Genomic DNA, 56,660 nt, shown 5'->3' with positions numbered 1-56,660 from the left:
CGCCACCAGTCCAGTTCCGCGACCATCCGGCTCAGCGGGGTGCGCAGTTCGTGCGACAGCTCCCCGGTCAGCTGCCGCTCGTGCCGCACCATCGCCCGGATCCGGTCCAGCAGCGCGTCCAGCGACGTGCCTAGCGCGGCCAGTTCCGCCGGCCGCCCCCGGCCGCCGAAGCGCGCCGGGGAGGCCACGGCGCTCCACCGGGTCGCCTGGTCCGTCATCGTGTGCACCGGCAGCAGCGCCCGCCCCACCGCCAGCCGGGTCAGCCCGTAGGTGCAGACGAGCATCACCGCGTCCAGCGCGAACGACCCGAGCAGCAGCGTCCGCGCCGAACTCCGGTACGGCGACAGGTCCAGCGCCGTGACGACGGTCGCCGTCGTCCCGTGCCCGGGCACCGGGTCGGCGCACAGCCGGACCGGTTCGCGGCCGCCGACGGTGGCGCAGCGGAGCCCGCCCGCGGCGGCGAGGGTGCCCGCGGCGCGGGTGAGGGCGTCCTCGCGGGGCGCGGACGGCGGCCGCTCGAGCAGCCTGGTGCCGGCGTAGATCCACGCGTCGGTGTCGAGGAGCGGGTCGTTGACGGTCTCCAGGACCCGCACGCGTCCGCCGCGCGTGTCCACAGTGGTGGCCACCGCCGCCGCACGGGTGCGCAGCTCGTCGTCCGCCTCCCCCTGGAGCCGGTGCTGGACCACGGCGTTGAAGACCACCGTGAGGATCACCATCAGCAGGGCGGCCGTGGCCAGCGCGACCAGCGAGAGCCGGCCGCGCAGGGTGCGGGGCGCGAGCCGGGCGGCAAACGTCGCGGAGGCGGGAAACCTGACACGGGCGGTACGGGCGGCACTCATACCCGTCTCATACGGATGCGCACCGGCGTGGACGCTCAGCCGAGCCGGTGGCCGATGCCGCGCGCGGTGCCGATGGTGAGCTCGCTGCCCGCCGCGCGCAGCTTGCGCCGCAACCGGGTCAGGTACTGGTCCAGCGTGTTCTCGCTGACCTGCGCACCCTCCGGCCAGCCCGCCCGGACCAGCTCGCGGCGGCGCACCAGGTCGCCGCCCGCCGCCGTGAGCGCCGCCAGCAGCCGGAACTCGGTCGGCGTCAGCTCGATCCGGGCGCCGTTCACCACGGCGCTGTGCCGGACGGCGTCCAGCACGAGCCCGCCCGCGGCGGTGGCCGCCGGCGGGGCAGCGGTCCGTCTGAGCGCGGCGCGCAGCCGGGCGGCCAGCTCGGCCAGGTGGAACGGCTTGGGCAGATAGTCGTCGCCGCCGGCCGAGAAGCCCGACAGCCGGTCCGTGAGCCCGTGGCGCGCGGTCAGGAAGACGACCGGGCCGAGGAAGCCGTTCGCGCGCATGGCCTGGCACACGTCCCGGCCGTCCGCGTCGGGCAGCCCGACGTCCAGCACCGCGGCGGCGACATCGGGTGCCGCGAGCCGCAGGGCCGTGGCGCCGTCGGCTGCCGTCACCGTGTCGAACTCCTCGTCGTGCAGTCCGCGCCGCAGGACGTCACGCAGGGCGTGATCGTCCTCGACGACCAGGATCTTGGGGCGCATGCCTCTCCAGCGGCGCATCGGCCGGGTCGGTGGTGGGTGGGGGGTCCGGCTCGCCGGTGCCGGTGATCAGGCGGGTGGGCAGCCACCAGGCCGCCGCGCACACCCAGATGCCGAGCCAGCCGACGGCGAACAGCCAGCCGCCGAGCACGTCCGTGAACCAGTGGACGCCGAGGAAGACCCGGGTCAGGCCCACTCCGGCCGCCCAGCAGACCACCGCCAGGCACAGCGGGAGCCGGCCGCGCGGGGCCCGTACGCAGATCGCGAGGACGACCAGCCCGGCGGTCAGGGCCGAGGTGGTGGTGTGTCCCGACGGGAACGCCCAGCCCGAGGCGTGCGTCTGCCAGTCCTGGTACGGCGGGCGGGCCCGGCCGACCAGCTCCATGACGGCGTACCGCACGGCCTCGCCGGTGGCGAGACAGGCGGCGGCGAGCAGCGCGGCCGTCAGCCGCTGCCGCCGGGTCCCGCCCACGAGCAGTCCGGCCACGACGACCACCGCGTAGGGGATGAGGCCGGTGCCGGTGGCGGTCAGCCCGCGGGCGACGGCCGCCGCCATCTCCGGGCGGTGGCCGACGGACCAGTCGAGCAGGGTGCGGTCCACCGACAGCGGGACGCCGTGCCGGCCTGAGACGACCAGCGCCAGCAGCGCGAACGCCGCCCAGGCGCCGAGGGCGACACTGCCCGCCAGTTCCGCGATGCCCTTGCGGTTCATGACACCAGCAGCGGGCGCAGCCTGCTCGCCGCCAGCCGTGCCGCGAGGCCGCGCGGGCGGCCCCGGAGCACGGTCATCACGAGGAAGGCGACCAGACCGCCGACGACGGCTCCCGCGAGGACGTCGTGCGGATAGTGGACGCCCACCCAGACCCGGGAGGCCGCCATGGCCACGGCGCACACGGCGGCGACGGCCCCGAGCCGGCGGGAGACGAAGAGGAGGGCGACCGCGGAGGCGGCCGCGATGGCGGTGTGGTTGCTCGGGAACGACCAGTCGCCGGGCGCCGGACACGCCTCCAGTGTCCGGAAGGGCAGGCCGTGGCAGGGCCGGTCCTCCCGCACCAGGAGCTTGAGCCCGGCGTCCGCGCCGAAGGCCACCAGCACGGCCACCGGAACGGTCAGGGCCGTGGTGGCGGCCGCGGCGCCGACCCGCCGGGCCCGCCACCACCCGACGGCCATGAGCAGCGCGAAGACGGCCAGGCCGTAGGCGGACCACGCCGTTATGACCGCGTCCAGCCGACCGGGGACGTGATGGGCGAGATCCACCACGTCCCGGTACAGCCGGCCGTCGACCGCGGAGCCGGTGAGCGCGAGGATCATCAGCGGGCCTCCTTGGCTGCCCTGCGGGAGCGCAGCACCTCGGCGGCGAGCGGAACGAGCGACAGGACCACGATCAGCGCGATCACCGGCAGCAGGTACTTGTCGACATTCGGGATCGAGGAGCCCAGGGCGTAGCCGGCGAGGGTGAGCCCGATGCTCCACACGAGTCCGCCCACCACCTGCCAGAGCGTGAACGTGCGCACCGGCACGCCGAGCGCGCCCGCCATCGGGTTCAGCACCGTCCGCACCACCGGCACGAAGCGGGCCAGCACGATCGCCTTCGCGTGTCCGTACCGCTCCAGCAGCTCCTCGGCGCGCTCGGCGCCCTCGTGCAGGCGGGCCGACCCGCTGCGCGCGAGCAGCGCCCCGCCCGCCCTGCGGCCCAGCAGATACCCGCACTGCGAGCCCGCCAGCGCACCGACGGCCGACGCGACGAGCAGCGGGCCGAGCGAGAGGTGCACACCCCGGTCGGAGGCGCCCGTGCAGAGCAGGCCCGCTGTGAACAGCAGGGAGTCGCCGGGCAGGAAGAAACCGATCAGCAGGCCCGTCTCCGCGAACAGCACCGCCGCGACGCCCAGCACGCCGAACGCGGCCAGCAGGGAGTGGGCGTCGAGCACGTTGACCGCGAGCTGCGACGACAGGTCTGAGGGAGTGGCCATCGCCGCACGCCCTTTCCTTCGGCTGATTCCGATTGCCTCGACTGATTCCGACTACACATTTGTAGACGGTCTACCGAAGCGTAGACGACCGACGGCCGGGTGTCGTTCCCGGACTTTGCCTCCCTATTGCCACTTCATGACCGGCCGACTACATCCGTGTAGTCATGATGGTCTGCGAAGGTAAGGCATGCCTTCACTAAGTGGGAGGGGTCGCAGAGCATGTGGGACGACGCGTTTCCGAGCTTCCTGATCGGACTGCGCGAGGGGCTCGAAGGCGGACTCATCGTCTCCGTACTCATCGCCACCCTGGTGCGGGCCGGGGCCCGTTCGCGGCTGCCGCAGGTCTGGACGGGCGTCCTGGCCGCGATCGCCGTGGCCATGAGCTTCGGCGCGGTCCTCACCTTCACCGCCGCCTCCCTCTCCCAGACCGCCCAGGAGGCCTTCGGCGGCACCCTCGGCGTGATCGCCGTCGCGTTCGTCACCGCCATGGTGTTCTGGATGCGGCGCTCGGCCCGCAACCTCTCCGGCGAGCTGAAGGAGAAGGTCACCGGCGCCCTTGCCATGGGCTCCGGGATGCTGGTCCTCACCGCGTTCCTCGCGGTGGGCCGTGAGGGCCTGGAGACGGCCCTGTTCCTGTGGACCACCGCCCGGGCGGCCGGCGAGTCGGCCGGCCCGCTGACCGGCGCCGGCATCGGCCTGGTCCTCGCGGCCGGACTGTGCTGGGGCCTGTACCGGCGGGTGCTGAAGATCAACCTGACCAGGTTCTTCACCGCCACCGGCGCGGTCCTCATCGTCATCGCGGCCGGCGTCCTCGGCTACGGCCTGCGCGACCTCCAGGAGGGTGGCGTGCTGCCCGGGAAGACCGCCTACGCGGTCGACCTGGCCGGCAGCGTCGACGCCGGCTCCTGGTACAGCACCCTGATCCAGGGTGTGTTCAACCTCACCCCGACCATGACCTGGCTGCAGGTGGCGGCCTACGCCGCCTACCTCGCCGTGGTGATGACGCTGTTCGTGCGCGGAGTCCGCACCACCACCCCGAAGCCGGCCGCCGAGCGGGCCGTGCCCGAGCCGAAGGCCGCCCGGCCGCGGCGGAACCGGCCCGTGTGGGTGATCCCGGCCGCCGTGGTCGCCGTACCCGCCCTGCTCGCCGGCCTCGTCGTCGCCCTCGCTCGCCCCAAGCCCGCGGGCGACGAGACCGTCGCCGTCTCGGAGACCGAGTGCGGCAAGGGCTTCACCGCACCGGAGCCGGGCCGCCAGACCTTCCAGATGCGCAACACCGGCGGCAAGACCTCCGAGGTGTACCTGATCGACCCGTCGACCGGCGCGGTCTACGGCGAGATCGAGGGCCTGGCGCCCGGCACCACCCGTGACCTGGTCGCCACCGTCGCGGGCGGCAGCTACGCCTGGCGCTGCGTCCCGACCGGCGGCAGGGCCGTCACCTCCAGGGCGGTGCGGGTCGGCGGCGGGGCAGCGGGCAAGCCGGTCGTCCCGGTCTCGGAACAGGATCTCGCCGCACCCCTGAAGGCGTACCGGACGTACGTCGAGCAGGGCCTGGGCACGCTCGTCACCCAGACCCGGACCCTCGACGACGACATCGCGGGCGGCCACCTCGACAGGGCCCGCACGGACTGGCTGACCGCCCACCGCACCTACGCCTCCCTCGGCGCCGCCTACGGCACCTTCGAGGACTTCGACCAGAAGATCGACGGACGGCCCGACGGGCTGGCCGACGGCGTCCGGGACAAGGACTTCACCGGGTTTCTGCGCCTCGAGCACGGCCTGTGGCACGGCGAGCCGGCCAAGGACCTGCGGGAGCCCGCCCGGCAGCTCGCCGACGCGGCCGCGGGTCTGCGCAAGGCCTTCCCCGGCCAGGAGTTCGACCCGGGCGACCTGCCGCTGCGGGCCCACGAGATCCTGGAGAACACCCTCCAGTTCGAGCTGACCGGCGATACCGACCAGGGCAGCGGGACCACCCTCGCCACCGCCGACGCCAACCTCGCCGGCACCCGCGAGCTGCTCACCGTCCTGAAGCCGCTGCTGACCAGCCGCGCACCCCAGCTGCTCCCGACGGTCGACGCGGACATCGCCCGGCTCCAGAAGCTCCTGGACGCGGCCCACGACGGTGGCCGCTGGACCCCCGTCGACCGGCTCGGCACCGCCGAGCGGCAGCGCGTCAACGGCGCCACCGGACAGCTGCTGGAAGACCTCGCCCCGGTCCCGGACCTCCTCGAGATCCGCAAGTCCGCCTGATGAGCACCGAGCACCCGCACCTGGAAGGGAACCCTTCGATGTCCACTGCCGAGACGCCGGCCTGCCCCGTCGGCCCCGCCCGCCGCTCCTTCGTGCGAACCGCGCTGGGCGCGTCGGCCGCGGGCGCGGTGCTGGCCGGCGGCGGCTTCGCGCTCGGCGAGAGCGGGGGCACCGCACGGGCGCAGGACACGGGCACGGACAGCGGCGCGAAGGTCGCCTTCCACGGCGCCCACCAGGCCGGGATCATCACCCCCGCCCCGGCCGCCGCGACCTTCGTCTCCCTCGACGTCGTCGCCGACGACCGCAAGGGCCTCACCGACCTGCTGCGCACCATTACCGAACGGGCCCGCTTCCTCACCTCCGGCGGCGCCCCCACCGACCTCGGCGTCGGCGCGCCGCCCTCCGACAACGGCATCCTCGGCCCCGAGGTCCCCCCGGACTCGCTGACCGTCACCGTCGGCGTCGGCGCGTCCCTCTTCGACGACCGCTACGGCCTCGCCAGTGCCAGGCCCGCCCGGCTCACCCCGATGCGGACCTTCCCGAACGACGACCTGGACGCCGCCGAGTGCCACGGCGACCTCTCCCTGCAACTCTGCGCGGGCAGCCAGGACACCGTGCTGCACGCCCTGCGCGACATAGCCCGGCACAGCCGGGGCGCCATGCAGATCAAGTGGCGCATCGACGGCTTCCAGAGCGCCCCGCGCCCCACCGGCGCCCAGCGGAACCTGCTCGGCTTCAAGGACGGCATCGCCAACCCCGACGTCGGCTCGGCCCGTGAGACGAACAAGCTCATCTGGGTCGGCGACGGACAGGGCGAGCCCGCCTGGGCCACGGGCGGCAGCTACCAGGTGATCCGGATCATCCGGATGCTCGTGGAGTTCTGGGACCGGGTGTCGCTGACCGAGCAGGAGAAGATGTTCGGCCGCCGCAAGGACACCGGCGCCCCCCTCGACGGCACCAAGGAGACGGACCTTCCCGATTACGCCAGGGACCCGCACGGCACCGCGATCCCACGCGACGCCCACATCCGCCTGGCCAACCCGCGCACCACGAGGACCGACAGCTCCCGCATCCTGCGCCGGGGCTACAACTACGACCGGGGCGTGGACAAGGTCGGCAACCTCGACATGGGCCTGGTCTTCTGCTGCTACCAGCAGGACGTCAGGCGCCAGTTCGAGGCCGTGCAGACCCGGCTGATCGACGAGCCCCTGGTCGACTACATCTCCCCGACGGGCGGCGGCTACTTCTTCGCCCTGCCCGGCGTGCGGGACGCGAAGGACTGGCTCGGCAGGGGCCTGCTGTCCGCCTGACGGCCGCCGCCGGCTCCGCACCGCTCCCGGTCCCGCTCCGTTCCTCCCAGCCCGACGTCGGAAGTCGGGACAAAGCGCACCACGTCACGGCAGATCGATCGCACCCTGCGACGGAGCTGAGCAAAGGTCACGAAAATGTATCGGGCATATCGCCCACCAACCTTCACAGCGGCCCCACGACTTGGCTAGCGTTCCGGCCAGGTCGTCCGACAACCACCGGCGAACGTCGCCGGGCCGTGCGGCCTCCGCCGAGTCCGGTCCGCCTGCGGGCAGCCGGAGCCGGGGACCCACCGACCTTGGGGTGAATCGGCCCGACTCCCTTCCCGGGAACGGGCCGTAGGGCAACCCTTCCGAACCACCCGCCCGAACCCGACAGCTAACTCGGTAGGCGGAACATGGAAGGAGTCGCCTACCTTGGCGTCGCACCGCAAGTCGCGCCCCACGGGTGCCCGTGTGGCAGGCATACGCACCCCCGTCCTCGCCACTGCCGCCCTCACCTCCGTGGCGCTGCTGTCCCAGACCGCCAACGCCACCCCCTCCGCCGACGGCAGGCCGAGCCTCGAGGAGGTTCAGAAGAAGGTCGACGACCTGTACCGTCAGGCCGAGTCCGCGACCGAGAAGTACGACGCGGCCAAGGAGAAGGCCGCGCAGGAGCGCACGCACGTCGACACCCTGCTCGACGACGTGGCCGAGCGCACGGCCAAGCTCAACAAGGCGCGTGAGGAACTGGGTTCGTTCGCCGCGGCACAGTACCGGACCGGGGCCGCCACCCCCGGCACCGCGACCTTCCTGCTCTCGGACTCCCCGCAGGACTACTTCGACCAGACGCAGCTGATGAACCGGCTGACCTCACGCCAGAAGGGCGCGGTCGACGACTACGTCACCGCACAGGCCGCGACTCTGAAGACGCGGCGGAAGGCCGTCAAGAGCCTCGAGACGCTCACGCAGTCGCAGAACGACCTCAGGACGGCCAAGTCCACCGTCCAGGAAAAGCTGTCCACCGCACGGAAGTTGCTCTCCACGCTGACGGCGCAGGAGAAGGCACGCCTCGCGGCGATCGAGAAGCAGAAGCAGCAGGAGGCGGCGAGGAAGGCGGCGGAGCTCGCCAAGAAGCAGGCCGCGGCCGCGCAGGCCGCGAAGGAGCAGAGCGCGTCCTCCGGCTCGACCTCGACCTCCGGCTCCGGCTCGTCCTCGGGTTCGGGGACCTCGACCTCGACGTCGGGCTCCACGAACGCCGCCAAGGCCGCCGAGGCGCTCGCCTTCGCCCGTGCGCAGATCGGCAAGCCGTACGTCTGGGGTGCGACCGGGCCCGGTTCCTACGACTGTTCCGGGCTCACCCAGGCCGCGTGGAAGGCCGCCGGCGTCACCCTGCCGCGCACCACCTACGACCAGGTGACCGCCGGCACCACGGTGTCCCTGGCCGACGCCCAGCCCGGCGACCTCGTCTTCTTCTACGACGACATCAGCCACGTCGGCATCTACATCGGCAACGGCATGATGATCCACGCCCCGAAGCCCGGTGCCTACGTCCGCGAGGAATCCATCTACTACGGCGGCGAGTCGATCATCCACAGCGTGGTGCGCCCGTCCTGACGTCCGGGGCCTGCGAGAGGCCGGCCGCCGTCACCCGCGTACCCCCAGGTCCTCCCGCCACTTGATCAGCTGCCGGGTCGGATCACCCGTGTACGACCAGGGGGTCCGGGTGGCACGGCGGCCCAGCAGGCGCAGTACGGCCGCCGCGACGTCCGGCGTGCCGGCCAGACAGGCCGCGTGCGCCAGGTGGTTGAGGTCCCGCAGCTCGGTGGGGGGCACATCGCTGTCCGGGCGGGCCCGCACCCACCGCTCCCAGGTGCGCCGCACGTCGTTGACCGCTCCGTCGTGGTCCCAGTGCGGGCCGAGGCTCATCGCACCGCGCTGCCCGTGCGCGCCGTCGAGGGCGTAGCGGTACTCCTCCACCCGGGCGTACTGCACCAGCACCGGCAGCGGGCAGCCGGGCGGCGCCACTCCGGCCGCGTCCCGGGCGAAGTCGTACATCAGGCCGTGCGTGCCGTGCCAGCGGGCCGAGTAGTAGTGCAGCACCTGCAGATGGCCCTCCGTGTTGTACGGGTCCCGCCGGTACAACTCGTCCCACCAGCGCCCCAGTTCGCGGCGCCGTACGCCCGTCGGATACAGCCGGGCGACCGAGATCAGCGACACCCACGGCGTGGGATCCTCGGGGCAGGCCTCGGTGGCGTGCAGACAGGCCAGGACCGCGCTGTCGACGCGGTCCCGGTCGATCGGCACGCCCCGCCCCGCCGTGATGGCCAGGTGGAACGCCCGGGCCGTCTCCGTCGCCGCGCGCAGCACCTGCGCGTCCGCGTTGCCGGGCTCGGCGGCCAGCCACGACTCCACCGTGGAACTGCCCGCGCAGGCCTGGGCCAGCAGCCGCACCCGGTGCCCGCGCAGCGTCCAGTCCTCGCCGGTCACCCACAGCAGGTCCCTGAGCCCCTGCCAGCGGCCGATGACGATGTCCTGCCGGGCGGAGGTGAGCGACGCGTCCCCGCAGTCGGGGTCGAAGTCGGGCGTGAAACGGTCTCGTGCCATCGGGTTCTCCCTCAGAAGTCGGTGGGGAGACCCTCGTGCGACCGGGACGGCGTACCCGCGCCGTCGGGAACGTACTCCGCCTCCACGGTGCGCGTCGCGTCCAGCTTCGCGGGCCGGTAGTAGTCGCTTCCCTGCCGCCAGTACCAGAGCATCGGGAGCAGTCCCGCGGCGAGTCCGCCGATGCCGATCGCGATGGCGGCGCCGCTCAGCTCGCCCAGCGACTCGACGAAGATCCAGAACATGAACAGGGCGCCGAACAGCGGCCACAGCCCGCCGAGGACGAAGTCGGCCGCCGACTTCAGCAGCATCTTGCGGTAGGCGACGACCACCGCGAGGCCGGCCAGGCCGTAGTAGACGGCGATCTGCAGGCCGATCGCCGAGATCGCGTCGGAGAGGATCTCGCCCACCGAACCGAGGGCGTTGGAGGCGATGAACATCGCCAGCGCCACCGCGCCGACCACCACGATCGCCACCCAGGGCGTGTTCCACGTGCGGTGCACCCGGCCCAGCGCGGCGGGCATCGTACGGTCCCGGCCCATCGCGAACAGCGAACGCGTGACCTGGATGAGCGTGGTCTCCAGCGTGGCGATGGTGGACAGCATCACCGACACGATGAGCAGCTTGCCGCCCCAGCCGGGCCAGATCTCCTCGCCCAGCACCGCGAGCACGTTGGCGTCGTTCTCCTGGATCTGCTTCGACGTCAGGATGACGTTCACCGCGACGGTGAACACCTCGAACAGCAGGAAGACGATGCCGACCCCGATCAGACCGGCGAGCCCCGTCGTACGACGGCTGTTGCGGGTCTCCTCGCTGAGGTTGCTGGTGACGTCCCAGCCCCAGTAGTAGAACGCGGCGAGGAGCGCGCCGGAGGCGAACCCGCTCACGCCGTCGAAGTGGGAGAAACCCAGCCACGACCAGTCGAAGGCCCGGGCGTTGTGCGAGTGGAAGACGGCGAGCACCGCGAACAGCGCCAGGATGCCCAGCTCCACACCGGACATCAGCAACTGGGCGCGGACGGTGAGCCTGGCGCCGCCGAGCACCACCGCGAGCATCACGAGGAACCACACCGAGCCGACCGCCGTGGACAGCGCCGTGTTCTCCGCCAGCTTGTCGTCGAAGAGCGCGAGCGTCATCGAACCGGCGGGCAGCGAACCGGCCACCATGAAGATGGTCGCCGAGATCACCAGCGCCCAGCCGCTGATGAAGCCCAGGAACGGGTGGAGGGTACGGCCCACCCAGGAGTAGCTGGCACCCGCGTTGACGTCGATCCGGCTGAGGTAGCTGAACGCCAGGGCTATGCCCAGCATGGGTATCGCGCAGTACAGCAGGGCGGCCGGGCTGGCCATTCCCACCGCGCCGACGAGGACGGCGGTGGTCGCGGCGAGCGAGTACGCCGGTGCGCTGCCGGCGACCGCCATCACCACGGTGTCGAACGTACCGAGGACATTGGCCTGCAGCCCTCTGCCCCTGTTGTTGCTCATGGTCGTGCCACTTTCCGGTCGTGCACGGCGCACGGGCGCCTGGCCCGACGCGTACGGGTGGGGGGTGCGACCCGCCTCGGACCCGGAAGAGGGATGGCCTCGGGTCAGCTGCCGGCCAGGAGAGAAAGAGTGGTGCACGGGGTTGTGGTGGGCACCGTGCTGCCGAGCGTCGGCGGACGGTCACGGTGTGTGGGTGTGATGATAGCGGCACCTGTTGACCTTTCAAGATGACCAACCGGTAACCAGTGCTGACCTGTTCGGATGCGGGCGGGTTAGGGATGCGGCCCACGGGAAACGCGGACCGGGACCGAGCGCGCGTCGAGAAGGAGGCGGCGATGAGCGATCAGCAGGCCGGGCAGACCCCGATGGCGGACGACGCCTACCAGCCCACAGGAACCAACGAGGAGCAGGCGGACGCAGCTCCCCTGGATCTGCAGGACGCCGTGGACGAGCGCGGCTACGACGACGTCCTGGACGAGGGCTACTCCCCGCCGGAGCGGCCCCTGGGCGTCACCAAGCACGGCACCACCGCGGCCGAACAGCACGAGGGGGAGACCCTCGACCAGCGGCTGGGCCAGGAGGTCCCGGACGTCGTCGCGCCACCCGGCGACGAGATCGGCGACCTCCCCGGCGGCGACGGCGAACCGGTCGACCCCGAGGCGGGCGAGGACCGCGCGGGCCGCCTGGTCGCTCCGGACGAGGGCGCCCACACCGACACCACGAAGGAGGAGATCGCCACCGACGTCGGCATCGACGGGGGAGCGGCGGGGGCGGAGGAGGCCGCGATCCACGTGATACCGAACGAGAGGGAACTACCGGACCCGGACGAACGGTGAGTGGCGTCGGGCCGACCGAGGCGGTCCCACTCAGGGGCGCGGGGAACTGCGCGACCGGCCGTCCCGGGCCCGCACCCGCCGTCCCGGGGGACCCCTACGGCGCTCAGGCGCGCCCCGGCAGCGACGTCACTCACCAAGCCGGTCCAGCTGGCGCAGCCGATTCGTCGCGTCCAGCGCCGCCACCTTGTACGACTCCGCCAGCGTCGGGTAGTTGAACACCGCGTCGACCAGATAGTCGACCGTGCCGCCGCAGCCCATCACGGACTGCCCGATGTGGATCAGCTCGGTGGCGCCCGAGCCGAAGCAGTGCACGCCGAGCAGGGTGCGGTCCACCGGGGAGACCAGCAGCTTCAGCATGCCGTGCGAGTCCCCGATGATCTGACCCCGGGCCAGCTCCCGGTACCGGGCCACGCCCACCTCGAACGGCACGCAGTCGTCCGTCAGTTGGTCCTCGGTCCGGCCGACGAAACTGATCTCCGGGATGGTGTAGATGCCGATCGGCTGGAGCTGGTGCATCCGCCCGACCGGCTCCCCGCACGCGTGGTACGCCGCCGCCCGGCCCTGCTCCATGGAGGTCGCCGCGAGGGCCGGGAAGCCTATGACGTCGCCGACGGCGTAGATGTGCGGCACCTCGGTGCGGTAGCGCTCGTCCACCCGGATCCGGCCCCGGGCGTCGGCGGCCAGGCCCGCCCTGGCCAGATCGAGGCCGGCGGTCAGCCCCTGGCGGCCCGCCGAGTACATCACCGTGTCGGCGGGGATCTTCTTGCCGCTCTCCAGCACGGTCAGCGTGCCCCGGGCGTGGCGTTCGACGGCCGCGACGGTCTCCCCGAACCGGAAGGTGACGGCGAGGTCCCGCAGGTGGTACTTGAGCGACTCCACGACCTCGACGTCGCACAGGTCCAGCATCCCGGGCCGCTTCTCCACGACCGTCACCTTGCTGCCCAGCGCGGCGAACATGGAGGCGTACTCCATGCCGATCACCCCGGCGCCCACGATCACCATCGAACGCGGCACCCGCTCCAGCGAGAGCACGTTGTCCGAGTCCATGATGGTGCGCCCGTCGAACTCCACGGTTCCCGGACGGGCCGGCCGGGTTCCGGTGGCGATGACGATGTGCTCGGCGCTCAGCCGCCTCTCCTGACCGGTGCCCTCGTCGCGCAGGGCGACGGTGTGCGGGTCGGCGAACCGGCCCGTGCCCGAGTACACGGACACGTGGTTGCGGGACAGCTGGCTGCGGACGACGTCCACCTCACGGCCGACCACGTGCCGGGTGCGCGCGGTCAGGTCGGCGACGGTGATGTCCTCCTTCAGCCGGTAGCTCTGCCCGTACAGATCGCGCTGGGTGAGACCGGTCAGGTACAGCACGGCCTCGCGCAGGGTCTTGGAGGGGATGGTGCCGGTGTGCAGGGAGACCCCGCCGAGCATGTCGGGGCGGTCGACGACGGCGACCCGGCGGCCGAGCTTGGCCGCGGCGATGGCGGCCTTCTGCCCGCCGGGTCCGGATCCGATGACGAGCATGTCGAAGTCGGGCACCTTCCGGAGTCTGACAGCCGCCGGGTGCCGTACGGAAGGCCCGTGACAGTCGGGGCGTCAGGACGGCCCCGCGGGGATCACGCCGAGCTGTCGCAGCTGTGAGAAGACGTCGACCACTCCCCAGATCTCGGCGATGCGGCCGTCCGCGAAGCGCACGACGAAGATCTCGTCGTACGTGACGGAGGTGCCGGTCGGCGGCAGGCCCCGGTACTCGCCCCGGTGGGTCCCGGTGACCGTGTTCCGGAAGACGACCTTGTCCCCCTCGGCGATCACGTCCTCGACGGTGACGCGAATGTCGGGGAACGCCCGCAGAAGCACCGTCCACACCTGCTTGAGTGCCTGCACCCCCGTCGCGCCCATGGGCACCGGAGCGTGGAACAGCAGGTCCGGCTCGGCGACCTCGTCGATCGTCTTGGAGATGAGTTCGGCGTCGCCGGTGTTCACGGCGTCGTGGAACCGGATGAACGTGGCTTTGTTGCGCTCTTCCTGGGTTGATTCCCGGGTTGCCGACATCTGGTGCCTCCTGGGGCCGGGTCGCTGCTGAAGAGGACTGCGCCGCCGTCGCAGGCGGCTACAACCAGGACGAGACAGCTCACCAGGATGTGACATGAGGGACGCCACGCCCCCGGCGACCGGAGGCGGGCAGGCAAGGGCGCCGGGCGGGTGCGCCCCCCGTGTGCCCGGCGCACACCCCTGCCCGGCGCCTCCCCGTTGGTGTACCGATGCCTCCCGGAACGCCCTAGGGCAGCAGCTTCTCGATGGCCGCCAGTCCCTCGGTCTCCAGCTTGCGGCGCGCCCAGTCGAGGTTCGCCGGGGTGACGTCCCTGCCCGTCGCCATCACCAAGTCCTCCGGGGTGAGATCCCTCGAGGGAGCTGAGTGGAGCAGGGCGTCCGGGGTGCAGTGGTCGTCGGACGACCGGGACCCTTCGGGTGTGGATGTCGACATGATGCCTCCTCCTCGGTCCGGATGACCGCATCCGTGCCGGTGCCGCCGAACGGGGCACACTCTCACGATTCCCCGCCTCCGCCGACCCTGCATCCGGAGGGCGGCGGAGCGCCGGGTGAGGAGCGCCTGCCCACCGCGCCGCGAAGCACTCGCCCGTAAGCTGGAAATCCGCCCATAAGCCGAAAAACAGCAGCGCACCGCATCGGGGAGGCGCAAGCGATGGCCGACATGCCCTTCCAGCAGGAGTTGCCCGGGAGCCCCCGTTACCTGCCGATCGCCGAGCACGGCCTCATCGGCGACCTGCGCAGTGTCGCCCTGGTCGGCACCAACGGCACGATCGACTGGTACTGCTGCCCGTCCTTCGACGACCCCAGCGTCTTCGCGGCCGTCCTCGACGCCGAGCGCGGGGGCCGCTTCGAGCTGGCGGCCGCCGTGCCCGCGCGCACCAAGCAGTTCTACTTCCCGGACACGAACGTGCTGATCACCCGCTTCTTCACCGAGGAGGGCGTGGGCGAGGTGCAGGACTTCATGCCGGTCACCGGAGACGGTTCGGGCGAGGTGGGCCGGCACCGGCTGATCCGGCGCGTGGTGTGCGTCCGCGGCACTGTGCCCTTCCGGGCCCTGATCGCCCCGCGCTTCAACTACGGCGCCGACCCGCACAACCTGCGCTCCCTGGACGGCCTGGTCGTCTTCGAGTCCGCCAAGCTGTCCCTCTCCCTCACGTCCACCGTCGTCGTGGAGTGCGACGGCCGGGACGCGCGGGCCGACTTCAAGCTGAGCGAGGGCGAGACGGCGGTGTTCGCCCTGGACCAGGTCGGCACCGAGGTGGCCCCCCGCGGCTGCGCCCACGCCGAGGCCGAGCACCAGTTCAACGCCACCGTCGCCTACTGGCGGCGCTGGCTGCACCAGTCCCGCTACCGTGGCCGCTGGCGCGAGATGGTGCACCGCTCCGCCCTCACCCTCAAGCTCCTCACCTACGCCCCCACCGGCGCCATCGTCGCCGCGCCCACCACCAGCCTGCCCGAGCAGCTCGGCGGCGAGCGCAACTGGGACTACCGCTATGTGTGGGTCCGCGACGCCGCCTTCGCCGTCTACGCGCTGCTCAGGCTCGGCTTCAGCGGCGAGGCCGCGGCCTTCATGAAGTTCCTGACCACACACATCAGCCCCGGCTGCGGCGACGGCTCCGGCCCGCTGCAGATCATGTACGGCATCGACGGCCGTGCCGATCTGCCCGAACGCGAACTGCCCCATCTGGAGGGCCACCTCGGCTCCGCCCCGGTCCGGGTCGGCAACGCCGCCGCCGACCAGCTCCAGCTGGACATCTACGGTGCCCTGATCGACTCGATCTACCTCTACGACAAGTGGGCCGAGCCCATCTCCAGCGGCCAGTGGGACGACGTGTGCCACCTCGTCGACTGGGTGTGCGACCACTGGGACCAGCCGGACGAGGGCGTGTGGGAGACCCGCGGCGGCCGCAAGAACTTCCTGTACTCGCGGTTGATGTGCTGGGTCGCCATCGAGCGGGCCATCCGTCTCGCCACCCACCGCGGGCTGCCCGCCGACCATCGCCGCTGGCGCCAGGCCCGGGACGCCATCTACCGGCGGATCATGGACCGCGGCTGGTCGGAGCGCCGTAACGCCTTCGTGCAGTACGAGGGCGCCGACGTGCTCGACGCCTCCGTGCTGATGATGCCGCTCGCCAAGTTCATCGCGCCCACCGACCCCAAGTGGCTGTCCACCCTGGACGCCCTCACCGAGGACCTGGTCTCCGACTCGCTCGTGTACCGCTACGACCCGCAGGCCAGCCCCGACGGGCTGCGCGGCGACGAGGGCACCTTCTCCATCTGCTCCTTCTGGTACGTCGAGGCCCTGGTCCGGGCCGGCCGGCTCGACGAGGCCCGGCTCGCCTTCGAGAAGATGCTCACCTACGCCAACCACCTCGGCCTGTACGCCGAGGAGATCGGCCGCACCGGCGAACAGCAGGGCAACTTCCCGCAGGCGTTCACCCATCTGTCCCTGATCAGCGCCGCCTTCAACCTGGACCGCGCCCTCGGCTGACACCCGGCGGTGTGCCCGCAGGTGGCAGGGGTACCCGGGGTGTCTCCGAAGGGCAACGGACACAGGGTCCACAGAAGGAGGAGACCTCGTATGACCAGGACCAGCGAGACCGGTGGCATCACCGGTACGCGCGACAAGACCTACGACCTGATCTGGTACGTCGAGGCGTGCCTGGACAACGCCCTGCGCCTCGAGACCTACATCGAGGACGCCGAACGCGAGAGCGACACCGAGCTCGCGGACCTGTTCCACAAGGCTCAGGCCGACAGCCGCAAGGGCGCCGAGATGGGCAAGCAGTTGCTGCGCTCCCGGCTCAGCGGCTGACGACCGTCGCGCTCGGGCGAACCGGGACCCGGGACGGGCCCGGCGGACCCCCTGGCGTCTCGCCGGGATCCGTCGGGCCCTCGCCGTGTCCGCCGGCGGCGACCGTCCGCGACCGCTGTCCGCGGTCGCTCAGGGCAGCGGCTGCTCAGCCCAGATGATCTTGCCGTCGTGGGTGTAGCGGGTGCCCCAGCGGTCGGTGAGCTGCGCGACCAGGAACAGGCCCCGGCCGCCCTCGTCGGTGCTCGCCGCGTACCGCAGATGCGGGGAGGTCGTGCTCCGGTCGGAGACCTCGCAGATCAGCGTCCGCTCGCGCAGCACCCGCACGCCGATCGGACCGCGTCCGTACCGGATGGCGTTGGTGACCAGCTCGCTCAGGATCAGCTCCGTCGTGAACGACAGCTCCTCCAGGTCCCAGTCCGCCAGCTGCCGGGTGACCGACGCCCGGATCTCCGAGACGGCCGCCGGATCGGAGGGCACCTGCCACTCCGCGACCCGGCCCGGGCCGAGGACCCGGGTGCGGGCCACGATCAGCGCCACATCGTCGCTGGGCCGGTTCGGCAGCCGGTCGAGCACGCTTCGGCAGGTCTCCTCGGGCGAGGCGTCGGGGGCGCGGCCGAGGGCCTCGGCCAGCAGCTCGAGCCCGACGTCGATGTCCCGGTCCCGGTCCTCCACCAGACCGTCCGTGTACAGCACCAGCCGGCTGCCTTCAGCCAACTCCAGGTCGGCCGTCTCGAACGGCAGCCCGCCGAGGCCCAGCGGGGGACCGGCGGGCACGTCCGGGAACTCCACCCTGCCGTCCGGGTGCACCAGCGCGGGCGGCGGATGACCGGCCCGGGCGACCGTGCAGCGGCGGGAGACGGGGTCGTACACCGCGTACAGACAGGTCGCACCGGTCACCGCCGCGGCGCCGTCGGCGGGCGTCTCGTCCTGGTCGATCCGGACCACCAACTCGTCCAGCAGACTGAGGAGTTCGTCGGGCGGCAGATCGAGCGCGGAGAAGTTGTGCACGGCCGTGCGCAGCCGGCCCATCGTCGCCGCCGCGTGCAGTCCGTGCCCCACGACGTCCCCCACCACCAGCGCCACCCGCGCGCCCGACAGCGGCAGCACGTCGAACCAGTCGCCGCCCACCCCGGCCTGCGCGGGCAGATAGCGGTAGGCGATCTCCAGGGCACCCTGCTCGGGCAGGCTGCGGGGCAGCAGGCTGCGCTGCAGGGTCACCGCCATGCTGTGCTCGCGGGTGTAGCGGCGGGCGTTGTCGATCGACACGGCGGCCCGGGCGACCAGTTCCTCGGCGAGGGCCAGCTCCTCGGCGTCGAACGGCTGCGGTTTCTCCGAACGCCAGAAGTTCGCCACGCCGAGCACCAGGCTCCCGGCCCGCAGCGGCACGGTGATCAGCGAGTGGATGCCGAAGGCCACGACCTGCTCGGTGCGCTCCAGGTCCTGGGCGAGCCAGCCCGGTGCCTTGCGCAGTACGGGCTCCACCACGGACTGCCCGGTCGTCAGGCTCCGGGCCTGCGGCGAGGTCGCCACGAACCGGATCCGCTCGCCCACCGGGTACAGCGGGGCGTCCTTGCGGATGCCGCTGCAGGCCGCCCGGCGCAGCGCGGTCCCGGGCCTGGGCTCCTCCCCGTTCAGCACCGTGTCGAACAGGTCCACGGTGGCGAAGTCGGCGAACCTCGGCACGGCCAGCTCGGCCAGTTCCTCGGCGGTGCGGGCCACGTCCAGGCTGGTGCCGATCCCCACTCCGGCGTCGTACAGCATGTTCAGCCGCTCGCGTGCCACCTCCGCACGGCCCGACAGGGCGCGCAGCTCCGTGGAGTCGCGCAGCGTGGTGACACTGCCCGGCGGACCGCCACGCAGGTCGGTGGGGCGCTGGTTGACGGCCAGCAGACGGTCCTTGACCAGGTGCACCTCGTCCGTGGCGACCCGCCCGGAATCGAGCAACCCGGCCGTCTCGTCGTCCAGCCCCAGCTCCAGCACATGCCGCTGCTCGGCGTCCTCGGGGAGATCCAGCAGACGGTGCGCCTCGTCGTTGGCGAGCAGCAGCCGGCCGTCGCCGCCGACGATGAGCACACCCTCCCGGACAGCGTGCAGCACCGCGTCGTGGTGCTCGTACATCCGGGTCATCTCGGCCGGTCCGAGGCCGTGTGTCTGGCGCAGCAGCCGTCTGCTCACCAGGGCCGTGCCGGCGGTGGCCAGCGCGAGCGCGGCCGCGGCCGCCGCGAGGAGCAGGGGCAGCTGCTGCTGGGCGGCCCCGCCCACGTGCGCGGTGGTGATCCCGGTCGACACCAGGCCCACCACCTTGCCGTCGGCGTCCTTCACGGGCACCACAGCCTGTACGAGCCGGCCTATCGTGCCGTTGATCTCCTCGACGACCACGCCCCCGGCCACGGCCGGGGCGATGGTCCCGACGAACTTCTTTCCGATGCGGTCCGGTTTGGGATGCGTGTAGCGGATGCCCTCGGTGTTCATCACGACGATGAAGTCCACGCCCGACGCCTTGCGGGCGGCCTCGGCCTTGGGCTGCAGGATGGCCGTCGGATCCGGGGCGCGCAGCGCGGCCGCCGTGCCGGGCGCGTTGGCGAACGTCTGGGCGACGGCGAGCGAACGATTGCGGGACTCGCGGTCGGTGTCGTGCCGCACTTGGAGGACCTGCGCCACCACGGCCGACACGACCAGCAGCAGCACGATCACGACTTGCAGGAGGAAGACCTGTCCGGCGACGCTGCGCAGGGTCATCGCCGACTGCAGCGCGCGCGGCCGGCCGCCGTCCGCCCCCGCACGGTCCTGTCCCGGGCCCAGCGGTGCGCGCGGGATCCCGGAAGGACGGGGCCGCCGGGTCTCGGGCCGGCCGGGCAGTCGGACCATGAGCCCATGTCTACACTGCCCGGCCCTGTCAGGCGAGAGCGTCGACCGAGGTGACGGCCGCAGGCTCCGGCGGCGTGCTTCGCTCATGGGTGGTGCGCGCGGCGGGTGGCGAGCAGCAGGGCCACGTCGTCGGGGCGGTCGGTGGCGTCCCGGGCGGTGGCGGTGAGCCGGTCCGCGACCCCGGCGAGGGACCGCCCGCCGCGTCGTCCGGCGGCCGCGCCGGCCTTCGCCAGCGCGCGTCCCAGCGCGGCGATGCCCTCGTCGATGTCGGTGCCGGGCCGCTCCACCAGGCCGTCGGTGTAGAGAGCGAGGATCGCATCGGGCTCCAGGGACAGCTCGGTCACCGGGTACTGGGCCTGCGCATCCACCCCGAGGACGACACCTCCCGGGATGTCCAGCACCCGGGTGTGCCCGTCGGGGCAGCGCAGCAGGGGTGGCGGATGCCCTGCCCGGGCGACCCGGGCCTGCCCGGTGGCCGGGTCGAGGCGCAGATAGCAGCAGCTGGCGAACTGGCCCGGATCGAGATCGATGAGCAGGTGGTTCGTGCCGCTGAGCACCTCGTCGGGCGGCCGGTCGCCGAGCGCGAAGGCGCGCACGGCGCTGCGCAACTGGCCCATGGTTGCAGCCGCTTGCACCCCGTGCCCCTGCACGTCGCCGATGACCAGCGCCAGCCCGTTGCCCGCCTCGACGACGTCGTACCAGTCCCCGCCCACGTCCAGGCCCTGGGTACCGGGCAGATAGCGGCCCGCCGTCTCCACCCGAGGGTGTGCCGACAGCCGCCGGGGCAGCAGGGCCTGCTGCAGACCGCGGGCGAGCGCGGCCTCGCTGTCGTAGCGCTGGGCCCGCTCCATCGCGTGCGCGATCAGCCCGGCGAGAGCGGTGAGGACCGTGCGCTCCTCCGTGCTGAAGCCGCGCGAGCGGTCGAAGCCGAGGATGCAGGAGCCGACCGGCCGACCGGAGGCGATCAGCGGCAGGAAGGCACGCGCGCCCTCCTCGGCGTCCAGGGGAATGCCCGGGTAGGTGGCGTCCAGTTGCTGCATCGACTCGAAGAACAGCGGACGGCCGGTGGTGAGCGTCTCCACGCCGGGCAGGTGGGCGTCGAGTCCGACGCCGTCGAAGGGGGCGAGGAAGCCCTGCGGGAAGCCGGTCTCCCAGGCCAGGTACAGATGCCGCTCCTGGAGCAGGTAGATGGCCAGGCGGCGGCCGCCGAACGCGGGCAACAGCTCCTGCATGACCACCGCCGACACCTGACGGGCGGTCACCGCGTCGGTCAGTGCGATGGCGAGCGCGATCGGCCGGTACAGCGGCGTCAGCGAGTGGTCGCCGGCCACCGTGTCCTCCGGGGTGTGCGGATCGGCCCCCGCGTGACCGCCGGGGGCCGGATCCACGGGTGCGTCCATGCGACTGGCCGGGAGGAGCGTGCAGGTGAGGATGTCCGGGCCGGGGTGGACCGACAGCGCGAGCCAGGCGCCCTCACCGGGCCCCGCGCCGTCCACGTCCGGCCGCCGCACATGGACGTGCACCGGCTCCTGGGACAGCAGCACGCTGCGCAGATGGTCGTCGTACGGGGGACCGGTCAGCCACGGCATGGCCTCCCACAGCGGGCGGCCCAGCAGCCACCTCCGGTCCCGGCCCGCCATCCGCGCCGCGGCCTCGTTGACGTACACGATCAGACCGAGCCGGTCCAGGCAGAACACCCCCTGCGGCAGCAGGTCGGCCGCGCCGTCCGCGGCGGCCGCCGGACCGGGGTCGAAGACGATGCCGGAGATCAGGGACGCCTCGCCGGCCGCACCCGGGCACACGTCCAGCAGCCGTGGGAAGCCCTTTCCGGAGCGCAGGTTCAGGGGTCCGGCCGGCGGTTTCCCGGCCGCGGTCTCGCGCAGCGCGGCTAGAATCCGGTGGGCGTCGGCCGGTGACACGGCGTCCGCGAGAGCCGGTCCGGTGCCCGAGAACTCGCCCGGACCCAGGCCGAGCAGCGCGTGCAGCCGGTCGTCCGCCCGCACCGCCGAGGTCACCGGATCCCAGGTGAACCGTCCCACGCGGGTCTGGGCGGGCCGGATCACGGGCGGCCGTACGCACAGCGGTTCGCCGTCCCAGGCGACCGCCGCCTCGTGCCCGTCGGCGAGAGCGAGCAGCTCGGTACCCAGCCCCTCGGCGAGCCGCGCGAGCAGCTCCCGGTCGAGCAGCTCGTCCACGGAGTCCGAGGTCGCCGGACGCAGCACCGTCAGCACTCCCAGGGGCTCGGACTCGCCCGGCACCGGCACGTGCACCGACCCGAACGGGAAGGGCAGACCCGCCGCGAACTGGGGGTACCGGCGCATCGTCTCCGTGGCGTTCGGCAGCATCACCTGGACGCCGAGCCGGTAGGCGTCCGCCACCGGGAAGGGCCTGCCCACGTGCAGTCGCCACCAGGGCCGGAACAGGGGGCCGGGCAGCCCGACGAGCACCGCGAGGCGCAGCAGCCCCGGGGTGCTGGAGCGCAGGTACACACCCGAGACGTGCCCCCCGGCCGCGCCGAGCGCGCCGGTCGAGGCGTCGACCAGCAGTGCGGCCAGCCGGGCCCGCGTCCGGACCCCTTGCTCTCCGCTCCCAGCCATGGGCCCTACCTCGTCCCGTGCCGCCGGGTGGATGACACAGCAAGAATGCGCCATCTCGGCGGCGTAATGCACCTGGGCGGACGAAGACCGCGGCACACCGGCCGCGGCCACGGCGAGCGGGCGTCTCACACCTTCGCCGCAGCCGGGTGGCGGGACCCTTCGCGCGCTCCTAGTAATGAACTGCGTAGGCCGCGCGCCGCACCTGGGGGCGCTGGTGCGGCCGCACCCTACTCCTGGAGCCGAGATGACCACGCTCTCTTCGTCCCCCCGGCCCGACGACCACTCCGTCATACCGCCGCTCGTACCGGGCGCCGCCGAGGTCTTCGCACCGTCACCCGACCCCGGCACCCGGCCCGAGCCACCCCCGCGACCGAGCCCCGAGGTCCCGCACGAGGACGAGCGCTACGGCGACCCGCTGCACGGCCTGCTCCGCACGGCGGTGGCCGACCGCCCGCTGGAGGAAGTCGCCCGGCTCATCACCCTGCTGGAAAGCGCGTCCGGAGACGCCCGCACCACTGCCGACGCCCTGCGCGCGGCGGGTGTCGACCGGTCCGTCGAGGACGTCTCGCGCCTGGTCGCCCTCCTGACCCGGTCGCCCGGGGACGTCCGAAGCGCCGACCTGGTGCTGCGCGCCGCCGTCGAGTCCCGCCCTCTGGAGGAGGTCAGCCGGCTGATGGAACTGCTGCACCGCACTCAGGTGGAGCCCCACTGTGTGCGCGCGGCGGTCGAGGCGGTGGCCGTCAGCAGGCCGGTCGAGGAAGTGGCCGAGCTGATCGCCCGCCTGACCGCCGAACGAACGGCGCGGGAGCGGCCGCCGCAGCCCGAACCGGCCGTACCGGAACCCGTCCAGCCGCCGCCCGCCCCCGCGCCCGCCGTGCCGCAGGCGGAGGAGCCCCGCCCCGAGCCCGCGCTGAGCGGCGACCCTGCCCCCGAGGGCCGGTCCGCCACGTCTCCCCTGCGGCTCGCCCGCGCCGCCGGCCTGCTGGCGTTCCTCTGCGGTGTGGCCCACGCCCCGCGCTACTGGACAGGCCTCTCCCACGACGTCCTGCAGGCCACCCTGCTGGTCTCCGGGCTCTGCGTCCTGCTGGCCGTCGCCCTGCCGGCGCGGACCGCTCCGGCCCGGCTGGTGGCGGCCACCGCCACGCTCGTGGTCACCGCGGCGTTCGCCGCCGGGCCGCTGCTCGGCCGCACGTTCGGCCTGCCGGACCCGACCCCGATCCAGGCCGCCATGGTGGCCCCGCCCTGGATCGCCGGTACGGCCGCGGCGGCGGCCGCGCTCGCGGCCCTGGCACTGCTGCTCGCCACCCTCTGGGCGGTGAACACCCGCCGCGACCACAAGGGTTGAGTCATACCTCGGCGGTCATGCCCACCGCGCGCGGCGCCGGCCGAGCCTCGGGCGGCCGCCAGGCCGAACGGGAAGATGACCCGGGCGAGGCCGGTTCAGAGTTCGGTGGGGTCGGACGGCAGGGCCCGGCCGGCGCGCAGGCTGCGCAGCGCGAGGAGCAGGACGGCGATGTCGTCCAGGTAGACCGGGTCGGGCAGCAGATCGGTGGGCAGCACCAGATACAGGACCGCGCCCCAGAACACCCAGCGCGGCCCCGTGGGCAGTCCGGCCCGTTGCAGGGTCCGCCGGGCGCGCACCAGCCGCACCAGCAGGGCGACGGCGACGGCGAGCAGCACCGCCGCGACGACGGCGGCGATCACCAGCAGGGTCCTGGTGGAATCCATGCGGCCTCCTGTCGCTCGTGGCTCACGGGTGCGGGCCGGGGTGACCGCCCTCGCTTCCCTTTCCTCTTCCCTCTTCCGGCCGCCGTACCGCCCCGGCGAACGTTCTACGGCGTCCCGTCCGCCGGATCGGCGGTGTCCGAGGGCTCGCCGCCCGGGGCCGGTACGGGGCGCGCTCCCTTGGCGCTGAACCTCAGCCGCTCGAACGTCCGCGTCAGCTGCTGCAGCGGGGAGGGCGTCCGGCCGCCGGGCCGCTGCTGCTGGTGCGGCAGGGCGGGAGGGACGGGCGCGTCGCGGTAGGCGGCCAGGGCCCGGTGGGCCTGCTCGGCGGCCTCCCGGTACAGGTCCCGGGACTTCGTCATGGCCTCCAGGGCCTCGGCGTACATGGCGACCAGCCCCCGTTCGCGCTCCAGCTCCTCCTGGAGGGTCAGCAGGGTCCAGTTCTCGCGCAGGTCGGTCAGCGCCTCCTCGGCCCCCCGCGGGAACGGCCGCGGCAGGGCGGCGAAGTTGCTCAGCAGGGTGAGGAGTTCGGTCGGCTCGGAGCCGTCGAGGAAGACGTTCCGCACGCCGTGCTCCCGGCCGTCGTAGCCGTCCGGAGCCGGGTCGGGCGGCAGCAGCACGGCGCCACCGCGCGGCACCTCGACGCCGAGGTCCTTCAGCGCCCAGTTGACGGCGCGCAGCTGCTGCGGTGCGGCCCGGTGCTCCACCACGCGGTGCCGCAGCCCCGGCGGCAGCAGCCGGGTCAGCGGCAGCCGGCCGCGCTCGTCGGGGGTCATCGCCTCGTGCACGACGAGGTCGACGTACCAGCCGTCGCGGGCCGCGTCCCGCAGTCGGCGCCGCATCTCCTTGTCGTCCTCGGGGAGCGCGTTCACCTGCCGCAGGCGCAGGCCCGCGACGGTGGGGTGATGGTCCCAGGCGTCGCCCGCGGCATCGGCTGCCGTGGCCTCGGGCCAGAACAGCGTCGCCGGGGAGGGCCACGCGTCGTCCCACGGCCGCTCCGCCTCGGCGACCAGCGTCCACTCCTGCACCTCGGGCCGGTCCGGCCGCGGTACGAGGGTGAGCCGGGCCCGCACGGTCACCGTGCCGTCGGCCCGCCATCGCGCCTCGAAGATCCGTTCGAGTGAGTCGTCGGGCAGGGGCGGCTCGGCGAAGTCGTCGACGTCCCCGCTCTCCTTGTGCCGGCTCAGAGTGCGGCGGACGGCCTCCTCGGCTTCGGGACCGGTGTGGCGGCCTCGGGCCGCCCAGAGGGTCTGCGGGGTGGTGGCGTGGTCGGTGGCGGAGTTCGACATGAGCCAATCTGCTGATGGGGGCGGGTGCGCCTCCCAGTATCACCGTCCGGCGACGGGACACGCCGAGCGGGGGGCCCGGCGTGTCCCTTGGCGGCGGCGGGGCCCGCGCCCGCCGTACGGCGATCAGGGGGCTCCGGCCCGTGCGGAAGGAGGGATCGGCGCGCCCCGCGCACGGGATGCGTGCCGTGCACCCGGGGTGTGCGCCGCACGCCTCGGGCGACCGTTGTTCACACGTCCCCGGGGCGTCGCCCGGTGCCCAGAATGGTCCGTCGAACGGGGTCCGCCCACCCATCCGCATAGGGGTGGACCCCGTTCGCCGTCCGCGGCCGCGCTCGTGGATCGCGGCCCTCCACCCCTGGCCGCGGCTGCCCCTTCCCGCTGTGTACCTCGGCGGCGGACTCGTGCAGACGGCCGCGCTCGCGCTGCTGACGGTGGTGGTCGGCCGCCGGGACCTCACGGCGGCCGAGCCGGGCCTGTCGTGAGCGGTCCGCCCCGGCTCGGTGCGGGAACGCCCGGGGCGGCCGTTGCCGCGGCAGTTCGTCACGGAACCCGTTGATCGCCGAGCTGATCTGCCGCATCAGCGTCGTCCCCTCCAGCCGGTCCAGGTAGAGGTTGGCCCGGGCCGGCGCGGGCAGGTACACACAGAAGCAGAGGCTCATCAGCGGGTTGGCGAACAGCCGGCTGTCCCGGGTGCGTTCGGTGAACCGGACGTCGCCGAAGTCCCCGCGCACGGCCGCCGCGACGGACCCGTGGACGATGCTCGGATGACTCTCGTGGCACCGCTGGACGTGGGCCACGGAGTCGAGGTAGAGGGCGCCCTCGTGGCTGTCCCGGGGGAGCGAGAAGGCGCCGAGGTAGCCGCCCTCGCGGTCCAGGGCGGCCAGGTTCTCCAGGAACAGGGAGTGGTTCACGCCGTGGTAGGCGTCCACCCCGAAGCCCAGGCAGGCCACGAGGCGGTGCGGGACCTCGTCCAGTCCGGCGACGGCGGCGAGGCTCGCCATGTCCTCCTCGGGAGTGCCGAGCCCGTGCTCGTCCCCGCGCATCAGGATGTCCGTCCCGCCGTCCACCAGCACGACGGCGTCCACACCGCCCAGATGCCCGAGGAGCGCGCGGTAGGCGGCGCGCAGCGCCTCGACACCCGTGCGCGGAAAGGCGTACACCGTGTCGTGCGCCTTCCGGTCCGCGAGCCACCGGGCGAGCGAGCGCTCGGGGAAGTAGTCGCCGCGCAGCGGGGTGTCCGGCCGGACGGCGGCCACGTCCTCCGCCACCCAGGAGTCCGGGCCCAGCCCGTACAGGTCGGCGAAGGACAGGTTGGCCAGATGGGCCTCCGTGCCGGCCGCGCGGAGCGCGAACGCCAGTGGCAGCCCGGCGTAGACGTCGAAGCAGCCGCCGGCACCGGCGACGAGCACCCGGCGGGCTCCGCGCAGACGGGTGAAGAAGGCGGGTTGCGGAGCGAGATCACCGCAGGACCCCAACAGGCGTCCCCAGAGGCTCCGTTGGACTCCTCCCCGAAGCCTCGGGGACGCTCCGCAGACCTACGCCCCGCTCTCCCGCAGCATGTCCTCGCGCTCTACGATCTTCACGCGCTCACGGCCCTGGGGCTCGCCCAGCGCGCGCTCGGCGGCGTCCAGCTTGTACCAGCCGTCCCAGGTGGTGAAGCGGATGTCGCGCTCGGCGAGGAAGGCGTCCACGGCCTCGGGGTCGGGCGAAACGGGCGTGTGCAGGCGGCCGTTGGCGTGGTCGTCCAGGAGGTTCGCCACCGTCTCGTTGGCGTCGCCCTTGGTGTGGCCGATCAGACCGACCGGGCCGCGCCGGATCCAGCCGGTGACGTACGTCGACTGCAGGTGGTCGCCGCCCTCCTCGACGACCCGGCCGCCCTGGTCCGGGACCGTGCCGGACTCGATGTCCCAGGGCAGCTTGGGCAGCTTGTCGGAGAGGTAGCCGACCGCGCGGTACACGGCGGTCACGTCCCAGTCCTTGAACTCGCCGGTGCCCTTGACGTTGCCGGTGCCGTCGAGGGCGGTGCGCTCGGTGCGCAGGCCGACGACCCTGCCGTCCTCGCCGAGGACCTCCGAGGGCGACTCGAAGAAGTGCAGGAACAGCTTGTGCGGCCGGTTGCCGACGTCCCGGATCGCCCAGTTCTCCAGGGTCTTGGCGACCATGTCGGCCTGCTTGTTGCCGCGACGGGTCTCGATCGAGCCCGCGTCGTAGTCGATGTCCTCGGGGTCGACGACGACCTCGATGTTCGGCGAGTGGTCCAGCTCGCGCAGCTCCATCGGGCTGAACTTGGCCTGCGCGGGGCCGCGGCGGCCGAAGACGTGGATCTCCACGGTTTTGTTCGCCTTCAGGCCGTCGTAGACGTTCGGGGGTATCTCCGTCGGCAGCAGCTCGTCCGCCGTCTTGGCGAGGATCCGGGCCACGTCGAGCGCCACGTTGCCGACGCCGAGCACGGCGACCTTCTCGGCCTCCAGCGGCCAGGTGCGCGGCACGTCCGGGTGGCCGTCGTACCAGGAGACGAAGTCGGCGGCCCCGTAGGAGCCCTCCAGGTCGATGCCGGGAACGGGCAGCTCCCGGTCGGCCGTCGCGCCCGTGGAGAAGACCACCGCGTCGTAGAAGGCGCGCAGGTCGTCCAGGTTGATGTCGGTCGGGTAGTCGACGTTGCCGAACAGGCGGATCTGGGGCTTGTCGAGCACCTGGTGCAGGGCGGTGATGATGCCCTTGATGCGCGGGTGGTCGGGCGCCACGCCGTACCGGATCAGGCCGAACGGGGCGGGCATCCGCTCGAAGAGGTCGATGGACACGCCAGGCTCGGCGGCCACCTCGGACTTCAGCAGGGCGTCGGCGGCGTAGATCCCGGCGGGACCGGCTCCGACGATGGCTACCCGCAGGGGGCGCGGCATGATCAGTTCCCTTCGAGCGTGAACAGGCGACTCGACGGGAAGCCTAGACTAAGGCAGACCTAAGTTAGTACGCGGGTCGGGCCTATGACCTCATAAGGCGATCTTATGACTTACCCAGGGGTCCCTTATGGACGTGGTGACCGGAAGCGAGGGCTGGGGGCGCGCGGGCGGACGCGGGCTGCTTCTGCTGTGACGCCCCCGGCTTCGGTCACCCCGGCGGCGTCAGGCCGGCCGGATCACCCGGTGGATCGCCGACTCCCCGGCGCCGTAGATCGACTCCTCGCTGATGGACGAGCCCGGGCCCGGCGCATGGACCATCATGCCGTTGCCGATGTGCAGGCCCACGTGCCGGTCGTCGTCGAAGAAGAGGACGAGGTCACCCGGTTCGAGAGCGGCGAGCGTGACCGGGGTGCCGGCCAGCGCCTGCTGGTGCGCGGCACGCGGCAGCGTGACCCCGGCCGCCCGCCACGCGGCCTGCGTGAGGCTGGAGCAGTCGTACGAGTCCGGCCCCGTGGCTCCCCACACGCACGGCTTCCCGAGCTGCGCCCGGGCGAACGCGATCGCCTTGGCGGCACCCACGGCGTGGGTGGACCGGGGCGCACTCCCGGGTGCGGGGGCGGTGGGCTGCGCGAGAGTGCCGCTGTCGGTGCCCGCACCGGGGATGAGGGGCGCGAAGGAGCCGGTGTTGAGGAGGGGGCTGGGGGCGGGCTGTGCGAAGGAGCCTGTGTTGGCGAGCGGGTTGGCGGTGGGCTGTGCGAAGGAGCCCGTGTTCGTGAGCGGGGTGCTGCTCGGCTGTGCGAATGAGCTGGTGTCGAGGAGGGGGCTGGCGGTGGGCTGTGCGAAGGAGCCCGTGTTCGTGAGCGGGGTGCTGCTCGGCTGTGCGAAGGAGCCGGTGTCGGTGAGCGGGCCGGCGGTGAGCGGCGCGAAGGAGCCGGTGTCGGTCAGCGTCCCGGTGGTGAGCGGTGCGAATGATCCGGTGTCGGTCACCAGGCTGGCGGTCAGCGGTGGGATGGAACCCATGCCGGTCGCGGCGGGAGGGGAAGCGGGCGTGTTCGGGGCCGGGGCCATGGGGGACGCCGTCCACTGCGGCTGCTGCCACTGGCCGGTGCCCGCCTGACCCGTCCCCTCCAGGCCCCACTGCCCCGTCTGTTCGAGGCCCCACTGACCCGTCCCCTCCAGGCCCCACTGCCCCGTCCGTTCGAGGCCCCACTGACCCGTCTGTTCGAGGCCCGGCTGCGGTGCCTGTGGCGTTCCGGCGTTCCAGGTGCCCTGCCCGGCGGGTACGGCCGCGGGAGGCGTGCCGGGCCGGGCGACGTAGCGGGACAGCAACTCCCGGGCCGAGGCGAGCTTGCGCCGGTTGTCCGCCTTGAAGTTCGCGGGGGAGGGGCGCCGGGGCGCGGCCGCGGAGGCCGGCAGCTCTCTCGGTTCCCTCGCCCAGGTGCCTTGTGCGGCGGGTAGGACGGCCGTCTCCGCCGGACCGCCGCCGCTCGGCCCCGGCAACCCGAGGAAGCCGATGGATCCGGGCTCGGCCGGTTGGACCGTGCCACCGACGCTCGGGCCGGTGGAGCCCTCCGGCATGCCGAGTCCGCCGGGCGCCGCCACGCCGGGGCCGGCCTGTCGGGGCAGGCCTGCGGCGAGTCGGGCGGCCGTCGCCCGGCCGGTTGCTTCCGGCCCGCCGGGGTCGGGTGTCCCCGCCGTGTTCCACCCGGCCGGGCCGGGCAACTCCAGAGCGCCGCCGGGAAGTTCGGCGGGCCGGCCGCTCGGGAGTGCCGGGATTCCGCTCTCCAGGGCCGCCCGCGGGCGGCCGCCGGGGTTCGCCGAGGACCCGGCCGTCAGCTCGGGCATCGCGCGGCCGGCGGCCCCGGACGAACCCGAGGCCAGTTCGGGCAGCCCGAGACCGGCGGCCAGGGCCTCCCGCGCACCCGTGTCCGTCAGGTCCCGGGAGCGCGCCGGGGCCGCCGGGCGGGCGGGCTGCCGGTCGGCGGGGAGTGCGGCGGGGACCGTCGGGCCCAGCTTGGCGCGGGCCGCGTCGAACCACTGCCGGGCCACCGCGTCGAGTTCGGGATCCGGGCGCCGTCCGGAACGCTTGGCCAACGGGACGCCTCTCGAACGCGTCGCCGCTGACATCGCCCGGGTCGCGTTGTAGTTCCCGGTCGCGTTCTCGGCCCGCTCGTAGAGGGAGTCGATCCGCTGCCGCACCTCATCGCGACTCTCCGGTGCCATGGAAGACGTACTCCTTCCTTGCCCCACGGGGCAGTTGGGCCGGTCCCGGGATCGGTCGAACCCCGGCCCCGGCGCCACGGCGGATTCGCGGGGCAGCCGGGCGGCCTGGCGTCAACCTAGCCAACTTGTGTCCCTGGTGTGAAGGTTGAAGGGCGGAATGTCCGATACGTATTTGTGATGTTCGCCGTGCCGTTCGAGTGGGAAAGCTGATCACCTTTCCGGCCGCACCGGCTCCGCCGTCGAGTCGCCGTACCTGGCCGAGGGCGCTGTGATTGCGCTTTTCTGTGGGGTCCCTGTTAATTTCCGATCCGGTTGAACACCCGGGCGCCGCCATCCGTATGGGGCGGGGGAACTCCATGCCCGACCGACCGCTTCACACAAGGGGACGACCTTGGTACGCAACAGGCGCAGACGCCCGACCGGCGCACGACGCGCGACCTTCGCAGCGGTCGCCCTGATGCTGGGCGGGGGCGGACTCGTCGCCGTCAACGTCTACGCCTCCGCCACCGAGGACGCCTGGGGCGGGCAGGACGCCGGCGCGACCGGACAGGTCAAGTCCGCGGGCATGGCCACGATCGACTGCCCGGACGTCGGCAGCCGGCTGACGGACGTGCCGGACGGGGCCCGCGCGGACGTCGACCGTGAACTCGCCGAGCTGGACCAGCAGACGGCGGCCGCCTACCGGCAACTCCAGGGGTCGGCGGAGGCCGTCCGCCAGGATCCGGGCGCCGCCGACGACACCATCATGAACCCGTTGAAGGAGAAGCGGGCGGCGACCATCGAGCGCATCGGCGTCGCCATCGACCGGGTGGGGGACCGGCCGGAGGGTCTGGAATCGCTGGCCGCCTGTACTCTGCGGCCCGGTCAGGACGGCACGGGCGGCGACACGGGCAGCGCCGGCCAGAGCACCGCCGACCCGGGTGACGGATCACAACAGGGCGGCGGACAGGGCCAGAACGGCGGCGGGCAGAACGGCGCCGGCCAGGGCGGCAACGGACCCGTCGCCTCCGACTACGCGGACATCACCTCCGTCCAGCCCAACGTGCCCAGCCCGCCCCAGCAGGACGACGCCTCGCGCGGCACCTTCACCTCGGAGTGCGGTGTCAACGCCAACGGCCTGTTCAACTCCGACAACGTGATCGTCGCCCCCGGCGTCTCCAACGGCGCCCACCACTTCCACGACTACGTGGGCAACCAGTCCAACAACGCCTTCGCCAGTGACGAGGACCTGGCCAAGGCCGACACCAGCTGCGCGGACCAGGGCGACAAGTCCACGTACTACTGGCCGGTCCTGCGTCTGCAGAACGGCAAGCAGGAACGGGACGCCGGCGCCCCGGGCGGCGGCACCGAGGGCAACGCGGGCCAGATCGTCACGCCCAAGCAGGTCACGCTGACCTTCGTCGGCAGCCCGCGGGGCAAGGTCACCGAGATGCCGCGCCTGCTGCGCATCATCACCGGCGACGCCAAGGCCTTCGTCAACGGCCCCGCCAACGCCAACGCCTCGTGGAGCTGCACCGGTTTCGAGGACCGGCAGCTCAAGGACAAGTACCCGCTGTGCCCGTCCGGCAGCGACGTGGTGCGCACCTTCCACTTCCAGAGCTGCTGGGACGGCCGCAACATCGACAGCGCCAACCACCGCACCCATGTGGCTTTCGCCGGCCCGGACGGCTCCTGTCCCGAGGGCTTCCAGGCGATACCGCAGCTGGTGCAGCGCATCGTCTACGACGTCGCGGCGCCGAGCCTGAACGACGGCGGGCGCACGGTCCCGCTCTTCGCGGTGGACTCCTTCCCGGAGCAGCTGCACAAGCCGGTCACCGACCACGGCGACTTCATCAACGTCTTCGACGAGGACCTGATGCGCGAGATGGTCGACTGCATCAACTCCGGCCGGACCTGCGGGGCCCGAGGCGATGACGGCTCCGGTGGCACGGCGGACCCGAGCCCCAGCCAGGACGCCGGCGCGACGGAGGACCCGGGCACCGGTGCGACGGCCGACCCGGGCACGGGCGCCACGGAGGACCCGGGCACCGGTGCCACGGAGGACCCGGGCACGAGCGCGCCCGACGCGCCGTCCGCTCCGGCTTCCTCCGGCCCGGCCGAGGAGCCGAGGACGTACGCGACGACGTCGCCCGCGAACACCACCAAGCACGACAGGCCCACCCACCGGAGCGAGCACGGCAAGCAGACCGAGCCCGCCAAGGCCGACAAGGCCGACAAGGCGACTTCGGCCGCACCGTCCAAGTCGGGGGCGGGGGCCGGCGAGATCGGCCGCGCCACCCAGACCCCGGCCGGCGGCCAGGCCCAGCCGCCGGCAGCGCAGACCGAACCCCAGGCGGTCCAGGGCGGACTCGCCGAGACCGGAGCACACCTGTGGCCCGCGGCGATCGGCGTGCTGCTCGCCCTGTCCGGACTCGTGATGCTGCTCAGGGCCAGGCGTCTGCGGTACTGACCGCACACCGTTGCAGCCGGACGGCGGCCCCACCCTCCAGCGGTGGGGCCGCCGTCCGTCCCGTGGAGCGGCCCGCCCCTTGTGGGAGCGCTCCCAAGGGTATGAGGATGGCTCCATGCCGCCCAAGGACTCACGCCCCAGCATCCGCCCGTACCGCCCGACGGACCGCGACGCGGTCGCCGACGTCTGTGTCCGCACGGCGCACAACGGCGGCGACTCACGCGGCCGCTACCCGGACCCCCGCCTGATGCCGTCGATCTTCGCCGAGCCGTACTGCCACTTCGACCCGGACCTCGCGTTCGTCCTGGACGACGGAACGGGCCGGGCGGTGGGATACGTCGTCGGCACGGCGGACACCGAGCGGTTCGTCGACGACTTCAGGCGGAAGTGGATCCCCCGACTGGCCGACCGGTACCCGGCACCCACCGCGCCGCCGCGCACGCCCACCGAGGAGATGATCGGTCTCCTGCACCACCCGGTACGCATGCTCGTGGCCGAACTCATCGCCTATCCGGCCCACTTGCACATCGACCTGCTGCCGCCCCGGCAAGGGCACGGGCACGGCCGCCAGTTGATGCGCACGCTGCTCGACGCCCTGCACGCACAGCGCGTTCCGGCCGTCCATCTCGGCATGGTCACCGTCAACACGGCTGCCCGCGCGTTCTACGACCGGCTCGGCTTCCACGAGATCCCGGTCGCGGACCCCGGCCCCCTCACCTATCTGGGCCGGGCCACGACCCCGTACTGAGCACCGCCGGGGCGGTGCCGGTCAGCCGACCCGCAGGGTCCGCCTGGCCAGTTCGTACGCGGGCAGCATCGCCTCGTGCTCCTCGGTGTCCATTCCGCCGAGGTGCAGCACGACCGGGCCGTGCGGCGTGGCCACCGCGAGGGCGCGCTCCTTCTTCGTCTCCTCCAGGAGCTTGCTCGTGTAGAGGTACTCGACCTCGACGCCCTGGACACCGCCGCCCGTCCTGACGGAGCGGTACCGCTCCTTGCTGACGTTGTCCTCGGAGGCGACGAACTGCCGCAGGACCGACCGCGCGTCGGCGTTCCCGGTCCGGCCGGTCCACACGCGCAGGAAGCCGATGTGCCCGGCCGGCTTGGCGTCGATCTCGCAGGCGGCGGTGACCGGACCCTGGCGCAGGAAGGAGTCGGCGAGCGCCCCCGACAGGTCGCCGTCCGACCCGTCCGATGCCTTCGACAGCTCCTTCTCGGCGTCGATCCCCTTCGCCTTCCAGTGCTTGGCGATGTCGAAAGTGACGGGCAGCTCGCAGGCCGAACCGGCGGCTCCGACCGTGCCACCGCTCGCCGCCGCCGTGCCCTTGGCCCCCGCCTCCCCGGCCGTGGCCGACGCGCTCCCCGACGGCTTCGCCGCTCCGTCCGTCGACTGGGCGCAACCTCCCAGCACGGCGGCCAGCACCACCGCCTGGACCACGCGCCCCCGTACGATCCCCACCCTGACCTGCACTGTTGTCTCCCCTCCGGTTCAGAGCGGCCACTGTAACCGAGGGTGCCGACATCCCCGTACGCAAAAGGGGACCCGGACCGGGGGCTCAGCCCCGGTCGCGCCGGCAGTGCAGGAACAGGTGCGGTTCGGGTACGGCGTCGGGGTGGGCCGGGGTGAACGTGGCGTGCTCCTCGGACAGGACCGTCAGACCCGCCGCGGTCACCACCGCCGTGAACGCTTCGGCGGTGAAGCTCGTCACCCGCACCGGCTGCCCCATGAAGGCGCCGTCGACGGCCTCCAGGTCGAGCGGGACGGTGGCCAGCACCGCGAGCCCGCCGGGCCGCAGGGCGCGCGCCAGCCCGCCCACGACCGCCGACTGCTCGGCACGGGACATCTGCAACAGCGAGAAGTACACGCACACCGCGTCGAACTCGCCGTCGGACAGCGGCAGTTCGCGGACGTCGGCGAGGCGGAACTCGGCGTCGGGGACCTGGCGGGCGGCGAGGTCGACCATGACCGGTGAGACGTCGACGCCGATGACACGGTGGCCCGCCTCCGCGAGTGTCTGCGCGGTCGGCCGTCCCGTTCCGCTGCCCACGTCCAGCACCCGGCTGCCCGGCTCCAGCCGGTCCAGCAGCCACCGCAGCGAGGCCCGGTGCGCCTCGGACGAGGCGAACGCCTTCTCGTAGTCGAGGCCCAGCGTGTCGAACAGCACCGCGGCCGGTGCCCGGCGATCGTCCTCGGACAAGACGGCTCCTCCCGTGCCCCTGCGGGTGGCGGGCATCGTCGCACCCCCGGCCCGGGGCGCACAACGCCGCGTGCCGGGCGGCGTTTGCGGGCGGTGGCAGCGGCAGGGCAGGGTGGCGGGCTGTGCCTACCTTGCTGATCGTGCATCACACCCCCTCGCCCAACTGCCAGGCGCTGTTCGAGGCCGTCGTCTCCGGCGCGACCACACCGGAGATCGAGGGCGTCCGCGTCGTGCGGCGGGCGGCCCTGTCCGCCACGGCCTCCGACGTCCTGGAGGCCGACGGCTATCTCCTCGGCACCCCGGCGAACCTCGGCTACATGTCGGGCGCCCTCAAGCACTTCTTCGACCAGGTCTACTACCCCTGCCTGGACGAGACACGGGGCCGGCCCTTCGGCTACTACGTCCACGGCGGCAACGACGTCACCGGCGCCGTCCGTGCCGTGGAGGCCGTCACCACCGGCCTCGGCTGGCGCCGTACGACCGAGGCGGTGACCGTCACCGGCGAGCCGGGCAAGGCCGATGTGCAGGCGTGCTGGGAGCTGGGTGCAACCGTCGCGGCCGGGCTCATGGCCGACGCCTGAACGGTCCGCCCCGCCGGGGAGACCGGCGGGCACGGTGCCGGGGAGCGGGACCGTAGGCCGTTCGGGTGTTCGGCGGCGGAGGCGGTCACGGCGCGCCCGCCGCGCGAGGATCCGGCCCGGAAAGGCGGCCGTGGGCGGCGATTGTGCGAGTGCCATATGCCGGACCACCCGGGCGCTCCTGCCGGAGCGGGACCGGCGTACCCGCGCTGCCCGGGCCGACGAAGGTGCGGGCCGGGTGCCCCTGGCCGACGATGGGAGCGAGACCGCGTCCCCCGGGACGCGGTCGCACAGCGTCCTACGTCGTCGAGCCCAGGGAGCGTCGGATGCGAGCGGACGGCCACGCACCCGGACGGCCCGTGCGGGACGAACCCGTGCGGGACGAAGGGGAGACCGAGGAACTGCTGCGCCGGTGCGCACGGGACGTGCTGGACGTCGCCGAGGGCCTCCGCGAGGTGTCCGCGCGCACCGGCACAGCGCTGTTCGCACCGTCCCTGACCGCGTCCGCACACCGCCGGCCGCGCACCGGACTCGCCGCGCGGTGGGCACTGCTGCGGGCCCTGACGAACAGGCAGGGCCTCGGCGGCCCGGCGAGCACGGCACCGCGGGGCGTCGGCCAGCTGCTCGTCGCGGCCGGTGGGCCGCTGGGCCGGGAGAGCCTGGCCGCGCGGGTCGCCGTCACCGCGCTGCGTCTGCGGACGGCCGCCGTGCTGGTCGACCACCCCGAGTTCGCACGCGACCCGGGCATCCGCCGGCTGAGGGGCGCCGTCACCGCCGGCAGCGACGTGGCGGCCGTACGGGCCCTGCGTGCCCTGTTCGGGGACCGGGGAGCCCAGCGCGCCCTGTCCGGGCTCGCGCCCCTGATGCCCGAACTCCTCGCCGTCCGCGACCTGCTGGCCGAGGAGCCCGGGGACGACCGGAGCGGCCGGTCGCCGGCCGCGGTCCCCGCTCTCTCCGCCGACCCCGTCGATCACCCCGGCGCCTCCCGGCTCGCCGGCCGCGACCGGTACGAGGGCGCCGCCGAGGCCGCCGACCTCACCGACCAGGAGAAGCAGATCGTCGCCACCGAGGGCTCCTTCCTCGGCTTCCTGCGCAACATCGAGCTGCTGTCCACCGACGGGCGGGTCCTGGTGCAGAACGTGCGCGGCCCGGACGGTGTCGTCCGGTACGTCGTGCAGGCCCCCGGCACCGCACCCGGCCGCCCCCGCAACGACTCCGCGCGGGACTTCGCCGACGCCTGGCGCACCCTCTTCCGGGCCGACTCGCCCCACACCCGCTCGATCCGCCAGGCACTGAAGGAGCACGGCATCCCGCGCGGCGCCGACCTCGCCCTGATCGGGCACGGCGAGGGCGGGATCGCGCTGCTGAACCTCGCCCGGGACGAGGAGTTCTGCCGCGCCCACCGGGTCACGCACGTGATCACCGTCGGCTCCCCGGCCGGCGACAGGAAGCCCGCCGACCCGCGCACCCGGATCGTCCGCGTCACCAACCAGCACGACATGGCGACGGTCCTCGACGGCCGGGGAACGGCACCCGCCGCCCACGACCCGCACCCGAACGGGTACGAGGTCGACTGCACCGGGCCCACCCGCGAGTTCCCGCTGTGCCACTCGATCCGCGAGTACACCGAGCACCTGCGGACCGTCGTCCCCGAGGCCCGCGAGGACATCGAGGAGGCCCTCCTGCCCTACCGCGGCCCCGTCGTGCGCACCCAGGCCTACCGGCTCAGGGACCGCGCCCATCCGCCCGAGGGCCACCCCTTCCTCACCCTGCCCACCACCTCCGTCCCCACCACGACCGGACCCGTCGACGTCCCGGTGCGCTACCACGACTCCTCCGCCGCCCACCTGTGCTTCCCCGTCGACGCCGGGGCGGCGCGCGGCCTGCTGCCCGACGGCACCTGGATGCTCCCGAGCCGGCTGGGCCGGCGGGCGCTGGCGATGCTGTCCCTGTACGAGCACCGCTGCTCCACGATCGGCCCCTACACCGAGATCGCCCTGTCGGTGCTGGTGGGCGACCTGTGGCGGCCTCGCCCCTACGACCTCGCCGCCGACCTGCTGCGCCGCGCCGACCTGCGCCGCACCGGCCGCCATGTGCTCTCCCTCGCGGTGAGCAGCGAGGAGGCCCGCGTCGCCGCCCAGGAGATCTGGGGCCAGCCGGCGGTTCGCACCGCCGCCGACATCGAACTGATGGGCCGTCGTCTCCGGGTCGGCGCACCGGAACTCGGGCTCGCCGTGGAGGGCCGCCTCGGCCCGGGCGTCCGCTGCCCCGAGGCGGACTGGGTCCTCTACGGCCGGCGCGGCGAGAGCACCGTACGCACCCTGGTGCGGGCCCACGGCCGGCCGCGGCTGCACAGCGGAACAGGGGTGCGGCTGCGCCTGGACACGGCCGCCGCCGAACCCATGGCAGGGCAACTGCGCCGGCTCCGCGTCGACACGGTACGGCCGCTGTTCGTGCTGTCCTGCCCGCAGTTCCTGGTCCACCGCAGCGCGGGCGCGGTCCTGTCGCGCTGAACCGCACGCACACCCGCAGGGAGCCGCCATGGTCACCGAGACCACCCGCACGACGCCTCCGGTCGACGAACTCCTGGACCAGGCGGTCAGGTTGCGTGCCGACGCCGAGCTGCTGGACGGCTACGCCCGGCGGCTGCTGGCCACCGCGTCGGCCCTGACCGGTTGCGCACAGGCACCCGCGGGGATCCGCCCCAGGCTGGAACGGCAGGCGACCGCGTGCGGCACGGCGGCGACGCAACTGCGCACCGCGGCCGAGGCGTTGCTCGCACACGCCCGCGCCGCGGGGTGAGGTGCCGGCCGCCCTCGGGCCCGTGGCGGCGCAGGTTCGGCGCACGGACGCGGGCCGAGGCGCGGCTTCCCGCGGAGACCCGGCGTGCGCACGTCGGGGCGGGGGGAGTGGAAGGCGCGGGAGCGGGGCAGGACGCACTTCCGGACGGACCCGTCCCCACAGCCGACGGCCGCCCCTTCGGGGACGCCGTTCGCGCATCCGGGTGGAAGCGGACACCGTCCTGGGCCGAACGAGTTGTCGCAGCCCGAAACCGCCGCTTCCGGCCCGGATAATCACCGCTCATGCAGCTCGTGAAAGCACGCGTCCGGGGGCGGCGCGCCCCGGTGGCCGTCACCGGACTGGGACTGGTCACACCGGCCGGTGTCGGCCGGGACGCGGCGTGGACGGGCCTGTGCGCCGGGCAGTCCACCGCGGCCGCCGACCCGGGCCTGCACGGGCTGCCCGTGGCCTTCTCCTGCCAGGTGCCCGCGCTCGACGCGGCGGGGCTGCTCGGGCACCGGCTCAGCCGTCGCCTGGACCGCTTCACCACCTTCGCGCTGATCGCCGCCCGGGAGGCCGTGGCCGACGCCCGGCTCGTGCCCGGTGGCTGGGACGGGGCCCGCGTCGGCGTGGTGATGGGCGTCGGCACCGGCTCCATGCAGGGCTGGCAGGCCGAGTTCGACCGGCTCGCCGCCGACGCGCCGGACCGGGTCTCACCCCTGGCGCTGCCGCGCAGCGTGCCCAACATGGCCGCCGCCGAGATCGCCCTGGACCTCGGCGCGCAGGGCCCCAACATGGTCGTCAGCACCGCCTGCGCCTCCGGCACCAGCGCGCTCGGGCTGGCCCGGGACCTGCTGCTGTCCGGCGCCTGCGATCTCGTGCTCGCCGGGGGCAGCGAGTCGGCCCGGCTGCGGATGACCGCCGCCTGCTTCGCCCAGATGCGCGCCCTCTCCCGGCGTGCCGACGCCCCCCACGCGGCCTCCCGACCGTTCGACCGCGACCGCGACGGCTTCGTCCTCGGCGAGGGCGCCGCCGTTCTCGTCCTGGAACGCGTGCAGGACGCCCGGGCCCGCGGCGCCCGGCCCGCCGCCCTGCTCTCCGGCTTCGGCGCCTCCTGCGACGCCCATCACTTCACCGCCCCGCACCCGGCCGGCGACGGCGCCGCCCGCGCCCTCCGCGGCGCCCTCGCCGACGCCGATCTGGCACCCGAGGACATCGACCACGTCAACGCGCACGGCACCTCCACCCCGCAGGGCGACGCAGCCGAACACAACGCGATGCACCAGGTCTTCCGCCGGCCCCCGCCCGTCACGGCCGTCAAGGGCACCATCGGGCACGCCATCGGCGGCGCCGGCGCCATCGAGGCGGCCTGCACCGTGCTCACCCTCCGCCACCAGCTGATCCCACCCACCGCCAACCTGGACACCGTCGACCCGGCCATGGATCTGGACGTCGTCGCCAAGGTGCCCCGCCCGCACCGGATACGAGCCGCAGTCAGCAGCTCGTTCGGGTTCGGCGGCCAGAACGCCGTACTCGCCTTCACCGCCGTCGACCAGGACCCGCCCCGGGCAGCGCCCCCAGTCGAAAGGTCTCCCTCTTGACGGAGTTCTCCGAACCAACCCCGCTGGCCGGCAGACCACGGTCCTGGCCCGACGCCGAGCAGCTCATGGTCGGCGTGTTCGTCGCCGTACCGTTCCTGGCGCTCGTCGCCGCCGTGCCCCTCGCCTGGCGGCACGGCCTGAGCCCCACGGACCTCGCGCTCGCCGTCGCCTTCTACCTGGTCAGCGGGCTCGGTATCACCGTCGGCTTCCACCGGCACTTCACGCACGGCTCCTTCAAGGCCAGACGCCCGCTCAGGATCGCCCTCGCGCTGTCCGGCAGCCTCGCCGTGCAGGGCCCGCTGCTCACCTGGGTGGCCGACCACCGCAAGCACCACCGCTACTCCGACCGCGACGGGGACCCGCACTCGCCGTGGCGGTACGGCCGCTCCGCCCGCGCCCTGGCCAAGGGCATGCTCTACGCCCACCTCGGCTGGCTCTTCGAGACCGAGCACGCCTCGCCCCGCCGGTACGCACCCGACCTGGTGCGCGACCGCACGCTGATGCTGATCTCCAGGCGCTTCGGCGTCCTGGTCCTCGCCTCCCTCGCCCTGCCGGCGCTGCTCGGCGGTGCGCTCACCCGGTCCTGGCAGGGGGCGCTCACCGCGTTCTTCTGGGCCGGCCTGGTGCGGATCTGCCTCGTCCACCATGTCACCTGGTCCATCAACTCGATCTGCCACGCGACCGGTTCCCGGCCCTTCCGCAGCCGGGACCGCTCCGGAAACGTGTGGTGGCTGGCCCCGCTGTCGCTCGGCGAGTCCTGGCACAATCTCCACCACGCCGACCCCACCAGCGCCCGGCACGGTGTGCTGACCGGCCAGCTCGACGCCAGCGCCCGGCTGATCCGCTGGTTCGAGCGCCTGGGCTGGGTCTACGACGTGCGCTGGCCCGACCGGTGCCGGATCACCGCGCGCCGCGGGGAGACACCCGAGGACGAACGAAACGAGCACAGGGGGGCACAGGGATGACCGTCCGGCAGCACGTGCGCGTCGGTGGCCGCGTACAGGGCGTGTTCTATCGCGACACCTGCCGTCGGCACGCCCAGGAACGGGGAGTCGCGGGGTGGGTGCGCAATCTCCGCGACGGGGACGTGGAGGCCGTGTTCGAAGGAGCCCCCGACGATGTCGACCACATGGTGCGCTGGGCGGCCGACGGCCCGCCGGCGGCGCGGGTGACCCACTGCGAGAGCGTCGCCGAGGAGCCCGAGGGCCTGCCCGGCTTCCGCGTACTGCCCGACGCGGCGCCGGGCGACGAACCCGGCGTCGAGTAGTCCGGCGGGGCTTGGCGGTCCTTCGTCAGGGACGCGTCCGCCCGACCTCGTGGAGCGTGCACACGGCCGCCGCGCCACGACAGCCGTGGGCACGCCGCTCAGCGGCGGCCTGATGCTCCGTCAACCTCCGTGCGGGTGAGGCACGTCGGTGGGGTCACCCGGACCGGGCTTCGGGCGGGTCCGGGTCCAGGACGGGTCGGCGGGCAGGCCGGGGAGGGGGGCGGTCGGCTGGTGCATGGGCTGTGGTTCCTTCGGACGAGTGGGGGATGGTCCGGGGGAGGGACGCGGTCGGTGTGGGGCCGACCTGGTCCGGGGTGCGGGGTGCCGTCGGCCGGGGGCCGACGGGGTCGGGGGTGTGGGGTGCCGTCGGCAGGTCCGCCCAGACCATGCGCGCGGGTCGGTCGGGGGCGACCGACACGCCCCAGTCATTGCTCAGCGCCTCGACCAGGAAGAGCCCGCGTCCGTTCTGCTCGTCCGGTCCCGGACGACGGGGGAGGGGGTGGGCGGAGCCCCGGTTCTGGTCCTCGACCTCCAGGCGCAGGCGGTCCGCCGCGCTGTGCGCCCGGCACACGATCCGTTCGCCGTCCGTGTGCACCAGCGCGTTGGTGACCAGCTCCGAGAGTACGAGGACCGCGTCGTCCCGGGTGCCCTCCGCGACACCCCAGACGGTCAGCAGATCGCGCAGCACCCGGCGGGCCGTGCCGACCGCCGGGGGCAGGGCGGGCAGCTCGAAGGCGGCCGCGGGTCCGGGAAGCGCGGCCCCGGAGGCGAGCGGGTCGGGGCCTTCGGGCCCAGGGAGTCGACCCGGGTGCTCGCCGCCGGGTGGTCTCGGGATGCGGTCCGCCGCCGCGAGGTGCGCGGGCTCCCGGGCGTCCGGGGCGTGGGCCGGAAGACCGGCCGGGGGCAGCCGCAGCGGCGACGGGGCCACCGCCGGCCGGCCCGGTACCCGGTCCTCGGGCAGTCTGCGCAGGGGGCGGGGGAAGGAGGGCGGAGCCATCGCCGTACGCCTTTCGTCCGGCCTCTCGTCGTGGGGGGTTGCCGGTGTCGGAGGGCCGGCCGCTCGGGGGACGGACGACACACCGCCTCCCACGAGGCCGCAGTGGCAGTCCGGTCTCCCCCGACTGGGCTGCGCCGCCCGCTCCTTGGGTCGGCCGGAGCAGCGAGTCCACTGTGACACCGGCCAACAACCGCTTGCAACAGGCAAGTTGAAAATTGCAAGTGGCCGAGTGCATGCTGCTTCCGTCAAGAAGTGATCGAAGGGTTTGCTGAGAAGAGCGCGTGAGACGGTGGCCCTGAAACCTGCGCGAGGGGGTGGGGTGTGTGACCGCGGAGACCGACTGGGGCGGGGCCCCCTCCGTCCTGCGCATGATCCTCGGCAGGCAGCTGGAGGAGCTGCGGACCCGAGCGGGCCTCAGCTACGAGCAGGCCGGCGCGGCCATCGGCGTCAGCCACTCCACCGTCCGCCGCATGGAGGCCGCCAAGGTCGCCCGGCTGCGCCTCGCGGACGCCGAGAAGCTCCTCCGGGTCTACGGTGTGACCGACCAGCAGGAGATCGACACCTTCCTGCAGTCGGTGCGCGAGGCCAACAAGCGCGGCTGGTGGCACACCTATCGCGACGTCATGCCCGACTGGTTCGCCGCCTACCTCAGTCTGGAGCAGGCGGCGCTGCAGATCCGCGCGTACGAGAGCCAGTTCGTGCACGGCCTGCTGCAGACCGACGAGTATGCGCGCGCCCTGCTGAGCGCGGGCAATCCGCACGCCCCGGCCGAGGCGACCGAACGCCGGGTCGCGCTGCGCATGCGCCGCCAGGAACTGCTGGCCCGGCAGGGCCCGCCGCGGGTGTGGGTCGTCATGGACGAGACCGTGCTGCGCCGGCCGGTCGGCGGGGCGGGCGTGATGCGCGCCCAGCTCGACCATCTCATCGAGCTCAACCGGCTGCCTCATGTGACCCTGCAGCTCATGCCGTTCGCCAACGGCCCGCATCCGGCGATGCGGGCCGGCGCGTTCCACCTCTTCCGGTTCCGGGCCCCTGAACTGCCCGACATCGTCTACCTCAACGGCCTGGTCGGCGCCGTCTACCTGGACAAGGACCACGACGTCGTGGTCTACCGCGAGGCCCTGGACCGGGTGGGCGCCCAGGCGGCGCCCGCCAGGAAGACCGAGACCCTGCTCGGCACGATCCGCAAGGAGCTGTGAGCGTGCACCCTCCGATACGCAACGGCATGCCGGCCCGGCAACTGGGCGCCCGCGCCTGGAGCAAGCCGTGGAGCGACGACGCCGGCGGCGCCTGCGTGGAAGTGAAGAAGCTCGCCGACGGGCGCGTGGCCGTGCGCCAGTCCACCGACCCCGACGGGCCGGCGCTGGTGTTCACGTCGCACGAGACGGCGAGCTTCCTGACGGGTGTGAAGGAGGGCGACGCGGACTTCCTGCTGTGAACCGCCCTGCCTTCGCCGAGTGTTACCCCACCCCCCCGACCCGATGGGAGACACGGCGTTGCCCGACAACGGATGGCCGGCCGACCGCATCGACACCCAGAACGCCCACTCCGCCCGCATCTACGACTACATCCTCGGCGGTAAGGACTACTACCCCGCCGACAAGGAGGCGGGCGTCGCCATGTCACGGGAGTGGCCCGCCCTCCCGGTCCACATGCGCGCCAACCGCGACTTCATGAACCGCGCCGTACGCCGGCTCGCCGAGGAGGCGGGCATGCGCCAGTTCCTGGACATCGGCACCGGTATCCCGACCTCGCCCAACCTGCACGAGATCGCGCAGGCGGTGGCTCCCGAGTCCCGGGTCGTCTACGTCGACAACGACCCGATCGTCCTCACCCTCTCCCAGGGCCTGCTGGCCAGCTCGCCCGAGGGCCGGACCTCGTACATCGAGGCCGACTTCCGCGACCCGGCGGCCATCCTCGACGCCCCCGAGCTGCGCGAGACCCTTGACCTGGACGAGCCGGTCGCGCTCACCGTCATCGCGATCGTCCACTTCATGCTGGACGAGGACGACGCGGTCGGTGTCGTACGCCGGCTGCTGGAGCCGCTGCCCTCCGGCAGTCATCTGGCGATGTCCATCGGCACCGCCGAGTTCGCGCCCGTGGAGGTGGGCCGGGTCGCCCGCGAGTACGCGGCCCGCAACATGCCGATGCGGCTGCGCACCATCGACGAGGCCCACGAGTTCTTCGAGGGCCTGGAACTGGCCGAACCCGGCATCGTCCAGGTGCACAAGTGGCATCCCGACGGCACCGGCGAGAAGGACATACGCGACGAGGACATCGCGATGTACGGCGCGGTCGCCCGCAAGCCGTGACAGGCCCGGCGCCGGGGTCCGACCCACCTCCCGGACCCCGGCCCCGCACTGCCGTACGAGGGGACGGACGGCACCCCGGCCGTCAGCGGCGTCCCACGCGAGGACAGCGAAGCCGGCACCCGGACGGCCCTCGGCCACCTGGCCCGGCTGGTGCACGAGCGGAACCCGCCGACCGCCTGATCCGACGTGGCCGAAAAGGCCGGGAAAAGGACCGGAATTCGGCACAACCTTTACTGTCGTGCCGGCTGCCGGGAATCGCGGGGAAAGAAGGTGGAGGGAAGCGGAACCGGGCGCAGGGAATTGCGGTCTTAAGGTCCGTCGACGGCCGGGATGAGCCCGGTCACGAAGAAACCGGGGGAATGAGAAACATGACCGTCCGCAAGCGCAAGACCCTCCTGACCGCCGTCGCCCTCACCGCCGGCCTCACCCTGGCCGCCGTCACGCCCGCCCTCGCCGGCTCGAAGCACACGACCCGGGCCGCCGCCGTGTCCTCCGCCCAGGGCGACCCGCGTAACGTCACCCAGCACGTGGCCGACTTCTACGGCGCCTACATCGACTCCGTCTGGGCCAACGAGGACGCGTCGGCCGCCGCCAACGCCAAGGCGCTGCGCGCCTTCTACCTGTCCGGCGCCGCCCAGAAGAAGGTCGCCGCCTACGAGAAGAAGAACCACGCCGACGGCATCCTGTTCGCGCAGAACGTGCCGGTGAAGTGGAAGGTCGTCTACACCGGCTCCGGTGCGGGCCACGCCACCAGCAGGGTCACGCTCACCTGGAGCGACGGCGCCGCAGCCGAGGTCACCCGGATCGACGTCCAGTCCGACCTGAAGACCCTGAAGATCACCGACCTGAAGCCGGTGCGCTGACGGCGGGACGGGGCACGCGGTCCCGCCCCGCCCCACCCGGGGCGGGGCCGCGCGGTGGTCAGGGCCCGTGATGCGGCTGGTACGGGCGCGGGAGCGGCATCCCGCGCTCGGCCATGATCTGCCGCACGCGGTCGGGGTAGTCGGTGATGATCCCGTCGACGCCGAAGTCCATCAGCGCCCGGAGAGTCGCCGGGTCGTCACAGGTCCACGGGACCACCTTCAGGCCGCGGGCGTGGGCCTCGGCGACCATCGCCGCGTCCGAGTAGAAGCGGAAGCCGGGGTCGCCCACCTTCCCGGACTGCGGGAAGCCGTAGTTGGGGGAGAGGGTCGTGACGCCCGGGACGGTGGCGGCCGCCCTGACGAAGTCGCCGCCGTAGTCGTCGGCGTCGATCCCGCCGAGCCACGGGGACGCGCCCGGCTGACCGACCTGCAGGAAGTCGTAGTTCGTCAGCGCCACCAGCGGCCACTTCGGCGCCAGCCGGTGCATCGCCTTCAGCGCGCCCCAGTCGAAGGACTGGATGGTGACCTGCCGCTCGATGCCCGAGCGGTGGATCTCCTCGTACACCCGGCGCACGAACAGCTCGCGCGGCGCGGTCTGTTCGGGTGCGCCCGCCTCGACCTTGGTCTCGATGTTCAGCTTGACCCGGTGCGCGTGGTAGCTCTTCACCAGGTTCAGGACGTCCTTCAGCTCGACCATCCGGAAGCCCTTGACGACCTCCTGCTCCGGGAACCCCGGCAACTGCTGGTAGCCGCAGTCCAGTGTCTTGATCTGAGCGAGCGTCAGGTCCTTGATGTACTTGCCGACATACGGGTACATCGGGTCGCCGGGGGTGACCGGCGCGGTGTCGCGGCACTTGACGCCGCTGATCTGCCGGTCGTGGTTGACGACGACCTTCAGGTCCCTGGTGACGTGGGTGTCCAGTTCCAGCGTGGACACCCCGAGCCGCATCGCCTTGCCGAAGCCCTCCAGCGACTCCTCGGTCGTCATGCCGAGGCCGCCGCGGTGGGCCTGGAGATCGAAACGGGTCTCCGGCGGGCCGCCTCCGGCCGCCTGCGCGGTGGCCGGGAACACCAGCGCCGGCACCAGGACGAGGCCTGCGAGCAGGTGTCGTACGGACATCGGACCTCCCTGTTCTCGGGGCGTCCGAGATTCTCGCAACGGCAGGCCCGAGCGGGCCACCCGCGGGACTGAACATTGGCGCAAAGGGAGTTGAACACGCGCGGCCGGACGTCCCGTCGGCCTACCGGGACGGCCGGCTGTTCCGGGGCCTCACCCCGTAGGGGTTCCGGAGCCGTACCGGCGGTTCTCGGCGCCGGCCCCCAGGCCGTGGTGGTGGCGGCGGGCGTCGACGGCCGTGCGGTGCAGCGCGATGAGCGCGGCGTCGTCGTCCAGCCGGCCGCCCACGTGGGCGAGCAGGTCGCGCCGCACATGGTGCATCAGCGCCTCCGGACTGTCGTCCGTCCAGCGCGCCACCCGCTCCACCAGCGGATAGAACCGACCGCGCGCGTCCCGGGCCTCGACGACACCGTCGGTGTAGAGGAGCAGCGTGTCGCCCGGCTCGAGGGAGAACGCGTCCAGCGTGTGTTCCAGAGCCCCGTGCAGCCCGTGCACCCCGAGAGGCGGCGACGGGTGCAGGCTCGGGACCGTGACCGCGTGCCCCGGGCTCAGCAGCAGCGGTGGCGGATGGCCGCAACTGGTCATCCGGGTGACCGGATCCCGGTCCGGGATCTCCACCAGCAGAGCGGTGGCGAAGCGCTCGCCCGCCTCCTCCGGCGTCTCCAGCTCGGCCGTGTAGCGGCTGATGCTCTGGTCGAGGGACGTGGCCAGGTCGGCCAGGGCGACGTGCCGGTGCGCGCTCTCACGGAACGCGCCGAGCAGCAGGGCCGCCTCCCCGATGGCCGGCAGGCCCTTGCCGCGTACGTCGCCGATCAGCACCCGCACCGCCCCCTCGCACCGGGTCGCCGCGTACAGGTCGCCGCCGATCTGCGCCTCGTCCTCGGCGGCCAGATACAGGGAGGCGATCCGCAGCGGACCGATGTACTCGGGCAGCGGCCACATCAGCACGTGCTGCGCGGCCTCGGCGACCGTGCGGACCTGCGCCAGCTGGGCCTGGCGCCGCTCCCGTACCGCGCTGTACACCACGACCAGCACCGAGAGCACGGCGAGCGTGACGAGCTGCACGATGTGGTTCGTCGTGGCCAGGCCACCGTGGTAGACACCGATCAGCGCCTGTGCGGCCACCGCCAGCGTGCCCACCAGACCCGTGGTCAGGGGGCCGGCGAACGACGGCGTGAGTGCGGGAGCGATGACCAGCGCCGGGCCCAGATGGATGTTCTCCGGGGAGCGGATGTCCACCACCGTGATCACCACGATGAGCAGCACGGGGAACAGCAGCAGGGCATGGGACGACTGCCACGTCTGCCGCGGACCGGCACCCCTCAGCCGAAGCCTCATGCCTACAAGAGTGCTCCCGGACGCGCCGCGCGGCATACGCAGAGCACGGCACACGCGCCGCACGGCATACGCAGAGCACGGCACACGCGGAGCGCAGCACACGCGGAGCACGGCACGCCGGAGATCCCGACGAGTGACCGGGCGGCCCGTCGGGTACCCGGAAGGGCCCCGGGGCCGTCCCGGTCGGCCGGGGGCGCAGGGCCGCGAATGGAGACGCCATGACGCACAACGGGGAGGAGTCCACCCCCGTCCGGCGGCCGGAGGTCACCGAACTTCGCCTCGCCGCGGACGCGCCGGTGCGCCCGGCACCGCTGCCGGACGCCAGAAACCTGCCACAGGACCGCAGCCAGGCGATCCTCGAGGCCGCCAAGCAGATCGGTGCCCTTCTGAAGCGGAAGGGCCACCCCTTCGCGCTGGCGGGCAGTGTGGCCGTCTACGCCCACGGCGGCAGCCGCCACCTCCAGCACGACGCCGACTTCGCGGTGCTGCCGGAGGACGCCGACGCGGTCGCCGCCACGCTGCGCGAGGCGGGCCTCGCCGTGCGCACCCCGCCGGAGGACTGGCTGCTGAAGACGACCTGCCGCGGGCAGGACATCGACATCATCTTCCAGCTGGCGCACCAGCCCGTCACCAAGGACATGCTGGCCCGGGCACAGTGCCTCCCGGTCGACTCGGTCCTGATGCCCGTTCTGTCCCCGACCGACCTGATCCACAGCCTGATCAGCGCCTTCTCCGAGCACTACTGCGACTTCGGCGCGGTCCTCCCGGTGGCCCGCGCCGTACGGGAGAAGGTCGACTGGGACGAGGTCAGGGCGGTCTGCGGGGACGCGCCCATGCCCGCGGCCTTCCTCTTCCTGCTCGAACGGCTGAACGTGATCGAACCCCGGGAGGGGCAACCATGACCGACCACGACGTACGGCCGCCGGGCCCGCCCGCGGCCGAGAACCTGGACTACCGCGTCGCCCACTTCGCCGAACGCCTGGCCTCCGGCCATCTCGGCGAGCTGGGGGTACGACTGGTCACGCACGGCGACTCCGTCCTGCTGACGGGCACCGTGCCGTCCACTCAGTGCCGGGACGACATCCTCGGCATGGCCCGCGAAGAACTGGCGGGGCACCCGGTGCACTGCGACATCCTCGTCGCGGGGACCTCCTCGCCCGACCACGGGGAGGACCTCACATGATCCGCGTAGCGGCCGTGGGAGACATCCACATGGCCCCGGAGAGCCAGGGCACGCTCCGGCCCGCCTTCGAGTCGCTGCCCGGCTGCGCCGACGTCCTGCTGCTCGCCGGTGACCTCACCCGGCACGGCACCCCGGAGGAGGCGCAGGTGGTCGCCCGGGAGATCAAGGACCTGCCGGTCCCGGTGGTCGCCGTGCTCGGCAATCACGACCACCACGACGAGCGGCCCGAGGAGGTCACCGCGATCCTCCGCGACGCCGGCGCGCACGTCCTCGAGGGGCAGGCCGTCGTCATCGACTCCGAGGACGGCGCGCGGATCGGGGTGGCCGGGACCAAGGGCTTCGGCGGCGGCTTCGTCGGGCGCTGCGCGGGCGAGTTCGGGGAGCCGCTGATGAAGGAGTTCGTCCGCTACAGCCGCCGGTGCGCCGACGGCCTCCTCGGCGCCCTGAAGGACCTGGACCACCGGGGCTGCGACGTGCGGATCGCCCTGACCCACTTCTCGCCGGTGCCGGACACCCTGGCCGGCGAGCCGCCGGAGATCTACCCGTTCCTCGGCAGCTACCTGCTCGCGGAGGCCATCGACACCGCCGGCGCCGACCTCGCCGTGCACGGGCACGCCCACGCCGGCACCGAGCACGGCATGACCAGCGGCGGGGTCCGGGTGCGCAACGTGGCCCAGCCGGTGATCGGGCAGGCCTTCCACGTGTACCACCTGCCCGTGGCCGAGCGGGCGCCGCAGCCGTTCGCCTGAACCGGATCGGCCCCGCCCCGGTCCGCCGCCCGCGCTCGGGCGGCCGTGCCCAGGGCCTCCGGGCCGGTCATGTCGCGTCCTTCGCGATCGGGGTCACCCGCGCCGGGACCGTGCGGCGCCGGCCGAGCAGGCCCGCGCCGGCGATCAGCAGCCGACCGGCGACCAGGGCGCCCCGGGTACCGGCCCACTCCATGATCAGGCCCGGCGCCGGCGGGACGCCGAGACCCCACGCCGTGCCGACGCTGCCACCCGCCGAGCACCCGGCCCCGCAGGTCCAGTACGAGGGTCAGCGCCCGGCACGCCGAGAGCACGCACCGGGCGCCGCGGGGCCGCGCTCCGGGCGACGACGGGAGTCCGACGACAGGACTTAGCGGTTCACCGTCCGCATCCCCGCCTCGTCGTAGCGCTCGCCCGCCGCCTCGGGCAGTTCGGCGTCGATGCGGGCGAGGTCCTCCTTGGTCAGCTCGACGTCGACCGCGGCCGCGTTCTGCTCCAGGTAGCTGCGGCGCTTGGTGCCCGGGATCGGGACCAGGTCCTCGCCCTGGGCCAGCACCCAGGCGATCGCCAGCTGGGCCGGGGTCACGTCCTTCTCCGTGGCGATCTCCTTCACCTTGGCCGCCAGCCGGAGGTTCGCCTCGAGGTTGGCGTCGGTGAAGCGGGGGCTGTTGCGGCGGAAGTCGTTCTCGTCCAGCTCCTCGGGAGAGGAGAAGCGGCCGGCCAGGAAGCCGCGGCCGAGCGGCGAGTACGGCACGAAACCGATGCCCAGCTCCCGGCAGGCGGGCAGCACCTCGGCCTCCACGTCCCGCGTCCACAGCGAGTACTCGCTCTGCACCGCGGTGACCGGGTGGACGGCGTGGGCGCGCCGGATGGTCTGCGCGCTCGCCTCGCTCAGCCCGATGTGGCGCACCTTGCCCTCGCCGACCAGCTCCGCCAGGGCGCCCACCGTCTCCTCGATGGGCACGGCGGGGTCGACCCGGTGCTGGTAGTACAGGTCGATGTGGTCGGTGCCCAGGCGCTCCAGCGAGCCGACGACCGAGCTGCGGACATGCTCGGCCGAGCCGTCCTGACGCCCCACCGTGCTCATGTCGCCCGGCACCGCGTCGTCCATCCGGTAGTTGAACTTCGTGGCGATCACGTACTCGTCCCGGTGCTCCCTGATCGCCTCGCCGACCAGGGACTCGTTGGTCAGCGGGCCGTACATCTGTGCGGTGTCGAGGAAGGTGACGCCCAGCTCCAGGGCGCGCCGGATCGTCGCGATGCCCTCGTCCTGGTCGGCCGTGCCGTAGAAGGCGGACATGCCCATGCAGCCGAGGCCGATGGCCGATACCCGCAGATCCCGCAGACTGCGCTCTCGCATGTGGTGTCCCAGCCTTTCCTGCAGACTCGATGGTCGTTCCGTACTGCACGACGGCCCTTGTCCATCTAGCGACGGATTCCGTCGCCCGGCATCCCGTGGGGGACGCCGGGCGTCATGGCCTGCGCGCGCCGGCTGTCTGCGACGCTATGACCTGGAGCGCACTCGAAGTCAACTCGGGCGTTCGGCCGGAGCCCCCGGTCGGGGACGTCGACCGAGTCGCGCAGGTTGCCTTCCGTGCGCCAGTTTCTTGTCACGGCGACGCGGGCCCTGTGGATCTTGACCACACGTCCGCGGCTCGCTGAACTGTGAACGCCGGGCCCGGGGCAGGTTCGCGCGGCGAGTTCGCCGGAGTGACCGCGCCGGCCCGATCGGCTGAGCCGGAGTCGCGGCGGTGAGGTGAAGGGGGCGATGCGCGTGACGGGGGAGCGAGGGACCATGGGCTGCCGTGTCTCATGAGCGCCCGCGACGGTAGGGACGTGCTGCGCGCGGTACTCGCCCGCGCCGTCCGGTGCACCGGACGCACGTTACGAGCTGAGTGGCACGCCGTCGTCGTGGACCCGGTGCGACGGCTCGCGCGGCGCGGGCTGTCGGGGCTGGTGCTGGCGTTCGTCGCCGCGTTCGGCGTCGTCTTCTTCCACGACATCGCGCAGCACCCGACCGGAGCGCTGTGGGTGCGGCGGCTCGGCGGCGTCACGGCCGACCTGCCGCTCTGGCTGTCCCTGCTGCGCACCCCGGTGTCGCTGTACGTCCCGGCGCTCGATCTGCCGGTGTGGGCGGGCATCACCCAGCTGTTCCTGGCCTTCGCCCTCGCCGAACTGACCCTCGGCCGGACCCGCACCCTCACCCTCGCCTACGGCACCACCCTGGCCGGCACGCTCACCGCGCGCCTGATGATCGCGCTGGGCCCCGGCTGGTGGGGACTGGGACTGCCACCCGAGTGCGGCAAGGTGCTCGACACCGGACCATCGGCGGCCGTGGTGGGCCTGTTCACCTATCTGGCGGTCGTCCGGCGCGCACCCGTGGTGTTCACGCTGACCGGCGGCTCGATGGTGTGGGAGTCGATCGCGGTCCCCAACCTGGCCGGCCGCGAGCACCTGATCGCGGTCGGCGCCGCGCTCGTCCTCGGGCTCCTGCACGGCCGCCGGGACCGGATGCGGGCCGTCCTGCGGTTCCCGCGGCCGGCGCGGCGGCCCGGACCGGCGCCGACGGAGACCGGCTGCATTCCGGCCCCTGTGCTCCACCCTGCCCCGGACCTCCCGGAAGTCGTCCCGGGCTCACGTCAATGTGACGCTTTTCGCACTTCGACTCGTGCGGGCACCCCCTAATGTTGCCGCGACGTACGGCAGGGCATGGCTGACACCATGGTGTTCGTCGACGCCAGGCAGCTGAAGGGAATCCAGAATGTTCCGCAAGGTGCTGGTCGCCAACCGTGGAGAGATCGCGATTCGCGCGTTCCGGGCGGGCTACGAACTCGGTGCGCGCACGGTCGCCGTGTTCCCGCACGAGGACCGCAACTCACTGCACCGGCTGAAGGCCGACGAGGCGTACGAGATCGGGGAACCGGGGCACCCCGTGCGCGCCTATCTCTCCGTGCAGGAGATCGTGGGCGCCGCACGCCGTGCGGGCGCCGACGCCGTCTACCCCGGCTACGGGTTCCTGTCCGAGAACCCCGAACTCGCCCGCGCCTGCGAGGAGGCGGGCATCACCTTCGTCGGACCGAGCGCGCAGACGCTGGAGTTGACCGGCAACAAGGCCCGCGCGGTGGCCGCGGCCCGGGCCGCGGGCGTGCCCGTGCTCGGTTCCTCCGCGCCCTCCACCGACGTCGACGAACTGGTCCGTGCCGCCGAGGAGATCGGCTTCCCCGTCTTCGTCAAGGCGGTCGCGGGCGGCGGCGGGCGCGGTATGCGCCGCGTGGAGGATCCCGCCCAGCTGCGGGAGTCCATCGAGGCCGCCTCGCGCGAGGCCGCGTCGGCCTTCGGCGACCCCACCGTCTTCCTGGAGAAGGCCGTCGTGGAGCCGCGCCACATCGAGGTGCAGATCCTCGCCGACGGCGAGGGCAACGTCATTCACCTCTTCGAGCGTGACTGCTCGCTCCAGCGGCGCCACCAGAAGGTGATCGAGCTGGCGCCCGCGCCCAACCTCGACCCGGAACTGCGGGACCGCATCTGCGGCGACGCAGTGCGCTTCGCCCGCGAGATCGGCTACCGCAACGCGGGCACCGTGGAGTTCCTGCTCGACCGCGACGGCAACCACGTCTTCATCGAGATGAACCCGCGCATCCAGGTCGAGCACACGGTCACCGAGGAGGTCACCGACGTCGACCTGGTCCAGGCCCAGATGCGCATCGCCTCCGGCGAGACCCTCGCCGACCTCGGGCTGTCCCAGGACACGGTCACCCTGCGGGGCGCCGCCCTCCAGTGCCGTATCACCACCGAGGACCCGGCCAACGGCTTCCGCCCCGACACCGGCCGGATCAGCGCCTACCGCTCGCCGGGCGGCTCCGGCATCCGCCTCGACGGCGGCACCACTCACGCCGGCACGGAGATCAGCGCGCACTTCGACTCCATGCTGGTCAAGCTCACCTGCCGGGGCCGGGACTTCAAGGCCGCCATCGGGCGCGCCCGGCGTGCCGTGGCCGAGTTCCGCATCCGCGGTGTGGCCACCAACATCCCCTTCCTGCAGGCCGTCCTGGACGACCCCGACTTCCAGGCGGGCCGGGTCACCACCTCCTTCATCGAGCAGCGCCCGCACCTGCTCACCGCCCGGCACTCCGCCGACCGCGGCACCAAGCTGCTCACCTACCTCGCCGACGTCACCGTCAACAAGCCGCACGGCGAGCGGCCCGACCTGCTCGACCCGGTGACCAAGCTGCCGCCGCTGCCGGCGGGCGAGCCCCCGGCCGGTTCCCGGCAGCGGCTGGTCGACCTCGGTCCCGAGGGCTTCGCCCGCCACCTGCGCGAGTCGCCGACCATCGGGGTCACCGACACCACCTTCCGCGACGCCCACCAGTCGCTGCTGGCCACCCGGGTCCGCACCAAGGACCTCCTCGCCGTGGCCCCGGTCGTGGCCCGCACCCTGCCGCAGCTGCTGTCCCTGGAGTGCTGGGGCGGCGCCACGTACGACGTGGCCCTCCGCTTCCTCGCCGAGGACCCCTGGGAGCGGCTGGCCGCGCTGCGCGAGGCCGTACCGAACCTCTGTCTGCAGATGCTGCTGCGCGGCCGCAACACCGTCGGCTACACCCCGTACCCGACGGAGGTCACCGACGCCTTCGTCCAGGAGGCCGCCGCCACCGGCATCGACATCTTCCGCATCTTCGACGCCCTCAACGACGTCGGCCAGATGCGGCCCGCGATCGACGCCGTGCGCGAGACCGGCACCGCGGTCGCCGAGGTCGCCCTCTGCTACACCGCCGATCTCAACGACCCCGGCGAGCGGCTCTACACCCTCGACTACTACCTGCGGCTCGCCGAGCAGATCGTCGAGGCCGGCGCCCACGTCCTCGCGGTGAAGGACATGGCCGGACTGCTGCGCGCCCCGGCCGCCGCCAAGCTCGTCTCCGCGCTGCGCCGCGAGTTCGACCTGCCCGTGCACCTGCACACGCACGACACGGCCGGCGGCCAGCTCGCCACGTACCTCGCCGCGATCCAGGCAGGCGCCGACGCGGTGGACGGGGCGGTGGCCTCGATGGCCGGTACGACCTCGCAGCCCTCGCTGTCGGCCCTCGTCGCCGCCACCGACCACTCCGACCGCCCCACCGGGCTCGACCTGCAGGCCGTCGGCGACCTTGAGCCGTACTGGGAGGGCGTCCGGAAGATCTACGCCCCCTTCGAGGCGGGCCTCGCCTCCCCGACCGGCCGCGTCTACCACCACGAGATCCCCGGCGGCCAACTGTCCAACCTGCGCACCCAGGCCGTCGCCCTCGGCCTCGGCGACCGCTTCGAGGACATCGAGGCCATGTACGCCGCCGCCGACCGCATCCTCGGCCATCTGGTGAAGGTCACCCCGTCCTCCAAGGTGGTCGGCGACCTCGCCCTGCACCTGGTCGGCGCCGGGGTCTCCCCGGCCGACTTCGAGGCGACCCCCGACCGGTTCGACATCCCCGACTCGGTCATCGGGTTCCTGCGCGGCGAACTGGGCACCCCGCCGGGCGGCTGGCCCGAGCCCTTCCGCACCAAGGCCCTCCAGGGCCGCGGTGAGCCCAAGCCCGTTCCCGAGCTGTCCGCCGAGGACCGCGACGGGCTCGCCAAGGAGCGCAGGGTCACCCTGAACCGGCTGCTGTTCCCGGGCCCCACCCGCGAGTTCGACACGCACCGCCAGAGTTTCGGCGACACCAGCGTGCTGGACAGCAAGGCCTTCTTCTACGGTCTGCGTCCCGCCAAGGAGTACGCCGTCGACCTGGATCCCGGCGTCCGGCTGCTGATCGAGCTGCAGGCGGTCGGCGAGGCCGACGAGCGCGGCATGCGCACCGTGATGTCCTCGCTCAACGGCCAGCTGCGGCCGATCCAGGTCCGTGACCGGGCGGCGGCCTCCGACGTGCCGGTGACGGAGAAGGCGGACCGCGGCAACCCCGGCCATGTGGCGGCGCCGTTCGCCGGCGTGGTGACGCTCGCGGTCGCCGAGGGCGACGAGGTCGCGGCAGGCGCGACCGTGGCCACCATCGAGGCGATGAAGATGGAGGCCACGATCACCGCGCCGAAGGCGGGCCGGGTGTCCCGGCTGGCCATCAACCGCATCCAGCAGGTGGAGGGCGGCGACCTGCTGGTCGAGATCGCCTGAGACGGGCGTCCGCCACGGCCGGGGAGGCCGGCCGCGGCGGACGGTGCCTGCTCGGAGTCGGCCGGGGAGGTACGGCAGCCGGGCGGGCAGGAGGTTCGGGTCCGGGCGGGTGACGAACGGGCCGCTCGGTACGTGGGCGGTCCGGCCGCGGACGGTGCCTGCTCGGAGTCGGCCGGGGAGGTACGGCAGCCGGGCGGGTAGGAAGTTCGGGTCCGGGCGGGTGACGAACGGGCCGTTCGGCACGTGGGCCGTCCGGCCGCGGACGGCGACCGGGCTCGGGTCGGACAGCCCGTCCGCAGGCCCGAGGACGACCGTGCGGCTGCCGGCGCGGCGCACCGGGACGAGCTCGCCGCTGCTGTTCAGCGCGGGGAGCACGCTGCCTCCCTGCCCGGGGAAGGCGAAGTCGGCGATGGCGCCGAGCCCGGTGGCCCGGGTCCGCACCGGCATGTGACCTCTCGTGCGGCGCGCGGGGCGCCGGCGTGGGGCCACACGACGATGACGGTGTGCCCGCCACCGGCTCGGGGAGCCAGGGCGGCGGGGTCGCCCGCGCGGCCCACGACAGGGAGCCGGGGGGGGGGGGGGGGGGGGGGGGGGGGGGGGGGGGGGGGGGGGGGGGGGGGGGGGGTGGGGGGGGGGGGGGGGGGGGGGGGGAGGGGGGGGGGAGGGT

General features: G+C 73.2%; 47 protein-coding genes, 1 pseudogene and 1 riboswitch (1 of these 49 running past the window's edge). Of the genes and pseudogenes, 24 read left to right on the top strand and 24 right to left on the bottom strand.

What is annotated here, in order from left to right:
- The 5 genes in view from AC07CM_RS20020 to AC07CM_RS20000 are tightly spaced (at most 35 nt apart) and all read right to left on the bottom strand, a layout consistent with a single transcriptional unit that may run on beyond the window.
- A protein-coding gene (locus AC07CM_RS20020) for a sensor histidine kinase (protein ID WP_478877734.1) crosses the window boundary here: on the bottom strand, nucleotides 1-839 show its 5' portion. It extends 562 nt beyond the left edge of the window; the window shows 839 of its 1,401 coding nt (coding positions 1-839); it begins with the start codon at nucleotides 837-839; its stop codon lies beyond the left edge, outside the window.
- A 35-nt stretch (nucleotides 840-874) separates the two neighbouring features.
- Entirely contained in the window at nucleotides 875-1,540 is a 666-nt protein-coding gene (locus AC07CM_RS20015; RefSeq protein ID WP_478877733.1) for a response regulator transcription factor, read from the bottom strand.
- A complete protein-coding gene (locus tag AC07CM_RS20010; RefSeq protein ID WP_478877732.1) occupies nucleotides 1,494-2,249 on the bottom strand; it encodes a phosphatase PAP2 family protein in 756 nt (251 codons plus the stop codon). The genes AC07CM_RS20015 and AC07CM_RS20010 overlap by 47 nt, the downstream gene beginning before the upstream one ends.
- Complete coding sequence (locus AC07CM_RS20005; protein WP_478877731.1) at nucleotides 2,246-2,848, bottom strand: phosphatase PAP2 family protein; 603 nt, start codon at nucleotides 2,846-2,848, stop codon at nucleotides 2,246-2,248. Before AC07CM_RS20005 ends, AC07CM_RS20010 begins: the two co-directional genes overlap by 4 nt.
- Nucleotides 2,848-3,507: a DedA family protein gene (locus AC07CM_RS20000; protein ID WP_478877730.1), complete on the bottom strand. Its 660-nt coding sequence runs from the start codon at nucleotides 3,505-3,507 to the stop codon at nucleotides 2,848-2,850. Before AC07CM_RS20000 ends, AC07CM_RS20005 begins: the two co-directional genes overlap by 1 nt.
- Nucleotides 3,508-3,726: 219 nt before the next feature.
- Here AC07CM_RS20000 and efeU point away from each other — a divergent pair, with 219 nt between their 5' ends.
- From efeU to AC07CM_RS19985, 3 genes are all read left to right on the top strand, one after another.
- Nucleotides 3,727-5,757, top strand: a complete 2,031-nt coding sequence (gene efeU / locus AC07CM_RS19995) for an iron uptake transporter permease EfeU (protein ID WP_478877729.1) — start codon at nucleotides 3,727-3,729, stop codon at nucleotides 5,755-5,757.
- A gap of 38 nt (nucleotides 5,758-5,795) precedes the next feature.
- A complete protein-coding gene (gene efeB / locus AC07CM_RS19990) occupies nucleotides 5,796-7,067 on the top strand; it encodes an iron uptake transporter deferrochelatase/peroxidase subunit (RefSeq protein ID WP_478877728.1) in 1,272 nt (423 codons plus the stop codon).
- 236 nt (nucleotides 7,068-7,303) lie between these two features.
- Nucleotides 7,304-7,473: riboswitch (cyclic di-AMP (ydaO/yuaA leader) on the top strand.
- A gap of 8 nt (nucleotides 7,474-7,481) precedes the next feature.
- Nucleotides 7,482-8,660 carry a C40 family peptidase gene (locus tag AC07CM_RS19985; protein ID WP_478877727.1) on the top strand — a complete coding sequence of 393 codons (1,179 nt, stop codon included), beginning with the start codon at nucleotides 7,482-7,484 and terminating at the stop codon, nucleotides 8,658-8,660.
- Nucleotides 8,661-8,690: 30 nt separating this feature from the next.
- On the opposite strand, the gene AC07CM_RS19980 is transcribed toward AC07CM_RS19985, so the two are convergent.
- Nucleotides 8,691-9,650 carry a hypothetical protein gene (locus AC07CM_RS19980; RefSeq protein ID WP_478877726.1) on the bottom strand — a complete coding sequence of 320 codons (960 nt, stop codon included), beginning with the start codon at nucleotides 9,648-9,650 and terminating at the stop codon, nucleotides 8,691-8,693.
- Between the two features lie 11 nt (nucleotides 9,651-9,661).
- Nucleotides 9,662-11,131 (bottom strand): APC family permease, encoded by a 1,470-nt coding sequence (locus AC07CM_RS19975; RefSeq protein WP_478877725.1) that lies wholly within the window; start codon nucleotides 11,129-11,131, stop codon nucleotides 9,662-9,664.
- Nucleotides 11,132-11,466: 335 nt separating this feature from the next.
- On the opposite strand from AC07CM_RS19975, the gene AC07CM_RS19970 reads away from it, so the two are divergent.
- Entirely contained in the window at nucleotides 11,467-11,967 is a 501-nt protein-coding gene (locus AC07CM_RS19970) for a DUF5709 domain-containing protein (protein WP_478877724.1), read from the top strand.
- A gap of 126 nt (nucleotides 11,968-12,093) precedes the next feature.
- On the opposite strand, the gene sthA is transcribed toward AC07CM_RS19970, so the two are convergent.
- From sthA to AC07CM_RS19955, 3 genes are all read right to left on the bottom strand, one after another.
- Nucleotides 12,094-13,500: a Si-specific NAD(P)(+) transhydrogenase gene (sthA, locus tag AC07CM_RS19965; RefSeq protein ID WP_478877723.1), complete on the bottom strand. Its 1,407-nt coding sequence runs from the start codon at nucleotides 13,498-13,500 to the stop codon at nucleotides 12,094-12,096.
- A gap of 57 nt (nucleotides 13,501-13,557) precedes the next feature.
- Nucleotides 13,558-14,013: an ester cyclase gene (locus tag AC07CM_RS19960; protein ID WP_478877722.1), complete on the bottom strand. Its 456-nt coding sequence runs from the start codon at nucleotides 14,011-14,013 to the stop codon at nucleotides 13,558-13,560.
- Between the two features lie 226 nt (nucleotides 14,014-14,239).
- The gene (locus AC07CM_RS19955) at nucleotides 14,240-14,446 is read right to left on the bottom strand and encodes a hypothetical protein (protein ID WP_478877721.1); all 207 of its coding nucleotides are present in this window, start codon (nucleotides 14,444-14,446) and stop codon (nucleotides 14,240-14,242) included.
- A gap of 219 nt (nucleotides 14,447-14,665) precedes the next feature.
- Here AC07CM_RS19955 and AC07CM_RS19950 point away from each other — a divergent pair, with 219 nt between their 5' ends.
- Both AC07CM_RS19950 and AC07CM_RS19945 read left to right on the top strand, forming a co-directional pair.
- Nucleotides 14,666-16,504, top strand: a complete 1,839-nt coding sequence (locus tag AC07CM_RS19950) for a glycoside hydrolase family 15 protein (RefSeq protein WP_478877720.1) — start codon at nucleotides 14,666-14,668, stop codon at nucleotides 16,502-16,504.
- Nucleotides 16,505-16,594: 90 nt separating this feature from the next.
- On the top strand, nucleotides 16,595-16,828 hold the full coding sequence (locus tag AC07CM_RS19945) for a hypothetical protein (RefSeq protein WP_478877719.1): 234 nt from the start codon (nucleotides 16,595-16,597) through the stop codon (nucleotides 16,826-16,828).
- Nucleotides 16,829-16,957: 129 nt separating this feature from the next.
- On the opposite strand, the gene AC07CM_RS19940 is transcribed toward AC07CM_RS19945, so the two are convergent.
- Both AC07CM_RS19940 and AC07CM_RS19935 read right to left on the bottom strand, forming a co-directional pair.
- Nucleotides 16,958-19,696, bottom strand: a complete 2,739-nt coding sequence (locus tag AC07CM_RS19940; protein ID WP_478877718.1) for a SpoIIE family protein phosphatase — start codon at nucleotides 19,694-19,696, stop codon at nucleotides 16,958-16,960.
- An 83-nt stretch (nucleotides 19,697-19,779) separates the two neighbouring features.
- Nucleotides 19,780-22,293, bottom strand: a complete 2,514-nt coding sequence (locus AC07CM_RS19935; protein WP_478877717.1) for a SpoIIE family protein phosphatase — start codon at nucleotides 22,291-22,293, stop codon at nucleotides 19,780-19,782.
- A gap of 244 nt (nucleotides 22,294-22,537) precedes the next feature.
- Between AC07CM_RS19935 and AC07CM_RS19930 the strand changes: the two genes are divergently transcribed.
- A complete protein-coding gene (locus tag AC07CM_RS19930) occupies nucleotides 22,538-23,638 on the top strand; it encodes a hypothetical protein (protein WP_478877716.1) in 1,101 nt (366 codons plus the stop codon).
- 95 nt (nucleotides 23,639-23,733) lie between these two features.
- Here the strand turns inward: AC07CM_RS19930 and AC07CM_RS19925 are convergent, their stop codons facing one another.
- The 5 genes and pseudogenes from AC07CM_RS19925 to AC07CM_RS19905 all read right to left on the bottom strand — a co-directional run bounded on the left by AC07CM_RS19925 (nucleotide 23,734) and on the right by AC07CM_RS19905 (nucleotide 30,430).
- A complete protein-coding gene (locus AC07CM_RS19925) occupies nucleotides 23,734-24,021 on the bottom strand; it encodes a DUF1232 domain-containing protein (protein ID WP_478877715.1) in 288 nt (95 codons plus the stop codon).
- Between the two features lie 104 nt (nucleotides 24,022-24,125).
- The gene (locus tag AC07CM_RS19920) at nucleotides 24,126-25,307 is read right to left on the bottom strand and encodes a hypothetical protein (protein ID WP_478877714.1); all 1,182 of its coding nucleotides are present in this window, start codon (nucleotides 25,305-25,307) and stop codon (nucleotides 24,126-24,128) included.
- A gap of 500 nt (nucleotides 25,308-25,807) precedes the next feature.
- Nucleotides 25,808-26,716 (bottom strand): annotated as a pseudogene (locus AC07CM_RS19915) (DUF1152 domain-containing protein); the annotation flags it as partial.
- Between the two features lie 126 nt (nucleotides 26,717-26,842).
- Nucleotides 26,843-28,207, bottom strand: coding sequence for an FAD-dependent oxidoreductase (locus tag AC07CM_RS19910; RefSeq protein ID WP_478877713.1), 1,365 nt, complete (start codon nucleotides 28,205-28,207; stop codon nucleotides 26,843-26,845).
- 222 nt (nucleotides 28,208-28,429) lie between these two features.
- On the bottom strand, nucleotides 28,430-30,430 hold the full coding sequence (locus tag AC07CM_RS19905) for a C40 family peptidase (protein ID WP_478877712.1): 2,001 nt from the start codon (nucleotides 30,428-30,430) through the stop codon (nucleotides 28,430-28,432).
- A gap of 457 nt (nucleotides 30,431-30,887) precedes the next feature.
- Between AC07CM_RS19905 and AC07CM_RS19900 the strand changes: the two genes are divergently transcribed.
- Nucleotides 30,888-32,879, top strand: coding sequence for a DUF1996 domain-containing protein (locus AC07CM_RS19900; protein ID WP_478877796.1), 1,992 nt, complete (start codon nucleotides 30,888-30,890; stop codon nucleotides 32,877-32,879).
- A 115-nt stretch (nucleotides 32,880-32,994) separates the two neighbouring features.
- Entirely contained in the window at nucleotides 32,995-33,627 is a 633-nt protein-coding gene (locus tag AC07CM_RS19895; protein WP_478877711.1) for a GNAT family N-acetyltransferase, read from the top strand.
- Between the two features lie 21 nt (nucleotides 33,628-33,648).
- Here the strand turns inward: AC07CM_RS19895 and AC07CM_RS19890 are convergent, their stop codons facing one another.
- Complete coding sequence (locus AC07CM_RS19890) at nucleotides 33,649-34,347, bottom strand: lipoprotein (protein WP_478877710.1); 699 nt, start codon at nucleotides 34,345-34,347, stop codon at nucleotides 33,649-33,651.
- Between the two features lie 85 nt (nucleotides 34,348-34,432).
- On the bottom strand, nucleotides 34,433-35,110 hold the full coding sequence (locus tag AC07CM_RS19885; RefSeq protein ID WP_478877709.1) for a class I SAM-dependent methyltransferase: 678 nt from the start codon (nucleotides 35,108-35,110) through the stop codon (nucleotides 34,433-34,435).
- An 86-nt stretch (nucleotides 35,111-35,196) separates the two neighbouring features.
- On the opposite strand from AC07CM_RS19885, the gene AC07CM_RS19880 reads away from it, so the two are divergent.
- The 6 genes from AC07CM_RS19880 (at nucleotide 35,197) to AC07CM_RS19855 (ending at nucleotide 41,301) form a co-directional block, all read left to right on the top strand.
- Nucleotides 35,197-35,655 (top strand): flavodoxin family protein, encoded by a 459-nt coding sequence (locus AC07CM_RS19880; protein ID WP_478877708.1) that lies wholly within the window; start codon nucleotides 35,197-35,199, stop codon nucleotides 35,653-35,655.
- Between the two features lie 323 nt (nucleotides 35,656-35,978).
- Nucleotides 35,979-38,165, top strand: a complete 2,187-nt coding sequence (locus AC07CM_RS19875) for a hypothetical protein (RefSeq protein WP_478877707.1) — start codon at nucleotides 35,979-35,981, stop codon at nucleotides 38,163-38,165.
- A gap of 28 nt (nucleotides 38,166-38,193) precedes the next feature.
- Entirely contained in the window at nucleotides 38,194-38,454 is a 261-nt protein-coding gene (locus AC07CM_RS19870; RefSeq protein WP_478877706.1) for a hypothetical protein, read from the top strand.
- Between the two features lie 281 nt (nucleotides 38,455-38,735).
- On the top strand, nucleotides 38,736-40,034 hold the full coding sequence (locus tag AC07CM_RS19865) for a beta-ketoacyl-[acyl-carrier-protein] synthase family protein (protein ID WP_478877705.1): 1,299 nt from the start codon (nucleotides 38,736-38,738) through the stop codon (nucleotides 40,032-40,034).
- Nucleotides 40,031-40,999, top strand: coding sequence for an acyl-CoA desaturase (locus AC07CM_RS19860; protein ID WP_478877704.1), 969 nt, complete (start codon nucleotides 40,031-40,033; stop codon nucleotides 40,997-40,999). The genes AC07CM_RS19865 and AC07CM_RS19860 overlap by 4 nt, the downstream gene beginning before the upstream one ends.
- On the top strand, nucleotides 40,996-41,301 hold the full coding sequence (locus tag AC07CM_RS19855) for an acylphosphatase (RefSeq protein ID WP_478877703.1): 306 nt from the start codon (nucleotides 40,996-40,998) through the stop codon (nucleotides 41,299-41,301). The genes AC07CM_RS19860 and AC07CM_RS19855 overlap by 4 nt, the downstream gene beginning before the upstream one ends.
- Before the next feature lie 154 nt (nucleotides 41,302-41,455).
- On the opposite strand, the gene AC07CM_RS19850 is transcribed toward AC07CM_RS19855, so the two are convergent.
- Nucleotides 41,456-42,298 carry an ATP-binding protein gene (locus AC07CM_RS19850; RefSeq protein ID WP_478877702.1) on the bottom strand — a complete coding sequence of 281 codons (843 nt, stop codon included), beginning with the start codon at nucleotides 42,296-42,298 and terminating at the stop codon, nucleotides 41,456-41,458.
- Between the two features lie 323 nt (nucleotides 42,299-42,621).
- On the opposite strand from AC07CM_RS19850, the gene AC07CM_RS19845 reads away from it, so the two are divergent.
- From AC07CM_RS19845 to AC07CM_RS19830, 4 genes are all read left to right on the top strand, one after another.
- Nucleotides 42,622-43,497: a helix-turn-helix domain-containing protein gene (locus AC07CM_RS19845; protein WP_478877701.1), complete on the top strand. Its 876-nt coding sequence runs from the start codon at nucleotides 42,622-42,624 to the stop codon at nucleotides 43,495-43,497.
- Between the two features lie 26 nt (nucleotides 43,498-43,523).
- Complete coding sequence (locus AC07CM_RS19840) at nucleotides 43,524-43,736, top strand: DUF397 domain-containing protein (protein WP_478877795.1); 213 nt, start codon at nucleotides 43,524-43,526, stop codon at nucleotides 43,734-43,736.
- Between the two features lie 58 nt (nucleotides 43,737-43,794).
- Entirely contained in the window at nucleotides 43,795-44,610 is an 816-nt protein-coding gene (locus AC07CM_RS19835) for an SAM-dependent methyltransferase (RefSeq protein WP_478877700.1), read from the top strand.
- 368 nt (nucleotides 44,611-44,978) lie between these two features.
- Complete coding sequence (locus AC07CM_RS19830) at nucleotides 44,979-45,473, top strand: hypothetical protein (protein ID WP_478877699.1); 495 nt, start codon at nucleotides 44,979-44,981, stop codon at nucleotides 45,471-45,473.
- A 58-nt stretch (nucleotides 45,474-45,531) separates the two neighbouring features.
- Here the strand turns inward: AC07CM_RS19830 and AC07CM_RS19825 are convergent, their stop codons facing one another.
- Both AC07CM_RS19825 and AC07CM_RS19820 read right to left on the bottom strand, forming a co-directional pair.
- The gene (locus AC07CM_RS19825) at nucleotides 45,532-46,593 is read right to left on the bottom strand and encodes a glycerophosphodiester phosphodiesterase family protein (RefSeq protein ID WP_478877698.1); all 1,062 of its coding nucleotides are present in this window, start codon (nucleotides 46,591-46,593) and stop codon (nucleotides 45,532-45,534) included.
- Between the two features lie 150 nt (nucleotides 46,594-46,743).
- A complete protein-coding gene (locus AC07CM_RS19820; RefSeq protein WP_478877697.1) occupies nucleotides 46,744-47,928 on the bottom strand; it encodes a PP2C family protein-serine/threonine phosphatase in 1,185 nt (394 codons plus the stop codon).
- Between the two features lie 218 nt (nucleotides 47,929-48,146).
- Between AC07CM_RS19820 and AC07CM_RS19815 the strand changes: the two genes are divergently transcribed.
- From AC07CM_RS19815 to AC07CM_RS19805, 3 genes are read left to right on the top strand one after another with little or no spacing between them, the layout of a single operon-like run.
- A complete protein-coding gene (locus tag AC07CM_RS19815; protein ID WP_478877696.1) occupies nucleotides 48,147-48,830 on the top strand; it encodes a nucleotidyltransferase family protein in 684 nt (227 codons plus the stop codon).
- The gene (locus tag AC07CM_RS19810; RefSeq protein WP_478877695.1) at nucleotides 48,827-49,111 is read left to right on the top strand and encodes a BON domain-containing protein; all 285 of its coding nucleotides are present in this window, start codon (nucleotides 48,827-48,829) and stop codon (nucleotides 49,109-49,111) included. Before AC07CM_RS19815 ends, AC07CM_RS19810 begins: the two co-directional genes overlap by 4 nt.
- Complete coding sequence (locus tag AC07CM_RS19805; RefSeq protein WP_478877694.1) at nucleotides 49,108-49,860, top strand: metallophosphoesterase family protein; 753 nt, start codon at nucleotides 49,108-49,110, stop codon at nucleotides 49,858-49,860. The genes AC07CM_RS19810 and AC07CM_RS19805 overlap by 4 nt, the downstream gene beginning before the upstream one ends.
- Before the next feature lie 67 nt (nucleotides 49,861-49,927).
- Here AC07CM_RS19805 and AC07CM_RS19800 read toward each other — a convergent pair whose 3' ends face one another.
- On the bottom strand, nucleotides 49,928-50,053 hold the full coding sequence (locus AC07CM_RS19800; protein ID WP_478877693.1) for a hypothetical protein: 126 nt from the start codon (nucleotides 50,051-50,053) through the stop codon (nucleotides 49,928-49,930).
- 174 nt (nucleotides 50,054-50,227) lie between these two features.
- Nucleotides 50,228-51,217, bottom strand: coding sequence for an aldo/keto reductase (locus AC07CM_RS19795; RefSeq protein WP_478877692.1), 990 nt, complete (start codon nucleotides 51,215-51,217; stop codon nucleotides 50,228-50,230).
- Nucleotides 51,218-51,669: 452 nt separating this feature from the next.
- On the opposite strand from AC07CM_RS19795, the gene AC07CM_RS19790 reads away from it, so the two are divergent.
- Nucleotides 51,670-52,542 (top strand): hypothetical protein, encoded by an 873-nt coding sequence (locus tag AC07CM_RS19790; RefSeq protein ID WP_478877691.1) that lies wholly within the window; start codon nucleotides 51,670-51,672, stop codon nucleotides 52,540-52,542.
- Between the two features lie 76 nt (nucleotides 52,543-52,618).
- On the top strand, nucleotides 52,619-55,993 hold the full coding sequence (locus AC07CM_RS19785) for a pyruvate carboxylase (RefSeq protein WP_478877690.1): 3,375 nt from the start codon (nucleotides 52,619-52,621) through the stop codon (nucleotides 55,991-55,993).
- Nucleotides 55,994-56,660: the final 667 nt, after the last annotated feature.

Source organism: Streptomyces sp. NPDC044061, assembly GCF_056434305.1.
The sequence above is the reverse complement of the archived record's forward strand: the minus strand, read 5'-3'. Positions and strand labels throughout refer to the sequence as shown.

Bases quoted from the DNA above. Each gene is read 5' to 3' on its own strand.
- AC07CM_RS20015 (WP_478877733.1), bottom strand. From the start codon at position 1,540: ATGCGCCCCAAGATCCTGGTCGTCGAGGACGATCACGCCCTGCGTGAC.
- AC07CM_RS20010 (WP_478877732.1), bottom strand. From the start codon at position 2,249: ATGAACCGCAAGGGCATCGCGGAACTGGCGGGCAGTGTCGCCCTCGGC.
- AC07CM_RS20005 (WP_478877731.1), bottom strand. From the start codon at position 2,848: ATGATCCTCGCGCTCACCGGCTCCGCGGTCGACGGCCGGCTGTACCGG.
- AC07CM_RS20000 (WP_478877730.1), bottom strand. From the start codon at position 3,507: ATGGCCACTCCCTCAGACCTGTCGTCGCAGCTCGCGGTCAACGTGCTC.
- efeU (WP_478877729.1), top strand. From the start codon at position 3,727: ATGTGGGACGACGCGTTTCCGAGCTTCCTGATCGGACTGCGCGAGGGG.
- efeB (WP_478877728.1), top strand. From the start codon at position 5,796: ATGTCCACTGCCGAGACGCCGGCCTGCCCCGTCGGCCCCGCCCGCCGC.
- AC07CM_RS19980 (WP_478877726.1), bottom strand. From the start codon at position 9,650: ATGGCACGAGACCGTTTCACGCCCGACTTCGACCCCGACTGCGGGGAC.
- AC07CM_RS19975 (WP_478877725.1), bottom strand. From the start codon at position 11,131: ATGAGCAACAACAGGGGCAGAGGGCTGCAGGCCAATGTCCTCGGTACG.
- AC07CM_RS19970 (WP_478877724.1), top strand. From the start codon at position 11,467: ATGAGCGATCAGCAGGCCGGGCAGACCCCGATGGCGGACGACGCCTAC.
- AC07CM_RS19960 (WP_478877722.1), bottom strand. From the start codon at position 14,013: ATGTCGGCAACCCGGGAATCAACCCAGGAAGAGCGCAACAAAGCCACG.
- AC07CM_RS19955 (WP_478877721.1), bottom strand. From the start codon at position 14,446: ATGTCGACATCCACACCCGAAGGGTCCCGGTCGTCCGACGACCACTGC.
- AC07CM_RS19950 (WP_478877720.1), top strand. From the start codon at position 14,666: ATGGCCGACATGCCCTTCCAGCAGGAGTTGCCCGGGAGCCCCCGTTAC.
- AC07CM_RS19945 (WP_478877719.1), top strand. From the start codon at position 16,595: ATGACCAGGACCAGCGAGACCGGTGGCATCACCGGTACGCGCGACAAG.
- AC07CM_RS19940 (WP_478877718.1), bottom strand. From the start codon at position 19,696: ATGGTCCGACTGCCCGGCCGGCCCGAGACCCGGCGGCCCCGTCCTTCC.
- AC07CM_RS19935 (WP_478877717.1), bottom strand. From the start codon at position 22,293: ATGGCTGGGAGCGGAGAGCAAGGGGTCCGGACGCGGGCCCGGCTGGCC.
- AC07CM_RS19930 (WP_478877716.1), top strand. From the start codon at position 22,538: ATGACCACGCTCTCTTCGTCCCCCCGGCCCGACGACCACTCCGTCATA.
- AC07CM_RS19925 (WP_478877715.1), bottom strand. From the start codon at position 24,021: ATGGATTCCACCAGGACCCTGCTGGTGATCGCCGCCGTCGTCGCGGCG.
- AC07CM_RS19920 (WP_478877714.1), bottom strand. From the start codon at position 25,307: ATGTCGAACTCCGCCACCGACCACGCCACCACCCCGCAGACCCTCTGG.
- AC07CM_RS19910 (WP_478877713.1), bottom strand. From the start codon at position 28,207: ATGCCGCGCCCCCTGCGGGTAGCCATCGTCGGAGCCGGTCCCGCCGGG.
- AC07CM_RS19905 (WP_478877712.1), bottom strand. From the start codon at position 30,430: ATGGCACCGGAGAGTCGCGATGAGGTGCGGCAGCGGATCGACTCCCTC.
- AC07CM_RS19900 (WP_478877796.1), top strand. From the start codon at position 30,888: ATGCTGGGCGGGGGCGGACTCGTCGCCGTCAACGTCTACGCCTCCGCC.
- AC07CM_RS19895 (WP_478877711.1), top strand. From the start codon at position 32,995: ATGCCGCCCAAGGACTCACGCCCCAGCATCCGCCCGTACCGCCCGACG.
- AC07CM_RS19885 (WP_478877709.1), bottom strand. From the start codon at position 35,110: ATGCCCGCCACCCGCAGGGGCACGGGAGGAGCCGTCTTGTCCGAGGAC.
- AC07CM_RS19875 (WP_478877707.1), top strand. From the start codon at position 35,979: ATGCGAGCGGACGGCCACGCACCCGGACGGCCCGTGCGGGACGAACCC.
- AC07CM_RS19870 (WP_478877706.1), top strand. From the start codon at position 38,194: ATGGTCACCGAGACCACCCGCACGACGCCTCCGGTCGACGAACTCCTG.
- AC07CM_RS19865 (WP_478877705.1), top strand. From the start codon at position 38,736: ATGCAGCTCGTGAAAGCACGCGTCCGGGGGCGGCGCGCCCCGGTGGCC.
- AC07CM_RS19855 (WP_478877703.1), top strand. From the start codon at position 40,996: ATGACCGTCCGGCAGCACGTGCGCGTCGGTGGCCGCGTACAGGGCGTG.
- AC07CM_RS19850 (WP_478877702.1), bottom strand. From the start codon at position 42,298: ATGGCTCCGCCCTCCTTCCCCCGCCCCCTGCGCAGACTGCCCGAGGAC.
- AC07CM_RS19840 (WP_478877795.1), top strand. From the start codon at position 43,524: ATGCCGGCCCGGCAACTGGGCGCCCGCGCCTGGAGCAAGCCGTGGAGC.
- AC07CM_RS19830 (WP_478877699.1), top strand. From the start codon at position 44,979: ATGACCGTCCGCAAGCGCAAGACCCTCCTGACCGCCGTCGCCCTCACC.
- AC07CM_RS19825 (WP_478877698.1), bottom strand. From the start codon at position 46,593: ATGTCCGTACGACACCTGCTCGCAGGCCTCGTCCTGGTGCCGGCGCTG.
- AC07CM_RS19820 (WP_478877697.1), bottom strand. From the start codon at position 47,928: ATGAGGCTTCGGCTGAGGGGTGCCGGTCCGCGGCAGACGTGGCAGTCG.
- AC07CM_RS19815 (WP_478877696.1), top strand. From the start codon at position 48,147: ATGACGCACAACGGGGAGGAGTCCACCCCCGTCCGGCGGCCGGAGGTC.
- AC07CM_RS19810 (WP_478877695.1), top strand. From the start codon at position 48,827: ATGACCGACCACGACGTACGGCCGCCGGGCCCGCCCGCGGCCGAGAAC.
- AC07CM_RS19805 (WP_478877694.1), top strand. From the start codon at position 49,108: ATGATCCGCGTAGCGGCCGTGGGAGACATCCACATGGCCCCGGAGAGC.
- AC07CM_RS19800 (WP_478877693.1), bottom strand. From the start codon at position 50,053: ATGGAGTGGGCCGGTACCCGGGGCGCCCTGGTCGCCGGTCGGCTGCTG.
- AC07CM_RS19795 (WP_478877692.1), bottom strand. From the start codon at position 51,217: ATGCGAGAGCGCAGTCTGCGGGATCTGCGGGTATCGGCCATCGGCCTC.
- AC07CM_RS19790 (WP_478877691.1), top strand. From the start codon at position 51,670: ATGAGCGCCCGCGACGGTAGGGACGTGCTGCGCGCGGTACTCGCCCGC.
- AC07CM_RS19785 (WP_478877690.1), top strand. From the start codon at position 52,619: ATGTTCCGCAAGGTGCTGGTCGCCAACCGTGGAGAGATCGCGATTCGC.